The 54,800-nt window shown below is 65.3% G+C and carries 61 protein-coding genes, 1 tRNA gene and 1 pseudogene (2 of these 63 cut by a window edge); 15 read left to right on the plus strand and 48 right to left on the minus strand.

The annotated features are described in order from the left end of the window. From CSC78_RS05905 to rplM, 4 genes are all read right to left on the minus strand, one after another. A protein-coding gene (locus CSC78_RS05905; protein ID WP_202924127.1) for a 2OG-Fe dioxygenase family protein crosses the window boundary here: on the minus strand, positions 1–571 show its 5' portion. 176 nt of this gene lie to the left of the window's left edge; the window shows 571 of its 747 coding nt (coding positions 1–571); its start codon is at positions 569–571; its stop codon lies off the left edge, out of view. A gap of 68 nt (positions 572–639) precedes the next feature. Then, positions 640–714: transfer RNA gene (locus CSC78_RS05910), tRNA-Gln, on the minus strand. A 33-nt stretch (positions 715–747) separates the two neighbouring features. After that, entirely contained in the window at positions 748–1,140 is a 393-nt protein-coding gene (gene rpsI, locus CSC78_RS05915; protein WP_162110517.1) for a 30S ribosomal protein S9, read from the minus strand. A 2-nt stretch (positions 1,141–1,142) separates the two neighbouring features. Next, complete coding sequence (gene rplM / locus CSC78_RS05920) at positions 1,143–1,571, minus strand: 50S ribosomal protein L13 (RefSeq protein ID WP_055936916.1); 429 nt, start codon at positions 1,569–1,571, stop codon at positions 1,143–1,145. 191 nt (positions 1,572–1,762) lie between these two features. On the opposite strand from rplM, the gene coq7 reads away from it, so the two are divergent. After that, complete coding sequence (gene coq7 / locus CSC78_RS05925; protein WP_162336984.1) at positions 1,763–2,404, plus strand: 2-polyprenyl-3-methyl-6-methoxy-1,4-benzoquinone monooxygenase; 642 nt, start codon at positions 1,763–1,765, stop codon at positions 2,402–2,404. A gap of 147 nt (positions 2,405–2,551) precedes the next feature. Here the strand turns inward: coq7 and sugE are convergent, their stop codons facing one another. Further along, positions 2,552–2,866, minus strand: coding sequence for a quaternary ammonium compound efflux SMR transporter SugE (sugE, locus tag CSC78_RS05930; RefSeq protein WP_162336985.1), 315 nt, complete (start codon positions 2,864–2,866; stop codon positions 2,552–2,554). A gap of 179 nt (positions 2,867–3,045) precedes the next feature. Further along, complete coding sequence (gene speD, locus CSC78_RS05935) at positions 3,046–3,840, minus strand: adenosylmethionine decarboxylase (protein WP_055936923.1); 795 nt, start codon at positions 3,838–3,840, stop codon at positions 3,046–3,048. Between the two features lie 186 nt (positions 3,841–4,026). Between speD and crp the strand changes: the two genes are divergently transcribed. Next, positions 4,027–4,713 carry a cAMP-activated global transcriptional regulator CRP gene (gene crp, locus CSC78_RS05940; protein ID WP_238391179.1) on the plus strand — a complete coding sequence of 229 codons (687 nt, stop codon included), beginning with the start codon at positions 4,027–4,029 and terminating at the stop codon, positions 4,711–4,713. Between the two features lie 360 nt (positions 4,714–5,073). Next, positions 5,074–5,823 (plus strand): sulfite exporter TauE/SafE family protein, encoded by a 750-nt coding sequence (locus tag CSC78_RS05945; protein ID WP_162336986.1) that lies wholly within the window; start codon positions 5,074–5,076, stop codon positions 5,821–5,823. Positions 5,824–5,892: 69 nt separating this feature from the next. Here CSC78_RS05945 and CSC78_RS05950 read toward each other — a convergent pair whose 3' ends face one another. From CSC78_RS05950 to CSC78_RS06040, 19 genes are all read right to left on the minus strand, one after another. After that, the gene (locus tag CSC78_RS05950; RefSeq protein WP_162336987.1) at positions 5,893–7,737 is read right to left on the minus strand and encodes a peptidoglycan-binding protein; all 1,845 of its coding nucleotides are present in this window, start codon (positions 7,735–7,737) and stop codon (positions 5,893–5,895) included. Between the two features lie 98 nt (positions 7,738–7,835). Continuing rightward, positions 7,836–8,579, minus strand: a complete 744-nt coding sequence (locus tag CSC78_RS05955; RefSeq protein ID WP_162336988.1) for a hypothetical protein — start codon at positions 8,577–8,579, stop codon at positions 7,836–7,838. 186 nt (positions 8,580–8,765) lie between these two features. Continuing rightward, complete coding sequence (locus CSC78_RS05960; RefSeq protein ID WP_162336989.1) at positions 8,766–9,125, minus strand: hypothetical protein; 360 nt, start codon at positions 9,123–9,125, stop codon at positions 8,766–8,768. A 54-nt stretch (positions 9,126–9,179) separates the two neighbouring features. Further along, the gene (locus CSC78_RS05965; protein ID WP_162336990.1) at positions 9,180–10,517 is read right to left on the minus strand and encodes a lipase family protein; all 1,338 of its coding nucleotides are present in this window, start codon (positions 10,515–10,517) and stop codon (positions 9,180–9,182) included. Continuing rightward, positions 10,514–11,167 carry a hypothetical protein gene (locus tag CSC78_RS05970; RefSeq protein WP_162336991.1) on the minus strand — a complete coding sequence of 218 codons (654 nt, stop codon included), beginning with the start codon at positions 11,165–11,167 and terminating at the stop codon, positions 10,514–10,516. The genes CSC78_RS05965 and CSC78_RS05970 overlap by 4 nt, the downstream gene beginning before the upstream one ends. A gap of 56 nt (positions 11,168–11,223) precedes the next feature. Next, positions 11,224–11,406, minus strand: coding sequence for a hypothetical protein (locus tag CSC78_RS05975; RefSeq protein ID WP_162336992.1), 183 nt, complete (start codon positions 11,404–11,406; stop codon positions 11,224–11,226). After that, positions 11,403–11,960 (minus strand): hypothetical protein, encoded by a 558-nt coding sequence (locus CSC78_RS05980; RefSeq protein WP_162336993.1) that lies wholly within the window; start codon positions 11,958–11,960, stop codon positions 11,403–11,405. Before CSC78_RS05980 ends, CSC78_RS05975 begins: the two co-directional genes overlap by 4 nt. Positions 11,961–12,174: 214 nt before the next feature. After that, positions 12,175–12,687, minus strand: coding sequence for a DUF4189 domain-containing protein (locus tag CSC78_RS19260; RefSeq protein ID WP_379608853.1), 513 nt, complete (start codon positions 12,685–12,687; stop codon positions 12,175–12,177). Then, positions 12,684–13,748, minus strand: a complete 1,065-nt coding sequence (locus tag CSC78_RS05990) for a type IV secretion system protein (RefSeq protein WP_162336995.1) — start codon at positions 13,746–13,748, stop codon at positions 12,684–12,686. The genes CSC78_RS19260 and CSC78_RS05990 overlap by 4 nt, the downstream gene beginning before the upstream one ends. A gap of 60 nt (positions 13,749–13,808) precedes the next feature. Then, positions 13,809–14,591 carry a hypothetical protein gene (locus CSC78_RS05995; protein WP_162336996.1) on the minus strand — a complete coding sequence of 261 codons (783 nt, stop codon included), beginning with the start codon at positions 14,589–14,591 and terminating at the stop codon, positions 13,809–13,811. An 18-nt stretch (positions 14,592–14,609) separates the two neighbouring features. Beyond that, positions 14,610–17,120 carry a VirB4 family type IV secretion/conjugal transfer ATPase gene (locus CSC78_RS06000; RefSeq protein WP_162336997.1) on the minus strand — a complete coding sequence of 837 codons (2,511 nt, stop codon included), beginning with the start codon at positions 17,118–17,120 and terminating at the stop codon, positions 14,610–14,612. Between the two features lie 4 nt (positions 17,121–17,124). Beyond that, the gene (locus CSC78_RS06005) at positions 17,125–17,439 is read right to left on the minus strand and encodes a type IV secretion system protein VirB3 (RefSeq protein ID WP_162336998.1); all 315 of its coding nucleotides are present in this window, start codon (positions 17,437–17,439) and stop codon (positions 17,125–17,127) included. Then, positions 17,432–17,800 carry a TrbC/VirB2 family protein gene (locus tag CSC78_RS06010; RefSeq protein ID WP_238391172.1) on the minus strand — a complete coding sequence of 123 codons (369 nt, stop codon included), beginning with the start codon at positions 17,798–17,800 and terminating at the stop codon, positions 17,432–17,434. Before CSC78_RS06010 ends, CSC78_RS06005 begins: the two co-directional genes overlap by 8 nt. Positions 17,801–17,883: 83 nt before the next feature. Beyond that, entirely contained in the window at positions 17,884–18,705 is an 822-nt protein-coding gene (locus CSC78_RS19265; RefSeq protein WP_407072266.1) for a lytic transglycosylase domain-containing protein, read from the minus strand. 77 nt (positions 18,706–18,782) lie between these two features. Beyond that, on the minus strand, positions 18,783–19,823 hold the full coding sequence (gene virB11, locus CSC78_RS06020; RefSeq protein WP_162337000.1) for a P-type DNA transfer ATPase VirB11: 1,041 nt from the start codon (positions 19,821–19,823) through the stop codon (positions 18,783–18,785). Positions 19,824–19,832: 9 nt separating this feature from the next. Further along, the gene (locus tag CSC78_RS06025) at positions 19,833–21,047 is read right to left on the minus strand and encodes a TrbI/VirB10 family protein (protein WP_238391173.1); all 1,215 of its coding nucleotides are present in this window, start codon (positions 21,045–21,047) and stop codon (positions 19,833–19,835) included. Beyond that, positions 21,044–21,805 (minus strand): TrbG/VirB9 family P-type conjugative transfer protein, encoded by a 762-nt coding sequence (locus tag CSC78_RS06030; RefSeq protein WP_162337001.1) that lies wholly within the window; start codon positions 21,803–21,805, stop codon positions 21,044–21,046. The genes CSC78_RS06025 and CSC78_RS06030 overlap by 4 nt, the downstream gene beginning before the upstream one ends. Continuing rightward, positions 21,802–22,734, minus strand: coding sequence for a virB8 family protein (locus tag CSC78_RS06035; protein ID WP_162337002.1), 933 nt, complete (start codon positions 22,732–22,734; stop codon positions 21,802–21,804). Before CSC78_RS06035 ends, CSC78_RS06030 begins: the two co-directional genes overlap by 4 nt. 16 nt (positions 22,735–22,750) lie before the next feature. Then, positions 22,751–23,173 (minus strand): TcpQ domain-containing protein, encoded by a 423-nt coding sequence (locus CSC78_RS06040; protein ID WP_162337071.1) that lies wholly within the window; start codon positions 23,171–23,173, stop codon positions 22,751–22,753. A gap of 676 nt (positions 23,174–23,849) precedes the next feature. On the opposite strand from CSC78_RS06040, the gene CSC78_RS06045 reads away from it, so the two are divergent. From CSC78_RS06045 to CSC78_RS06080, 8 genes and pseudogenes are all read left to right on the plus strand, one after another. Next, positions 23,850–24,440: a hypothetical protein gene (locus CSC78_RS06045; protein WP_162337003.1), complete on the plus strand. Its 591-nt coding sequence runs from the start codon at positions 23,850–23,852 to the stop codon at positions 24,438–24,440. Positions 24,441–24,482: 42 nt separating this feature from the next. Next, positions 24,483–26,153, plus strand: a pseudogene (locus CSC78_RS06050) (type IV secretory system conjugative DNA transfer family protein); the annotation flags it as partial. 116 nt (positions 26,154–26,269) lie between these two features. Continuing rightward, entirely contained in the window at positions 26,270–27,238 is a 969-nt protein-coding gene (locus CSC78_RS06055) for a hypothetical protein (RefSeq protein WP_162337004.1), read from the plus strand. After that, positions 27,216–28,706 carry a hypothetical protein gene (locus CSC78_RS06060; RefSeq protein WP_162337005.1) on the plus strand — a complete coding sequence of 497 codons (1,491 nt, stop codon included), beginning with the start codon at positions 27,216–27,218 and terminating at the stop codon, positions 28,704–28,706. The genes CSC78_RS06055 and CSC78_RS06060 overlap by 23 nt, the downstream gene beginning before the upstream one ends. A gap of 58 nt (positions 28,707–28,764) precedes the next feature. Beyond that, positions 28,765–29,139 carry a zf-TFIIB domain-containing protein gene (locus CSC78_RS06065; protein ID WP_162337006.1) on the plus strand — a complete coding sequence of 125 codons (375 nt, stop codon included), beginning with the start codon at positions 28,765–28,767 and terminating at the stop codon, positions 29,137–29,139. Positions 29,140–29,362: 223 nt separating this feature from the next. Further along, entirely contained in the window at positions 29,363–29,863 is a 501-nt protein-coding gene (locus CSC78_RS06070) for a hypothetical protein (RefSeq protein WP_162337007.1), read from the plus strand. Further along, complete coding sequence (locus CSC78_RS06075) at positions 29,860–30,588, plus strand: prealbumin-like fold domain-containing protein (RefSeq protein WP_162337008.1); 729 nt, start codon at positions 29,860–29,862, stop codon at positions 30,586–30,588. The genes CSC78_RS06070 and CSC78_RS06075 overlap by 4 nt, the downstream gene beginning before the upstream one ends. A 17-nt stretch (positions 30,589–30,605) precedes the next feature. Beyond that, positions 30,606–31,208 (plus strand): hypothetical protein, encoded by a 603-nt coding sequence (locus CSC78_RS06080; protein ID WP_162337009.1) that lies wholly within the window; start codon positions 30,606–30,608, stop codon positions 31,206–31,208. Between the two features lie 102 nt (positions 31,209–31,310). Here the strand turns inward: CSC78_RS06080 and CSC78_RS06085 are convergent, their stop codons facing one another. The 11 genes from CSC78_RS06085 to CSC78_RS06135 all read right to left on the minus strand — a co-directional run bounded on the left by CSC78_RS06085 (position 31,311) and on the right by CSC78_RS06135 (position 40,865). Beyond that, a complete protein-coding gene (locus tag CSC78_RS06085) occupies positions 31,311–32,051 on the minus strand; it encodes an HAD-IB family phosphatase (protein WP_162337010.1) in 741 nt (246 codons plus the stop codon). Then, positions 32,048–32,842: an indole-3-glycerol phosphate synthase TrpC gene (gene trpC, locus CSC78_RS06090; protein ID WP_162337011.1), complete on the minus strand. Its 795-nt coding sequence runs from the start codon at positions 32,840–32,842 to the stop codon at positions 32,048–32,050. The genes CSC78_RS06085 and trpC overlap by 4 nt, the downstream gene beginning before the upstream one ends. Positions 32,843–32,889: 47 nt before the next feature. Further along, positions 32,890–33,249 carry an antibiotic biosynthesis monooxygenase family protein gene (locus CSC78_RS06095; protein ID WP_162337012.1) on the minus strand — a complete coding sequence of 120 codons (360 nt, stop codon included), beginning with the start codon at positions 33,247–33,249 and terminating at the stop codon, positions 32,890–32,892. 1 nt (position 33,250) lies between these two features. Beyond that, positions 33,251–34,294 carry an anthranilate phosphoribosyltransferase gene (gene trpD / locus CSC78_RS06100; RefSeq protein ID WP_162337073.1) on the minus strand — a complete coding sequence of 348 codons (1,044 nt, stop codon included), beginning with the start codon at positions 34,292–34,294 and terminating at the stop codon, positions 33,251–33,253. A gap of 103 nt (positions 34,295–34,397) precedes the next feature. Next, positions 34,398–34,976, minus strand: a complete 579-nt coding sequence (locus CSC78_RS06105; RefSeq protein WP_162337013.1) for an anthranilate synthase component II — start codon at positions 34,974–34,976, stop codon at positions 34,398–34,400. Positions 34,977–34,979: 3 nt separating this feature from the next. Beyond that, complete coding sequence (locus CSC78_RS06110) at positions 34,980–35,540, minus strand: Clp protease/crotonase-like domain-containing protein (protein WP_162337014.1); 561 nt, start codon at positions 35,538–35,540, stop codon at positions 34,980–34,982. 273 nt (positions 35,541–35,813) lie between these two features. Next, entirely contained in the window at positions 35,814–36,905 is a 1,092-nt protein-coding gene (locus CSC78_RS06115; RefSeq protein ID WP_162337015.1) for a threonine aldolase family protein, read from the minus strand. Then, a complete protein-coding gene (gene trpE / locus CSC78_RS06120) occupies positions 36,905–38,377 on the minus strand; it encodes an anthranilate synthase component I (protein WP_162337016.1) in 1,473 nt (490 codons plus the stop codon). Before trpE ends, CSC78_RS06115 begins: the two co-directional genes overlap by 1 nt. A 298-nt stretch (positions 38,378–38,675) precedes the next feature. Further along, a complete protein-coding gene (gene yegS / locus CSC78_RS06125) occupies positions 38,676–39,608 on the minus strand; it encodes a lipid kinase YegS (RefSeq protein ID WP_162337017.1) in 933 nt (310 codons plus the stop codon). Between the two features lie 244 nt (positions 39,609–39,852). Next, positions 39,853–40,527 (minus strand): ribulose-phosphate 3-epimerase, encoded by a 675-nt coding sequence (rpe, locus tag CSC78_RS06130; RefSeq protein WP_162337018.1) that lies wholly within the window; start codon positions 40,525–40,527, stop codon positions 39,853–39,855. An 8-nt stretch (positions 40,528–40,535) separates the two neighbouring features. After that, positions 40,536–40,865 carry a J domain-containing protein gene (locus CSC78_RS06135; RefSeq protein ID WP_162337019.1) on the minus strand — a complete coding sequence of 110 codons (330 nt, stop codon included), beginning with the start codon at positions 40,863–40,865 and terminating at the stop codon, positions 40,536–40,538. 198 nt (positions 40,866–41,063) lie between these two features. Here CSC78_RS06135 and CSC78_RS06140 point away from each other — a divergent pair, with 198 nt between their 5' ends. The 3 genes from CSC78_RS06140 to CSC78_RS06150 all read left to right on the plus strand — a co-directional run bounded on the left by CSC78_RS06140 (position 41,064) and on the right by CSC78_RS06150 (position 42,984). Then, on the plus strand, positions 41,064–41,990 hold the full coding sequence (locus CSC78_RS06140; RefSeq protein WP_162337020.1) for a phosphoribosylaminoimidazolesuccinocarboxamide synthase: 927 nt from the start codon (positions 41,064–41,066) through the stop codon (positions 41,988–41,990). 94 nt (positions 41,991–42,084) lie between these two features. After that, positions 42,085–42,417, plus strand: coding sequence for an SMR family transporter (locus tag CSC78_RS06145; RefSeq protein WP_162337021.1), 333 nt, complete (start codon positions 42,085–42,087; stop codon positions 42,415–42,417). 87 nt (positions 42,418–42,504) lie between these two features. Continuing rightward, positions 42,505–42,984, plus strand: a complete 480-nt coding sequence (locus tag CSC78_RS06150) for an Mpo1 family 2-hydroxy fatty acid dioxygenase (RefSeq protein ID WP_162337022.1) — start codon at positions 42,505–42,507, stop codon at positions 42,982–42,984. An 80-nt stretch (positions 42,985–43,064) separates the two neighbouring features. On the opposite strand, the gene CSC78_RS06155 is transcribed toward CSC78_RS06150, so the two are convergent. The 9 genes from CSC78_RS06155 to CSC78_RS06195 all read right to left on the minus strand — a co-directional run bounded on the left by CSC78_RS06155 (position 43,065) and on the right by CSC78_RS06195 (position 51,654). Then, positions 43,065–43,922: an SDR family oxidoreductase gene (locus tag CSC78_RS06155; protein ID WP_162337023.1), complete on the minus strand. Its 858-nt coding sequence runs from the start codon at positions 43,920–43,922 to the stop codon at positions 43,065–43,067. A gap of 6 nt (positions 43,923–43,928) precedes the next feature. After that, positions 43,929–44,300 (minus strand): Na+/H+ antiporter subunit G, encoded by a 372-nt coding sequence (locus tag CSC78_RS06160; RefSeq protein ID WP_162337024.1) that lies wholly within the window; start codon positions 44,298–44,300, stop codon positions 43,929–43,931. Continuing rightward, the gene (locus tag CSC78_RS06165; RefSeq protein WP_162337025.1) at positions 44,297–44,581 is read right to left on the minus strand and encodes a K+/H+ antiporter subunit F; all 285 of its coding nucleotides are present in this window, start codon (positions 44,579–44,581) and stop codon (positions 44,297–44,299) included. The genes CSC78_RS06160 and CSC78_RS06165 overlap by 4 nt, the downstream gene beginning before the upstream one ends. Then, positions 44,578–45,078: a Na+/H+ antiporter subunit E gene (locus CSC78_RS06170; RefSeq protein ID WP_162337026.1), complete on the minus strand. Its 501-nt coding sequence runs from the start codon at positions 45,076–45,078 to the stop codon at positions 44,578–44,580. Before CSC78_RS06170 ends, CSC78_RS06165 begins: the two co-directional genes overlap by 4 nt. Position 45,079: 1 nt before the next feature. Continuing rightward, a complete protein-coding gene (locus CSC78_RS06175) occupies positions 45,080–46,645 on the minus strand; it encodes a monovalent cation/H+ antiporter subunit D (RefSeq protein ID WP_162337074.1) in 1,566 nt (521 codons plus the stop codon). Beyond that, the gene (locus CSC78_RS06180) at positions 46,645–47,067 is read right to left on the minus strand and encodes a Na+/H+ antiporter subunit C (protein WP_162337027.1); all 423 of its coding nucleotides are present in this window, start codon (positions 47,065–47,067) and stop codon (positions 46,645–46,647) included. Before CSC78_RS06180 ends, CSC78_RS06175 begins: the two co-directional genes overlap by 1 nt. A gap of 16 nt (positions 47,068–47,083) precedes the next feature. Further along, positions 47,084–49,915, minus strand: a complete 2,832-nt coding sequence (locus CSC78_RS06185) for a monovalent cation/H+ antiporter subunit A (RefSeq protein ID WP_162337028.1) — start codon at positions 49,913–49,915, stop codon at positions 47,084–47,086. 92 nt (positions 49,916–50,007) lie between these two features. Beyond that, entirely contained in the window at positions 50,008–50,958 is a 951-nt protein-coding gene (locus CSC78_RS06190; RefSeq protein ID WP_162337029.1) for a calcium/sodium antiporter, read from the minus strand. Positions 50,959–51,030: 72 nt separating this feature from the next. Continuing rightward, the gene (locus tag CSC78_RS06195; RefSeq protein ID WP_238391174.1) at positions 51,031–51,654 is read right to left on the minus strand and encodes a lectin; all 624 of its coding nucleotides are present in this window, start codon (positions 51,652–51,654) and stop codon (positions 51,031–51,033) included. A gap of 127 nt (positions 51,655–51,781) precedes the next feature. Between CSC78_RS06195 and CSC78_RS06200 the strand changes: the two genes are divergently transcribed. Further along, positions 51,782–52,321, plus strand: coding sequence for a hypothetical protein (locus tag CSC78_RS06200; protein ID WP_202924128.1), 540 nt, complete (start codon positions 51,782–51,784; stop codon positions 52,319–52,321). Positions 52,322–52,328: 7 nt separating this feature from the next. On the opposite strand, the gene hmgA is transcribed toward CSC78_RS06200, so the two are convergent. The 3 genes from hmgA to hppD all read right to left on the minus strand — a co-directional run. Beyond that, complete coding sequence (gene hmgA, locus CSC78_RS06205; RefSeq protein WP_162337030.1) at positions 52,329–53,633, minus strand: homogentisate 1,2-dioxygenase; 1,305 nt, start codon at positions 53,631–53,633, stop codon at positions 52,329–52,331. Between the two features lie 10 nt (positions 53,634–53,643). Continuing rightward, entirely contained in the window at positions 53,644–54,042 is a 399-nt protein-coding gene (locus tag CSC78_RS06210) for an endonuclease domain-containing protein (protein WP_238391175.1), read from the minus strand. 63 nt (positions 54,043–54,105) lie between these two features. After that, positions 54,106–54,800, minus strand: partial view of a 4-hydroxyphenylpyruvate dioxygenase gene (hppD, locus tag CSC78_RS06215; protein WP_162337031.1) — the 3' portion only. 403 nt of this gene lie beyond the right edge of the window; 695 of the gene's 1,098 nt are visible here — the last part of the coding sequence; its start codon lies beyond the right edge, outside the window; its stop codon occupies positions 54,106–54,108.

Below are 54,800 nucleotides of genomic sequence, written 5' to 3' on the forward strand. Positions count from 1 at the left end.
CGGCCGCAGCGAACACCCGGGTTTCGCCGCCCTTGATGCCTTGGCGGCCCAGCAGCAGCACCGCAACGAAATCGACACCGTCGCGGTGCGCGCCTTCCGGCGTCGGCCGGCCGATGCCGTCGGTGGTGTCGATTCGGAACTGGTGCGCCTCCACGTACCAGGGACGCTCGCCCTTCAGCGCGGAGCACCACTGTCCCAGCCCTGCCAGCAACCGGGTCCAAGCCGGAGCGTCCGCGACACCCGGTTCGATCGGCTCGAACCAGCGCTGCATGCCGCCGTGCAGGGCGTTGTAGTCCAGCGACTGCCAGTGCGCCCTATGCGGGACCTGCTGCACGCGGTCAGCCTCGACGACGAAACAGGAATGCCGGCGACGCCGGTAACGACCACCGTCCTTGAGGTAACCGTCCACCTCCAGCCGATCCCAACTGGGCAGCAGTGCGTCGAGCGCGTCGAGATCGATGCTCACCGCATCGGCCATGGCGCGCGGCTCCAGCACGGCATAGCCGCGCTCCTGCACGCGGCGCACGGCCTCGTCGGCGGGACAGAACGGCGGTTGGAACATCGCGACCATCGGCAAGATCCCTCAACGCAAAAACCCGCCAGAGGCGGGCTTTTGCGGATGTCCAGTGGACGTCAAGTTGGCAGCCCCGGATGGATTCGAACCACCGAATGCCTGAGTCAGAGTCAGGTGCCTTACCGCTTGGCGACGGGGCTGTGTAACCAGTGACGCGTAGTGTAGCGCGTCTGTTAGCGCTTGGAGAACTGCGTGGCGCGACGCGCCTTGTGCAGACCGACCTTCTTGCGCTCGACTTCACGGGCGTCGCGGGTCACGAAGCCTGCCTTGCGCAGTTCCGACTTCAGCGTTTCGTCGTACTCCACCAGCGCGCGGGCGATGCCCAGGCGGATGGCGCCAGCCTGACCGGTGATGCCGCCGCCGGTGGTCGTCACGGTGATGTCGAAGGTTTCGGTGTTCTTGGTCAGCTCCAGCGGCTGGCGCACGATCATGCGGCCGGTTTCGCGGCCGAAGAACTCGTCCAGCGGACGACCATTGACCGTGATGTTGCCGGTGCCCTTGCGCAGGAACACGCGGGCGGTGGAGGACTTGCGACGGCCGGTGCCGTAGTTCTGAGTGATAGCCATGATTAGATGTCCAGGACCTGCGGCTGCTGAGCGGCGTGCGGATGATTCGGGCCGGCGTAGACCTTGAGCTTGCGATACATGTCGCGGCCCAGCGGGCCCTTCGGCAGCATGCCCTTCACGGCGGTCTCGATGACGCGCTCCGGATGGCGCTCCAGCGCCTGGGCCAGCGTCTCGGTCTTCAGGTTGCCGATGTAGCCGGTGAAGCGGTGGTACTTCTTGTCGGCCAGCTTGTTGCCGGTGACATGGATCTTCTCGGCGTTGATCACGACGAGGTAGTCGCCGGTGTCAACGTGAGGGGTATAGACGGGCTTGTGCTTGCCGCGGAGGCGGCGGGCCAGCTCGGTGGACAGGCGACCCAGGGTCTTGCCTGCTGCGTCGACGACGTACCAGTCGCGCTGGACGGTCTCGGACTTGGCGGTAAAGGTGCTCATGTAACTCTCGTGTGTCTGGTCGGGCGGATTCCGCGGTTTCCCGGGCGGAACTTTGCCACGCGTTGTGAAGGGTGAAACGGAAGAGGCGGGATTGTACGGGGCCTTGCCGCAGTGCGCAACCCTGAGGCAACCCCTGCCAGCCGGGGCGTCCAGGGCAGACGACGGGCCCGTCGACGCGGCAGAATGACCCCATGACTACGCGGACCTTTTCGCCCTTCGATCACTGGCTGGTGGAAGCCCAGCGCGGCCTGGACACCGTCTTCGGCAACCCGCCCGCCCAGCGCGCCAACCCGGCCGGGGACACCCCCGAGGTGGCCCTGGAGCCGGACGAACAGCGCCATGCTGCCGGCCTGATGCGCATCAACCATGTCGGCGAGGTCTGCGCCCAGGGCCTGTACTTCGGCCAGGCGGCCGTCGCCCGCGACGCCACCACACGCGCCCACTTGCTGGACGCTGCCCAGGAGGAGACCGACCACCTCGCCTGGTGCGCCGACCGCCTGCGTGAGCTGGACAGCCGGCCCAGCCTGTTCAACCCGCTGTGGTACGCCGGCAGCTATGCCCTCGGCGCCCTCGCCGGCCTGCGCGGGGACGGCTGGAGCCTGGGCTTCGTGGTCGAAACCGAGCATCAGGTGGAAGCCCACTTGGACGAGCACCTGGAGTCCCTGCCCCCCGCCGACCTGCGCAGCCGGGAGATCCTCAAGGTCATGAAGGCCGACGAAGCCCGCCATGCCGACCATGCGGAGCAGGCCGGCGCACGCCTGCTGCCGGCACCGATCCCCATGCTGATGGCCGGCGCGTCCAAGTTGATGAAAACGGTGGCCTACCGGCTGTAATCCGTAGCGCGGCGCCTGCCCCGCTTCTTGTCGGGCGGAGTCTCGCTCACCGCACCATGCGGAGCCGAGCAGGCTTGGCTCTACATACTGGATGCCCTGGAGACCAAGGGCGTTGATGGACTCGTGCGGTCGTGCGCGTGGCGCACGCTACGAGGCCAGTTTCAGGCCGATGATGCCCGCCACGATCAGGCCGATGCAGACCAGGCGCGCCGCGGTGGCGGGCTCGTTGAACAGCCACATGCCGACCAGGGCCGTGCCCACCGCGCCGATGCCGACCCAGATGACGTACCCCGTACCCAGCGGGACGTGCTTCAGCGCGAGCGCCAGCAGCCAGAAGCTGGCCGCCGCGGCCACCGCCGTGACCATGCTGGGTACCAGGCGGCTGAAGCCTTCCGAATACTTCAGGCCCACGGCCCACACCACTTCCAGCAATCCCGCCACCACCAGATAGACCCACGCCATACGTCACCTCCTCAGGTTGTGCCCGGGCCATAACGCGAAACGGCCCGGAACTCGCGTTCCGGACCGCCGTCGGTCCTGATGCGCGGCTCGCGCCGCGGGCGGGTCGTCCCGCCGTTGTTTGTGGGCAGACTAGCGCAAGCCATCCGAACCGGATGTAACCCGCGCCCGTCGCCAACCCGTCATTCCGGCAGGTTGCGCCCGTGGTACAGCTCTTCGATCTCCCGCTTCAGGCGCGCCTCGATCTTCATGCGCTCCTTGAACGACAGGTTCTTGGCCTTCTCCTCGAACAGGTAGTTGTCGAGGTCGAACTCCTTCAGGTGCATCTTCGTGTGGAAAATATTCTCCTGGTAGACATTCACGTCGAGCATCTCGTAGCGCGACTTGATGTTCTTGGCCAGGAAGTCCTGGATCGAGTTGATCTTGTGGTCGATGTAGTGCTTCTTGCCCTTCACGTCGCGGGTGAAGCCGCGCACCCGGTAATCCATGATGACGATGTCGGATTCCAGGCTTTCGATCAGGTAGTTCAGCGCCTTCAGCGGCGAAATCACGCCACAGGTCGCCACGTCGATGTCGGCGCGGAAGGTCGCGATGCCGTTGTCCGGATGGGTTTCCGGGTACGTGTGGACCGTGATGTGCGACTTGTCCATGTGCGCCACCACCGCGTCGGAGATGATCTCCTTGCCCGCATCCTTCTTGTCGATCACCGGCTCCTCGGAGATGAGGATCGTCACCGACGCGCCCTGCGGGTCGTAGTCCTGGCGGGCCACGTTCAGGATGTTGGCGCCGATGATCTCCGCCACATCCGTCAGGATCTGGGTCAGGCGATCGGCGTTGTATTCCTCGTCGATGTACTCGATGTAGCGACGGCGCTCGTCCTCGGACGAGGCGTAGCACACGTCGTAGATGTTGAAGCTCAGCGCCTTGGTGAGGTTGTTGAAGCCTTGCAGCCGCAGGCGAGGCAGGGGTTTTACCACGGCGGTGGTCCCTCTCAGGGGGTGTCGGATGAGGGGGCGGATTATGCGCCATACGGGGTGACAGTGAAATGTCCGTGGCCCGCCCGTCGGTACGCCGTCACATACTGGCCCAGCCCTTGCATGGCCTGCGTTTGCCGTCGGCTACGTATTCGGACTAAGCTTCCTGAATTACACGCCGTGACCACCATGAGCCCGGGCATCCCCCTTGCAGCCCCCGCTCGCCCCGCCGCCAGCCCGCTGACGCCGGACAACGCCACGCTCGAGCGCTTCCTGGCCCATAGCCATCGGCGCCGCTACCCGGCACGCGCGGATGTCTTCCGCCCGGGCGACCCGGCTGGCACGCTCTATTACGTGGTCAGCGGCTCGGTCAGCATCATCACCGAGGAAGACGACGACCGCGAACTGGTCCTCGGCTACTTCGGCTCCGGCGAGTTCGTCGGCGAAATGGGCCTGTTCATCGAGTCCGACCGCCGCGAAGTCATCCTCCGCACCCGCACCCAGTGCGAACTGGCGGAAGTCAGCTACGAGCGCCTGCACCAGTTGTTCCTCGGCACGCTGTCGGCCGATGCGCCCAAGCTGCTGTACGCCATCGGCGCGCAGCTCTCGAGGCGTTTACTGGACACCAGCCGGAAAGCCAGCCGCCTGGCGTTCCTGGACGTCACCGACCGCATCATCCGCACGCTGCACGACCTGGCGCGCGAGCCGGAAGCCATGAGCCACCCCCAGGGCACCCAGTTGCGCGTGTCCCGCCAGGAACTGGCGCGTCTGGTCGGCTGCTCGCGCGAAATGGCGGGCCGCGTGCTGAAGAAGTTGCAGGCCGATGGCGCCCTCCACGCGCGCGGCAAGACGGTCGTGCTGTACGGCACGCGCTGACGCCGACTCCGCCTCACGCGCTGCGTCGGCACCGCTCGCATTGCACATAGCCTTCCGGCGTCACCGTTCTTTCCCGATGGCGGCACGGTGCGCCCGTGGCGTCGCGCGTACGCCGCCCTGTCCGAGGCGACGCAGGTAATCGTCCGCACCGCTGATCGAGCTTCACGCATCTGCGTGTGACACCTGCCCTCAATAGCGGAACCAGAGCGCCTTCTGTCGGATGTGACAGCCTGCTGCCCCCAGCATCCCGTGCGTTCGCCCTGCCGCGCATCGATGCGGCGACGTCCGCGGAACCCACGCCCCCACACGGTATGCTCGGACCTGATCGCCCGGCACCTCCACGCCGGGAGGACGGGGCGGATGGAGTTCGGCAGCGGGTTTTTCTGGTTCGTCCTGATCGGCCTGGGCGCGCAACTGGTCGACGGCGCGCTCGGCATGGCGTTCGGACTGATCTGCTCGTCCATCCTGCTCAGCATGGGCCTGCCGCCGGCCGCAGTGAGCGCCAGCGTGCATGCTGCCGAAGTGGTCACCACCGGCGTTTCGGGCGCCTCGCACGCCTACTTCCGCAACATCGACAGACGCCTGTTCTGGCAACTGACGATCGCCGGCTCCGTCGGTGGCGCGATCGGCGCCTACGTGCTGACCCGGTTGCCCGGCGATGCGATCCGTCCGTTCGTCTATCTCTATCTGTTGGCGCTGGCGGTGCTGATCCTGGTGCGTTCGTTCGGTCGCTGGATGCCGCGCGAACAGGTCAAGCGCGTGCCGGTGCTGGGATTCTTCGCCGGTCTGCTGGACGCCACCGGCGGTGGCGGCTGGGGGCCGCTGGCCACCTCGACCCTCCTCGCCCGCGGCGGCCAGGCCCGCACGACCATCGGCACCGTCAGCGCGTCGGAATTCGTGGTGACGCTGGTGGTGTCGATCACCTTCATCCTGACCATCGGCCTGGATCATCTCGAGATCGTGCTGGGCCTGCTGGTGGGTGGCGCCATCGCCGCGCCGTTCGCGGCGTGGTTCGTGCGGCATGTCCCGGAGAAGATCGTGCTGAAGGTGGTCGGACTACTGGTGCTGTGCATCAGCCTGTACCAGATCGGACGCGCCTGGCTCACGTGAGGCGCCCGGGCGCGTAGCCCCGAAACACGCGGGCCGCCACCGACGGCCCGCGCATCTCCTCTCCATCCGTCAGCGGGACTGGCCCGTCTGGTCGCGCGGCTGCGCGACCTGCTGGTCCACCACGGCGTGCTCCTTCTGCTGCCAGCCCTGGCCCGCCGGCGTCTTCAGGTAATCGTCCAGGGCCTGCCGCATCGCCCGGTCGTCGCCGCCGTGCATGGCGGAGAACATGCGATCCACGAACGACCGCTGCGCATCCTCGCTGCGCGGATTCTGCGGCGTGGTCTCCGCAGGCGTCGTCTCGCGTGCCGCATCGCGCGTGGCCGTTGCCATCGCCGCACGGGAGCGGTTGCCGTATTCGCCATCCACCTTCAGGCCATGATCCTCCTGGAACGCACGCAGTGCGTGTTCCGTCTGTGGGCCGAACTTGCCCGACGTGGTCTCCAATGGTTGGCCATCGGCACCGCGATAGCCCAGCTGGTTCAGCTGCTGCTGAAGCTCGCGCACCGATGCACCGGAAGCCCCGTCACGCAACACCTCGGGCGTTGCTGCACGTGCGGGCGCCACGGCATCACGCTCGGCGCCACGCAGGTGCGGCAACGGATCGACCTGCCGGCCATCGCGCCACATTTCGAAGTGCAGGTGCGTATCGCCTTGGGCAGGCGTGTTGCCGGTCCGCCCCATGGTGCCGATCTGCTGCCCGGCTTCGACACGCTGTCCGTTGCGCACGCTGAACCCGTCCAGGTGGAAGTACTTGGTCAGCGTGCCGTCGTCGTGACGCACGTGGACAGTGTTGCCGGCGGCGCCGTTGTTCGGGCGCACCACGACCGTCCCGCCGGCGACGGCCACCACGGGATCGCCGACATCGCCTTGGATATCGATGCCGCCATGCCGCCGGCCACCGCTGCGCGGCGTACCGAATTCGCCCCGGCCTTCGCGCGGCTTGTCGGCTTCATTGATGTCCTGATTGCCCGGCGTCGGCCAGGCCAGCCCGCCCTCGCGCTGTTGCATCTCCACGGTTTGCGCACGATTGCGCTCCTGTTCCGGCAACGCGAGTTGCTGTGCGATCGCTTCGCGCGTGCGCGCATCGGCATTGCCGGTGGCTTCCAGCTGGTTGGCGGCCTGGAAGGCACGCACCGCTTCCTGCGTCTTCCCGCCGTAGATGCCCGAACGCGTCTCCAGCTCCGCACCCTGGCCATCACGGAAGCCGAGCTGGTTCAGCGACGTCTGCAAGGCGCGCACTTCTTCGCCACGCTCGCCGCTCTGCAGCACGCCGTCAGACAGCGGCGACGTGCGCTCGCGGACAGCCGCATCGGGCTGGCCTGCCTGGATGCCACGGTCTGGAATGCTGATAGCAGCGTACTTGCCGTTCCAGTACTGCGAGAACGCCGTGGCCAGTTCGCGATCGCCCAGCCCACGCAACGCGTCGGTCGTATGGCCAGTCAGCCGCTCGGCATCGCGCGCACTGATGTTGTTGAGGATGTTGCGACGCGTATCGTCGCGGGTAAACTCGCCCGTCGCGATCGCGCTCTGGATGGATGCGTAGCCTGCCGCACCCTGCTGATGGGCCAGATACAGGTCCAGGCCACTGGGCGCGTCCTGCCCGGACAGGAAATCATGTCCACTGCGCGACTGCCGACGCGTGATGTCGGCAAGGTTGTCGCGATAGAGCGCGGCAGCCGCGCGTGTACTCTCTGCCGGATCGAACTCGCGGCCGGCGATACCGTACTGCGCTGCGGTGCCCGGCATGAACTGGAACAGGCCCTTGGCGCCGCTGGGATTGCTCGCGTCGGGATTGAAACGCCCGCCCGTCTCGATATAGGCGAACCGGAGGAAGTCCTCGCGCGGAATGCCGCTCGCCTGTGCCTGGCGTTCGACGATGTCGAGGATCTGTTCACGGGTGTACTGACTGGCCATCGTTGGCTCCTTTGCTGATGTGCGCGACCGGGAGGGTCGCAGGACGTCAACCGGGCCCCTCCGTGGGCCTGATGCAAGTCGGTCAACTGGAAGTCGGATTATTTGGAATAGCGCTCACTCGTCTCGTCGAAGCTATAGACCACGTCGTCCGCTGCTGTCATGTCGCGGACTTTTCCGGGCGACGCGATGGTCGTTCCCTGGGACGACACCTTGAGGCGGGGAAGGCCCTCGCCCACCTGCTCGAACGTCAGCGTTCCGGTGCTGGCGACACACGGCATCACTTGCCCGCCATCGCATGCGTCGCTGTTGTCGTCGCTGACAGGGATACTTCCAAGGTAGCCCCACTGCCTGAAACCGAGCTTGTCCACACTGCCTGGGTCGAACAGCAGCAGACTGAACATGCCCACCTCCGTTCCGTTCACGAAATCCCGTGTGGGCACCGCCAACAGATAGCGTCCATCGCCGATCGTGAACGACTGCGCCTTCCGCGAATCATCGATCTGCTCCGGCCGTCCCATCCTGCCGAACTCACCGACATAGCCATCGGTATCCGGCTTCGACCACTCCACCTTGCCGTCCTTCTCGACCCGCGTGAACGTCGCCTGCGAGATGGCGACATGCTCCGGATCCTCCATCATGCCGTCGTCGCCTTCGGGGCCTTCGCCCTCGCTCTTGGCGCCGAAGCCGGTGAAGTAGTGCTTGCCGCCAAGGTCGAACGCGTGGCCGTACCAGTAGCTGACGGTCGCACCGCCGTCGACCTTGTAGCTGACCGCACCGTCGCCGTCGCGCTGGTAGATGAAGTACAGCACGCTGTCCGGTGAGGGTGGCTTCAGCTCCGACATCTGGTGTTCCTTCTCTTGGAGGGGCTTCGTCTGCGCCGCGGCATCCGCAGTGCGCTCTGCCGGGGCATCACACCCGACGACCAGAACCGCAATGGCAGCAACGAGCAGGGGGGGAAAGATGTTCATGCGCTTCGATCTCATGTCCGTGTTTCCTTGGCAACGCCTTCTGTTGAAGGATCGAACCTGTCAGTGGCGGATGGGCGTGTTTTCCGGTCGACCACCGCCCTCCCAACGTCCCGACTCGATCGCCTTGGGGCAGACGGCCTTGTACTGGGCGAACGACAACGTGTCGTCCTGGGTCCAATCCTTGCCGTACGGGTTGGGCGGACGACAATAAGGCATCAGCATGAAAGCGCCGGTGAAAGGCGGCATGGGCTTCCAGCACGGCATCGGATTCTTCCTGACATCCTGGCCCTGCGTGCAGAACACGAACGGATCGTCCATGCGGTAATAGAGTGGCTGGTAGTAGCCACTGGTGGACTGCGCGCCGAGATCGAACAAGACCAGCAGGCTCAGCGGGATGATGAACTTGATGTTTCGTTTCATGGCTACGTTCCTCGTAGTGCATGGACACTCATGGTTTGACAGGCCGTTCCGCGATCAACGTGCGATGTCCATCTGCACGGGCTTGTGTTCGACATTCGGCATGGGGGAGGGGGATACCCGCTCCTGCTCCGTCAGCAGCCCTTGATGCGACTCCATACGTGGCGCAGGTTCGGCAAGTCGCTGTCGATGGATCTCGAGTTGGCTCTGCCAGGCCTGTCCGTACGGCGAGGCCCGCAGGTCCTGCAGGGCGATGCGCAAACCATCAGGGTCGTTGGCCCTCGCGCTGGAGAGCAGGCGATCCACCTCATCTGCGGCAGAGCGCACCTCGGACTTGAGTGGCGGGTGGAACGGTCCGGCAGGCTCCATGCCGTCCACCCTCTTCGCGTTGCTGCCATCGCGCGCGCGCGCAGTGGCGGCGAAGGTACCCCATGCAGGCAGGAGCGACGCCGTGCGCGTTCGCTCGTCACGCGCACCGGGCTCGCCTGCCTGGACCGTGCCACGCAATGCATCGAATCCATCGCGCAGTGCCCCATGGGGGCCGCGTGCCGCGATCGTGATGGCGCCGCGCATTCCTTCCACATCGTCGCGATACTTGCCGATCATCGGCGCGTACTCGCTGGCCAGTGCTTGTGTCCGCACATCTTCCAGCACCGAGCGGTCCGGGCGCTGCTCACCATCCACGTTGAGGAAACGGTGCATGTCGTGCGAACCGAATCCCCGGATGCCGGCGACCAGGCTTGCACGCGGATCCAGCAGCCGCGCGCCGTTGTTGGCGTAGCCCGCGCCCACCAGCATGCCGATCTCGTCCGGCTGCGCGTAGATGCGCACTTTTCCGTAATGCGGACTGGCGGAGCTGACGGTATCCGCCGCCATCACATGGTTCACAACGCGATCGCCACCTTCCGGGATCCGTCGATCCAGGCTGACCGCTCCATAGGCATTGAACGTCTCGCCGCGCAGGTCGTAGTAGTGGGCACTGACCTGCGCCAACGTACCGCCCAGCGAATGGCCGGTGACGGTGACTTCGGGCGTACGCTTTCCCGGCAGCTGTCCTTGCTTCTCGGCGTAGTCGCGCGCCCATCTCGTGAGGGCGACTGCGTCGTCCGCCTGCAGATTGGCCCGAGTCAACACCATCGCGCCATCCGTCTTGATCAAATCGTCCCAGCGCTGCCTTTCGAACTCGGTGCCCCTGTGCGCGACGACGATGTCACCGCTGCCGAGATGCTGGTAGACCGTGCCCTGATAGCCCGTTCTCGTATTGTCGACGAAGTGAAGAATCTTGTACCTCACACCCTCAAGCTCAATCTCCTTATTCACGAGATCGCGCATCTGGCCGTCGCGATCGTAGCTGTGCTCGACCAGGTTCGCGTACTGCTGGGATGCGAGCGTCATTTGGTGAGCTCCTCGGTCTCCATGCTGACGCTGAAGAATTCAGCGCGACTCCCTTCAGGAACGGCGTCGATGCCGCTCTCACCGAAATCAGGGAAGGCATCAAAGTCTTCGACCCGGGGATAACGCGCCTTCCAGAAGTAGGTCCGCTTTCCCTCCCCCTGCTCGACCTGTTCGCGATCCAGGCTAGCGATGAATCGAGTTTCCTGCTCCGCGCCCGTCGCACGCAGTTGCACCTGCACCTGAATCAGTTCCCAACGGCAGATGCCCCTGCCGTGGTAGTCCTCGTCGATCATTCCATCCGTGTAGAAGATGCCGGCGTATTCGGCTTCAGAGACGCGCACCAGCTGGAACGGGATGTCATTCGTGGGTATCGGCGAAAGGTGTCCGCCAGGATTGGCGTTCGGCGGCGGCAGGCATTCCGGCGTCACGACATCATGCTGCGTCGCACTGACCGCCACCTTGAGCGGACCCGGCGCATCGTGGATGTGCATGCGCAACCGGTACGCCTGCACCGGGTTGGGGTTCTCTTTGTATTGGGGTCGCTGTTTCGTATCCACGGTGTCACCGCATGCAGTTATGGAGAACAGAGCGATTCCAAGAAGTATCGGCGACCATGAGAACCTGTTTCCAGAAATGATATGTGCGCTCATTTATCCGTCCTGAGTTCCTTTGATCGCTCACACGCTGGCCACTGGCTTCCATCTCACTAGCCATTTGCGCCGACTCCACATGGCTGCTGGTAACCGGATCGCGGGCTGTCGACGAAGTGGACGACCTTGTACTTCTCGCCTTCGAGTTCTACCACTTTGTTCACGAGCGTGCGCACATCGCCGGCCCGATCGTAGCTGTGCTCGGTGAGGTTGGCGTATTGCTGGGATTCCAGTCTCATTGCCGGGGACTCTCGGCAGTGATCGTGACGGAGAAGAGGTCTCCTCGCAGGCCTTCGCGGACATCCTCCACGCTCGTCACGCCGTAGTCGGGAAAATCGTCCATGAAAGAGCGCGGGTAGCCGCCTTTCCAGTAGTAGACCGTCTTGGGGCCACCGCCGGACAGTTCATTCTTGTCCAGACTGACGATGAACCGTGTCTCGCCCTCAGTCCCGCTCGCCTTCAGCTGCACCTGCACCTGGATCAGTTCCCAACGGCAGATGCCCCTGCCGTGGTAGTCCTCGTCGATTATTCCATCCGTGTAGAAGACGCCGGTGTACTCGGCTTCAGACGCCCGCTCCAGCTGGAACGGGATGTCATTCGTGGGTATCGGCGAAAGGTGTCCGCCAGGATTCGCATTCGGCGGCGGCAGGCATTCCGGCGTCACGACGTCATGCTGCGTCGCACTGACGGTCACCCTGAGCGGACCTGGCGCATCGTGGATGTGCATGCGCAACCGGTACGCATGCACCGGGTTGGGGTTCTCTTTGTACTGGGGTCGCTGTTTCGTGCCCACGGCGTCACTGCATGCGGTCATCACGACAAGCGCGATTCCGATAGATATCGATGACCATAGTGGCGTTCCTCTCATGACGTTTCACTACCGCGCTTATCGCTCTCGCAGCTGAGAGATTTCATTCGACGTTTGCCCAGCGACTGCCTTGGCATCCAGTCCGGAATGATCGTCCTCATCATCCGCCGCCGTTGCCCGATTTACGCAACTTTCAAGCTCACTGCTGAAGTAGCGGACGAGTGCAGTTCGAGTAGTTGACCTTGCACTCGCGTCCGTTGCGTTGAGAGCATGTCTCGAGTGCTATGCCGGCAGCATCCTCGATAGTGGACCCATCGCGATAGATGGCAATCGAGCTTCCCTGAAGGAATTGCACGGGCTCCACCACCACGGCACAGTTGTTCTTGTAATCAAAAACCGGCTTGCAGTTGAGCCCGCCCATGTTCTTGCATTTCCTCAGTGCCTCCGCGCGAGCTGAGCGGCGGCTTAGCTGACCCGTCGAAGTTCCAACGTTGCCGGTGCTCTCATCCTCCGCCATGGCCCCCCAAGTAAGCCGCCAACGGGGCGGCGGCGGCGCGGCCTGGCTTCCTGGCCCGGTGGGGAGACACTGGGCACTTCCTGGCGTAACTCCTTGTGGACACGCCATCTGCGCGTGAGCTGATGCGAGGCCAATGACGAGGGCTCCAACGGCACCCCCCCACTGGAGCAGGCGCCGGACCGGTATCGCATTCATCCGTAATTCCTCTGGGGAATCTGAGTGGCGGTCTCTGCCGCACCAGTGTTCGGACCGGGTGCCGGCGCCGGCGCATACGGCCCGCCCGGCCGCGTCGGCTGCATCGCCTGCCCTTGCCCAAACGCGTTGTAAGCCATGAACTGCCCGACGGTGCCCTGGAAGAATGCGGCAGCCATGGGCGGCACGGTGACCAGAAACAGCGTCATCAGCAGTCCCAGTCCGCCCTGCTGCATGGCCATGCTGCTGACGCCCTGGGGCGAGGCGTTGGCCGCGAGCATGGTCAGGTACTGGGCGGCGTACGACACCGCCACCGCACCCAGCAGCTTCGAGATCATCGACACCGTGAAGCTCAGCACCGCCAGGGAGAACATCGTGCCGATGCCGTACCAGACCCACTTCTGGAACATGCCCTTCGTCTGCTCGAAGCCCAGGCACAGGATGAAGAACGGCCCCAGGCCGATGAACAGCGCCATGGCCATCTTGTACATCAGCAGGATCGCGCCTCCCATCAGCGAGGGACCCGCCACCCCGACACCGGTGAACCACATGGTTCGCGTCTTCGCGGCCTGCAGCGTTTCGTCAAAGCTGGTGTAGAGGGCGTCGATGGCCACCATCGCACCTTCCATCGCCTGCAGATTGTCGTCGATCGAGTCCTCGGGACCTTCCTCCTCACCGGTCACCATCGCGTTGATGGTGGTCGGCATGTCGTCGGTCAGCAGGCGATGGATGTCGCTGCTGCCCAGTGAGAACGTCGTGGCCACGGTGATGATCAGCACCCACTTCAGGGACTTCACGACCAGCTCCATCATGAACTGCCGGGACTGGCCGGTAACGATGCGATAACCCTGCAGCAGGACCCATAGTGTCAGCAGGACGAACGCGATGCCGCCGATCCACTCGGCCATCGCGCCGAGCAGGTTGTCGCGGAAGATATTGATCTCTTCGTCCACCCAGTCGAAGACGAGCCGGAAGAACGCCCAACGCTCGACAGCGCCGATCGCCGCCTCCATGCCGCGCAGCAGCAAGGCGACTCCGTTATCCAGTGAGGGCAGGTTTGCCATGTTCATTCCTTCGTGCCGCTGCGACCCATCCTGTGTCGCAGCGCTAGTTCGGACCCAGGATCAGTTGCGCCGCTTGGACTGCGCGATTTCGAGGGCCGCTTTCAGCGTGGCAATACCCACCGCCCCACCGATGACACCCGTCAGTCCACCACCGCCGCCTTCGCCCTTGCCGTCCAGTGCCTGCTGGGCAAGCGTCTTGCTGGCCTCCTGCAGATAGCCTATGCGGGCCACATAGGCGTCCATGTACGTCTGCTGCTGCTGGCGGTCGATCTCCATCTGCGACATCAACAGCAGGATGCGGTTGGTGTTGTCCTGGAGTTTGCCGACCTCATGGCTCTGTATGCTGCCACGCTGCCGCTTAAGCTCGTCCAGGTAGCGCTGGCGCTGCGTGGTGACTTCATACATCTTCAGCGAGTAGTTGTACTTCGCCAGCTCGGTGTTGACGATCTCGCGGCACAACTGGTACTGCTGCTGCGCGATGCCGCTGGTAGCCTGCTTGCAGCGGTTGTCGGCGTTCATGTTGACGCCGCTCTTGGTCGGCTGCGCGTGCTGCAGCTTCTCCTCGGGTTCCGGCGCCGCCTTGCTGTCTTCGTTGCTTCCGTTGAACGATTCGAAGACCTGCTGCTGGTACAGCTCGCGCAGGTTGCCATTGACGGTGCCATTGCCATTGCCGTTCGCACTCGTGGTGCCGAGACGGGTGTTGACGTCCTGGAGCTTCGTATTGGCGGCGTTGTCGACGACCCGCCATTGCGCCTGCGCATTTCCGAATGCCCCCAGACCCAGCACGAGCAGGGCCATGGCTGCGTGACGGGACGTGATGACGGGCGTTGTCAGCGTGTACATGCGGGAGTCCTCTCTGCTTCAGCGCTGGAGACTGGGTTGGATGGCACGCGTTGCCTGCGGGCCGGTGGAGCGGTCTTTCGGACTGGACGATGATGTGCCGGCGCCGTCGCGCCTACTGCGCGAGCCCTTGCGCTCTTCCTGGAAGCGCGGCAGCCATTGCTCGGGCAGCAGATCGGCCTTGTCGATGCCCCGACCCTCGGCTTCCTCGTCGACGATACGGTGCATGATCTCGATGTTGTCGGTACTGGCGGAGATCACCGCGAGCGCGTCATCCAGGCCGCGCAGGTTGAGCTGGCATACCGTCGAGGCGTGGCCCTGCTTGACCAGGAAGCAGCGCGACCGTTCATCGAGGCTCTTGATCACCTGGAACTCGGCTTCGGTCAGCTTGAGACCGTCGATGTAGTCCTCGCGTGCGGCATTCGGGTTCGGCAGCAGGATCAGCGTGGCCGTCTGCTCGATCAGAGCCGCCGAGATGTCACTCGCCAGCGCGTCCTCCGGGCTCTGTGTGGCGAAGATGCCCAGGCCGTTCTGCTTCCGGATCGTCTTCTGCTTGTTCTTGGCGAAATCCTTCAACGCTCCGCCGCCGTCGAGTATCTTCCAGAACTCATCCATCACGTAGATCAGCGGCCGGCCGTCGATCAGTTCCTCCAGCCGGTGCAGCAGGTAGTTGATCACCGGCACGCGGATCTCGGCGTTCTCGATGACGTCGGTGTAGTCGAAGCCGATGATGCTCGCCCGGCTGAGGTCGATCGTATCCACCGGGTTGTCGAACACCCAGCCCAGCGCATTGCCCGCCGTCCACTTGCGCAGGCGCGCATACAGACCGTCATCACCCATGTTGGGCAGGCTCTTCTGGAAGTTGGTCATCGATCGCAGGTGCAGCGGCATGTCGAGCATGGCCTCGACGGCCCGGAAGATGTCCTCGTCCTCGCGCGCGGTGTAATGCGTCTTTCCTGCCAGCACCTTGACCAGTCCTGCGAGGAACTGGACGTTGCCGTCCGTACGTTCGCACTGGAAGGGATTGAATCCGGTGGGCTGTCCGTTCTCCAGCGCCAGGTAATTCCCCCCGCACGCACGCACGAAGATCTCTGCGCCACGATCCTTGTCGAAGAAGAAGATGGTGGGCACCGGATCGAACTTCTGCACCTGGCTGAGCAGGAAGTTGATCAGCGCCGTTTTGCCGGTGCCGGACTTGCCGATCACCATGGTGTTGGCGATCGCCTTCTCACCCAGCGAGTTCTCGGCCGGGTGCGTCGCATGGAAGTTGAAGTAGTACGGCTGCCCGTTGGTGGTCTGCAGCACAGTGACGCTTTCGCCCCATGGATTGTTGTCGCGCTTGCCGGTGGCGAAATTGTGGAGCGGTGACAGACCGAGGAAGTTCAGCGAACTGACGTTGGCCAGGCGCGTGCGGTAACGCCAGTTGCCGGGCAGCTGGGAATAGAAGGAAGAGCAGACGGCGAGATCCTCTTTCGCCGAGACGAAACCCGCATTGGAGAGCTCGGCCCGCGCGACCGCCAGGTTCTGCGACAGACGCTGCTGGTCTTCCGCATACAGCGTCAGGATGAAGTGGTACTCGCCCAGGACGAAGTTGCCGGACGCCACCTGATCCATGGCGTTGTCCATCTCCACGATCTGGCTGACCGCCTTGTCGCCGGATGAGATCATCATGCCCTTGGTGCGGTCCAGGACCTTGAGGGCATCCTGGCGCCCCATCGGACTGAAGGAATGGGTGATGACGTACTCGAAGTCCAGGTACTTCAGCCCATTGAGAATCCCGGGCCAGGTACCGTCGGTGTATTCCTTGATGTTGAGGATTGCGCCGAAATGGTTCTGTCCGTCCGGCGTGCTGACCACGAAGTCGCCGGTCTTCGACGAGAACATGTGCCGGCTCACGGCGAGATAGTCGTACAGCGGCGCGTTCAGCACCGGCACCGGCTCCGAGATGCGGTTGAGCAGGAAGCCGAAAAACTCCAGCGTCTCGGAAAACACCCCGCCGGCATCCGACTCGTACATGCCAAGCCGGACCGGCGCATAGTCCTTGAGCACCGCTTCGACGTTGCTTGCCAGTTCCAGCAGCTTGCCGACCGCCTGCTCCTGCTCGGCCTGCAATCGGGGGACGTTGGTCGACTTCTCGACGAACTTCTTCCCCATGACGATGGGGCGGTAGATCATCGTCAGGTACAGCTCGTTCTGCATGATCTTCTGTGCGGACAGCGTTTCAAAATAGCCGTCCGACAATGCCTGGTTGAAGGTCTGCGCGTAACGCGCACCGGAGCGGATGCGCCCACGGCGGCGCAGGTCGTGCACCCAGAACGCGACATTGACGAAGTCCGGTGCCCGCAGCGTCTGCAGCATGCGGTTGAACGTGTTGTGGCGATGCTCCAGTTCCCATTCCTCGCGCCCGACGAACGGCAAGCCATCCAACCGCCAGGTCAGCAGGAAGTCGCCACCGGTCGTCTTGACCACATGCGGCGACACGTGGGCGGACAGAGGGATGAACTCGGCGATGGACAGGTCGGGCGCGAGCATGAGATCAGTCCGGTAGCGAGTCGTCGAAGCGCTTGCGATAACTGTTGGGCGTGAACACCCACATGCCCTCGTGATGGCGCAGGTTCCGGACCTTGGTCCGGAACTGCCATCGAAGGCCCAGCAGCCGGAAGATCATTTCGTCGCGGCGCGCCATCTGCCGCATGATGAAGATGACCACCGGCAACAGGGCCAGGAAGAACATGTTGAAGTAGAACGTCAGCAACAGACAGGCACCCGCGCCGATGGTGAAGGGCACGTAAGGCACCCCCATGAACATCGGCGGACGGGTGCACCCTCTGAAGAGCACGTTCTTATGCATATCCGACCAGCATCTGGACCACCATCGACGTCGTGCCGGACGTGACGTCTTCCGGTACCAGCATGCGCGAAATCTGCGCTGCCGCGCCGATCAGGAACCCACCGATCAGGACTGGCGCCACGTCGCCGATCCGCTTGTGGTTGAACGCGATCTGGTAGCCAGCGAAGATCACGGCGATCGTGACGACGGCGATCGACGCCACGTTGAGCAGATTGTTTATATTGGTGAAGAACGTCGTCACCCGGCCTTCCGCGCCCGAACCGTCCTGAGCGAAGGCGAGCTCCGGCATCGCCAGAGCGGCGACCGCCACGAGTGCCGTGACCAGAGCGGCGGAAACCTGTTTTACTTGCGTGACGTGCATAGTGTTCATAGTCGACCCCAAATGGTGGTTACAGCGGTGGGTGGCACTTTCGCGTGCCGATGAGCCATCCCTGGCGGGTGCTGCTAGAAGACGAAAGCGTCATCCCTCCCGGATGTCTGCACGGCCGACGACGCTTGCGGCGTCGCGGCGGTGTTCTGGTAATAGGCTTGTACGGTCACGGGGGACTCGGTCGAAGCCTGTGCGATGGCCGACGGCACCGGTGCCGCGGCGGCAGGTGTCAGCGGTGCCGATGTTGCAACAGGCGGGCCAGCTGCTGGCCTGGCCACGCTGGCGACGACAGCTGCGGGACGCTGCATGGACGTCCGGTCGCTGCTCGCCTCCTGGATGCGGCGCGCCACGCGCGATGAGGTCGTGCCCGCGGCGGCGGTCGCCCGCGGCACGATGCGCTGCGGGCTCGCCGCCGTCCGGCGGTCGATGACCGGGATGGCGGCAGCGGTGTCTTTGCCCACCTGTCGTTGCCACGATGCGAACACCTTCTGCACGTAGCCGTGCCGGTAGCCGGTGGTGAAGTTCCCCGAGTAGTAGCAGCTGAAGGCCTTGCCCCAGTCGCTGCCCGACCGCGAGTAGCACTCGGCGAGGATGCGGGACCCCGCCTGCAGGTTCGGGCATACGTCGAACGCCTTCTCGTAGCTGTGCAGTCCCTGCTTCGCGAGGTTGTGGCGGTTGACCTGCGCCAGACCCAGCGAGAAGTTGTAGCCCCGATCCTCCAGCATGCGCGCCGTCGACAGCGCTTCGGCCAGGTTGCGCGGCTGGCGCGCCAACCGTCCTCCCACCACGCCGATCGCGTAGGGATTGAACGAGGACTCGACCTTGACGACGTGCTCCATCACCGTCGGCGGCACCGCCAGCCCCGTGCAGCCCATGAGCTCCATGCCCGGCAGCATCAGCAGATCCCCCTGCGGCCAGACGGTGCAAGATGTCCTTGCGAGAGATGCTTGAAGTTCATTCGCGTTTCTCCAGGTCAGGACGCCAGGGCGCGGGCAGGATCGAAATCGATGCCGGTGATGTAGCGCCGACCGGCATGGGCCTTGATATGCACCACGATGTCGATGGTCATCTTCAGCAGGCGCTTGATCACCTCGAATTCCAGACCCGCGCCTTCTGCCGACGCCTTCACCATCAGCGCGAGCTGATCCCAGGTCTGCGCGGTGCTGCCCGCATGGCAACTGGTGATGGAGCCAGGGTGACCCGACGCGCAGTTGCGGATGAAGTAGAACGATTCATCTCCGCGCAGCTCCGCCAGGATGATGCGGTCCGGCTTCATGCGCAGGCAGGCCTCCATGCAGTTCTTGGCGGTGACGTTGCTGGCGCTCTGCCCGCCTTTCGAGTACAGCAGATGGACAACATTGGGCTGCCGGATGAACAGCTCGCGGGCATCCTCGATCGTCACCAGGCGCTCCTGGTCGGGGATGTGGTTGACCAGCGATTTCATGAAGGTGGTCTTGCCGCTACCGGTCGCGCCGGCGACGACGATGTTCTTGTGGTACTGCACGGCCTTGCGGAAGAACTCGGCGTAGTTGCGGCTGCGGCGCAGCTCCAGCAGTTCCTGGTCGTGATCACCGAGCACCTGCTGCTGCTCGAGGATCTCATCGAAGAAGCCGTCCTGTTCGTACTGCTCCAGCGACTTGCTGAACTTCGCCGGCAGGCGGATGGTGATGGACACCTTGCCAGCGTCGCAGGCCGGCGGGATCACAAACTGGGCGCGCTGCCCGGTGGGGAACGTCAGCGACACCATCGGATCGATGTCGGTGATGCGCTGGCCGGTATTGCTCTCGTTGACGACGGACGTGCAGAACTGTCGGGCGCGCTCGAAGGTCAGCGTCGGCACATCGGCCTTCAGCCAGCCCTCGCGCGCCGTTTCCAGGTAGATCTCGCCCGGGCGGTTGATGCAGATCTCGGTCACGTCCGAGGAATGCATGTGATCGCCGATGCCGAGCACCTGGTACTGATAGTCCAGGAACTCGTTGGAGACGCGCGCCAAGGGTTCGTTCTGCGTGTCCATGCCAGCGTCTCAGCGCATCACCGCGGAGAAGTCGACATCGCGGGCGACGTAGACGTTGACGATGGTGCCCTGGTTGATGGTCACCGTCGGCGGCCGCGCCATGTTGCGGTCCAGCGCCATGTTGGCCAGGCGCTCCATGGTCCTGGCGGTGTTGCTCTCGTACGGGTTCTGGACGATGGCACCGTTGACGATCGAGGTCTCCTGCGGACCATGCTTGGCGCCGGCGTACTTGAAGGCGTCGCTCAGCATGCTGATCAGCAGTGCAGACGAGATGCGTTGCGCCCAGTGCGCAGAGTAATGCCCCGGGTTGCCGGCGGCCCCCAGCATGTCGGTGCCCGGGCTGCGCATGTTGACGTCCATGCCGGTCGGCGTGGTGATGCGGTCCCACACGATGGCCGCACGCTCGCCGATGATGGCGTCCGAGTTGTAGCTGCCCATGACCTTCGAGCCGCGCGGCAGCAGCAGGCGTTTGCCGTTGACCGAATAGACCGGCTCCGTCACCACGCACGACGTGTAGCCGGGCACGTCGGTAATGACGCGCGACTCCAGTACGCAACGGATATAGGTGCCGCGCAGCAGCAGGGTATTCGGGTTGTAGAGCGGCTTTGCGCTGGTCACGCCGTCGGGTGGCTCGCGTGGCGCGGCCGGTGCCTGCCCCTGCCCCATCAACGCGGCGTACTGCGCCATGCCGGCGTCCTGCATGCCGGCGCCCGCAGCAGCGTCCGGATTTCCGCCCTCACCGAACGTGGTGGCCATGTCGAGCATGCGCCGCTCGCGCAGCGAAGGCGCCTGCTGGCCCGGCATGCCGGACGGCATGGTCATCATCGATGCCGTGGATGGGCCCGAGTCCTCGGCCATCGGCAACGGCGGCAGATCGGGCTCGACCGGTACCGGCGGCGCTTCCGGCGGAAGTTCAGGCAGGTCGCGTGGCGCAGCAGGGATGACGACCTGCTCACCTGGCGCTTTCGCGGGCGTCTCGCCCTGCTTCGACGACAGTCCGCCACTGAAGATCCAGAACACCACCAGCAGCATCAGCGCGATGATGCCGGCCAGAAAGATCAGGGCCTTGCGATTCAGACGCTGCACATCGGCCGAGCGCAGGTACGGGGCATTGGCATCCAGATCCGGATCGGCCGCCGGTGCCGCACGCTGGTACGGATTCTGCGGAGCGACCCGCTCGGGACCTCCTGCCTCGGGGTGATCGTGGGGCATCTGGTTCGTCATTCCGGGCTCCTGCGCAGGCCCACCACGTTGTCGCCATGGCGGATGACCAAGTAGGGGTAGGTGCCGTGCACGACGATGGTGTCGTCCTGCACCGTCGAGTTGACGACGAACTCATCGCCACCCTCGCTGTCGCGCGCGAACACGACCGGGAAATTGCCGCTCGGGAAGCGCGTGCGGTCCCCCATGCGGATGTAGGTGAAGCGTCGGTCGTCGTACACGGTCGTCGGCACGAGCCACGCCGGTCCACGCTTCCGCTGTGCGTACTCGTAATTGAAGTGATAGTTGCGGCCAGGCTCGACGCCCGTGTTCAGTTCGGCATCGGGCTCCTGCGGTCTGGCGGCCTGGCCGGCGAAGCTGGTGTCGCCGGGATAGACGAACGAGATGCGGTACTGCACACCCGCCGCGCGCGCCTGGTCGAGTACCCGCCAGTCGGTGGCGACGACCTTCAGCTCGAAGATGTACGAATGCGCGGCCGTACGGACCAGCAGGTTGGTATCGACATCGACGTTCTTCGGCTTCAGATAGAAGACATTGCCGCGACGGCTGATGTCCCAGCCGCCGCTGAAGCCGGTGCTGAAGTCCAGGATCTCCTCATGGGGCGACAGCTCGATCTGGGTGGTGATGCCCAGCCCGGTGCGCACCGGGTACACCTTGTCGGGCGCATACGTGTACTGCTCTATCACCTGCGCGACGGCAGGCAGCGTCGCGAAGAGCAAGCCGACGGCGACCACATGCAGCAGGACGTCCTTCAACCTCATCGTTGGGGCACTCCGGTTCCGGTCTCGGTCTCCGACTGCTCCGCGGGCTGCGGCGCCGTCGATACATCGTTCTCGCCCGGCACGGTGGGCGGACCCGCCACGGCGGTCGCAGCGGGATCGACAGCGGTCGCGGGTACCGCCACGGCAGGCGCGGCACCGCCAGCCATTGGCGGTGGCGCCGGGAACTCACGCTCGGGCAGCGCAGCGGAAGCGAAATCGTCGTCCACGCGGTAATTGGTCACGCGGAACCCCAGCGGATTGAGCAGCCGGTCTTCCTCGTTCAAGCGCAGGTCGGGGTTGTAGGTGAACTCCATCGTGGCGATCTTGCTGTCCAGCGGCTGCGAGGTACCCCGCCCCTTTTCGTAGACGCTGCGCTGGAATCGCACGGTCGCGCCCGTCGGGCGACGCCCCTCTCCCCCGCCTATCAGCACGATGCTCAGGATGCGCGTGCGGACCGCGCGCGCGCCGCCATAAAGACGGAAAGGACGCGCCGGATTGCTCTCCGCATGCAGCGCGGTGTAGGCAGGCGCGACTGCAGGCCCCGCCATCGACAGCGTCGTGCGCCAGTTGCGCTGGCCGACCAGGCCCGAGTCGTAGGACTCGCGTGCCAGCACGAACTGCGCAACGTTGCTCTTGTTGATCGCTTCCTCGGTGGTGACGTCGCGGTCCTGGAAGTTGCCCGACAACCGCGCCACGCTGGCCGTGCCGGTGTAGGGATCGGCCATCACCAGATAGGGCACTTTTTCCTTCAGCGGCAGGAACAGGAAATACCCGCCCGCCAGGATCAGCGACATCACGATGGCCGACCACGCGACCAGCCAGGCGCGTCGTTCGCTCTTGCGCGCGCGCTCGGCCAGCGTCAGCTCGAAGCTGACGCCCTGCGCCACGGCGCGATCGATCTCGGGGGAGGAGGTCTTCTTCCTGAACATACGCGGGCCGTCGCCTTCAGTCGCCCAATGCCGCAGCGGGCGCGACGTCCGCCGACGGTCGCGATGCCTGACTCACGATGATCCGCGGACGCTCGACCACCACCTGCACGCCCTGGTCCGCGTACGCGGCCGACAGCGAAGCTGCGGCATCTTCGAGGCTGCTGGTACGGATCTGCGCGACCGGCGCATGCAACGTGTAGTCGTTCGGATGCAGGTATGCCAGCGTCAGCCTGGCGTCCTTGGCCCAGCGAACCAGCATGGTCCTGAGCGTGCCGTCCGCCGGCGACGCCTGATAGACATACGCCTGCTGCAGCGGAATGGCCTGCGGCGCTTCCGCGAAACGGTTCACCGGACGCCAGCGTCCATTGATGTCCGCCGCCTGTGGCGTGGCGCATCCCGCGACCGCCAGCGACACCATCACGACACACAACACGATCATCTTGTGAAGAACGATGTTCCGGATCACGAAGCCACCTTTCTGCAATCGTCGGCAACAGACCTCCGGTACGCATCCCCGAAGGAAAACGCCACGGCACTGATGAATGTCTCCGGGTGGCGATGCGCGCCCGCACGCGTCGGGAGATCTACGCCTCCCGAGGCTATCGCCGTGCGCAGGATATCCGCCTGCGCATTGCCCCCTGTGCTCGCATCCATTGCGTAACGCTCCTTTTAAACTCGCGCGACTTTCAACACACATCGCACGTTCATTCCGTTTACTGCATCACGACAGTCGCGCCGAACATAGCCACGCCTTTTTGTGTCGTCAACCAAAATAAAAACGTAAACGCATGTACGACGATCTTCCTAGTGGTGCACTCACTTCAGTAAACCGCATAAAACAAGCATCGCGTTGCAATTGGATGAAATTTCGCGCGCACGTTCGATCATGAATGTGAAGAAGCACTTGAAAGCACGAACGGCGTCACATCGAATGTGAAAACATTCTTCACTGCGATGAACAACGTGGATAATTCAAAAGATTCATATGAAACACCCTTGATCTCTGTAGGAAATTTCCTACCCCATGCATCGCGGCGGGTCCGCTTGAACGTCAAACCTCTGATGCATCATGCTGGGAATCACGTGCGGTTATTCCTCGTGCGACAAGGAGCGATATGGAACCGTCGAAGATGGAAGAGTTCGTCGCCAATGCGGCACTGCTGGCGGCACATCTGACAGAGCAGTGCAACAAAGCGGCAGCGACGCAGCAGACATCCGCACAGGAATTGCAGGCATCCGCAATCGTGGTCAGGAAGACCATCGAAGAAGGCAAGCGGGAAATGAGCGAACAGGCCCGCAGCGCCGTGCACGATGCGCTGGCGCAGGAAATTCCGGCCGCCACGCACAGCATCGGCGAGACCGCGGCGCGACTGCGCCATGTCGCGGACCACCTGCAACGCGAGCAGGCGCAGCTGTCGCAGCGCGCACGATTTCTCGGATGGAAGTCGCTCGGCGCGCTGTCGGTGGCCTGTCTGGCGCTGGTGGCGGGCAGCGGTTATGCGTCATGGCACAACGTGCAGCGCTCGGAACGCGCGAAGGTGGATGCGGAAGTGCTGGAAGCGTTGCAGCACGTCACCATCACCTCCTGCGGCGGGCAGCCTTGCATCAAGCTGCAGGATGGTCTGCCACGCTGGCAGAAGAACGATCAGTACGTGCTGATCGACACGTCGGTGAAGCAGGAAGGCGCGGCCGGCGGCGCCCGCTGAGGCCGCAACGGCATTCATCAAGGAACGACGACAGGGGGCTGTGTGGGCAATACGCGTGTGGTGATCATCCTGGTGCTGGCCGCGCTCGCGGCCGTCGGCGCCCTCTATCTCTCCGGCTACCTGGCGCTGCTGTTCCTCGGCCTCGATGGCGGACAGGTCGGCGCCGGTACCTACGTCGACTACCTCAAGCACCTCGACCATCCACGCGTGCAACCCTATGCATGGCGCATCAAGGCGGCCGGTGCGGTCGGCGGCGGGCTGATGCTGCTGTTCTGGGCCGCGCTGTCGGTGATGGTCTACAAGTTGCGCAGCTATCGGAACCTGCATGGACGCGCGCGCTTCGCCGGCATGATCGACCTGGCCAACAAGGGTTTCCTGTCGAGCAAGGACAACGGCATTGTGGTCGGCCAGATGAACGGAAAACTGCTGCGCCTGTCCGGGCAGCAGTTCGTCATCCTCGCCGCCCCTACCCGCTCGGGCAAGGGCGTGGGCGTGGTGATCCCCAACCTGCTCGACTACCGCGAGTCGGCGGTCGTGCTGGACATCAAGCAGGAGAACTTCGACCTGACCTCGGGCTGGCGCCGGTCGATCGGGCACGAGGTCTACCTGTTCAATCCGTTCGCGGAAGACCGCCGCAGCCATCGCTGGAATCCGATGACCTACGTATCGCCGGATCCGGCCTTCCGCGTGTCCGACCTGCAGAGCATCGCGGCCATGCTGTATCCGGACGGGGACGACAAGGACAAGTTCTGGGTCAGCCAGGCGCGCAACGCCTTCCTCGCCTTCACCCTGTACCTGTTCGAACAGCGCGACCACGACCGCACCGCGGAAGCGCCCACGCTGGGTGCCGTGCTGCGCCTGGCATCGGGCGATGGCGGCGAACTCAAGCCCTACCTGCAGAAACTCCTGGAGGCAACATTCCTGAGCGGCCAGGCGCGCACGGCATTCGCGGGCCTGCTGTCGCAGGCGGACGTGACCTTCGCGTCCATCATCGGCTCGTTCCGCGAACCGCTGAATCCCTGGCTGAACCCGGTACTGGACGCGGCCACCAGCGCCGACGACTTCCACCTCGACGACGTACGCCGTCGCCGCATGACGATCTATGTCGGCATCCAGCCGAACAAGCTGGCGGAGAGCCGGCTGATCGTGAACCTGTTCTTCAGCCAGCTGATCAACGTCAACACCAAGGTGCTGCCGCAGAACGATCCCACGCTCAGACACCAGTGCCTGCTGCTGATGGACGAGTTCACCGCGATCGGGCGCGTCGACATCATCGCCAAGGCGGTCGCCTACATGGCCGGCTACAACCTGCGCCTGCTGCCCATCATCCAGTCGATGGCGCAGCTGGATGCGGTCTATGGCAAGGAACTGTCGCGCACCATCATCACCAACCATGCGCTGCAGATCATCTATGCGCCACGCGAGCAGCAGGACGCCAACGACTATTCGGAGATGCTCGGCTACACCACCATCAAGCGTCGCGCGCGTACGCGCTCGCATGGCCAGGGACGCAACGTGTCGGACAACGAGGTGCTGGAGAAGCGGGCCTTGATGCTTCCGCAGGAACTCAAGGCGATGGGGCCGGAGAAGGAAATCGTGCTGTATGAGGGGCTGGCCCACCCGATCCTGTGCCGCAAGGTGCGCTATTACAAGGACAGTTACTTCACCAAGCGGCTGCTGCCGAAGGTCGAGATCCTGCCTTTGTCGCTTGAGGCATCGCACGCTCACAGGAATGACGTCCGCGTCCGTGTGGCCGATGACGAGCGCACCCGCGCGTCGCTATTGGCGGGATGACCTCTACCGCTTCAATGCATCGCAAGGGAACGTAGTTGAATATCATGGACGAGAAGGGCCCGGATCTCGGGCCTGGATACCGCGGTGATTCACTGCATGGGCAGCAACTGCTTCGCGACCTGGCCATCGTCAACGAGCGCACCTTGCGCGAACTGGGCCCCCTGCCTCCCGGTGGCGTGCCAGTGCAGGCCAAGCGCAAGCCCAATCGCCCGCATCCACCCGCATCCGTTGCCGTTCAGGACGATGAAATGACCCCACTTCAGCGGATCATGACCACATCCACCTTGGTGGCTGGCGCGTTGTCAGCCTGCGGCGAAGCCCACTCACCCGGGAAACTTGCGGAGCCCACACACGCGTCGGCAGCGACGGCCTCCGCGCCCACAGCACCCACACCGTCACCAACACCGACCCTCTCAGCCCCCGAAACCGCATCTGCCGCGCCCACGAAGCCCGTGGCTGACGAAGCCACCGTCGAGACCGAACGCGGCCCGCCTATTCCCTCGGCTACGCTCCGGAAGCAGGTACTGGCGCTGCTGGACAACCTGCAGACGCTGGAAGACATGGAACGCACGCACCTGGAGCCGATCTTCAAGGTCCGCATGGTGAAGAACCCGAGGGTGCGCGATGGCCATGAGTACTTCGGCATCACGACCGAGGGATGGACGTATCGCATTTCCGTCACCAAACTGTATGCATTGAGCGAGCCGCCGACGATCACGATCGCGCTCAACAATGGTGTGGAGCCATGGACCGACCAGAAGCCCACCTACTGCACGATGGATTTCGAAGAACTCGCCAACGACATCGTCGCCTTGGGATACGAGCGCGCAGCGACGCGCTCCACGTTCGGAAACAAGCCCTCCTGGGGATTTGGCAGGGACGTACCAGCCAACCGCACCGGGTTCAGCATGAGTGTCTATCTCTACTACCTGGACGAAGGCAGCGACTCGGAGCGCGCCTGCGTGGATTGGTTCAAGGTTGATGGAGGCCCTCGCCGTGAGTAGGTTGCCGCCACATTTGCTGCGCCTCACCGATGGCTTGCCCTCCGACAAGCGCCCCGAGATAGAGGAAGCGATCGCCACATCGCCCTACCTGCAACAACGGATGAACCAAGCCATCGAAGCCGGTCAACTCCGGCATATCCGGCTCACCCCACCCGGCGTGAACGAGGGAGGGCATTACGACAGCCCAAAAAAAGCCATTTATGTCAGCGTGGATACTTTCACGAAGCCAGGACTGGAAGAGCCACGCAAACGAATCGATGTCATCACCAGCACCCTTGGCCACGAGACAGGGCATGCATTGAACGCGGCGGAATCACGGAAGACCCTGCACTTCGTTGCCCCCCAGATAACGGAGGAGATACGTGCCGCCGGCCCCGGCGGAAGCGCCGACGTGACACCGCATTTTTCCCTGTATCAGCGTGCCGCCCGCCGTGATGAGGCTATCGCCGAAATCAAGGGATGGAATGCCTTGGCCAGCCGCATCCAATACACCAGTGGCGGAATAATCACCCGGGAAGCGATGCTGGAGCGGGCAGCTCCCACAACCAATTGCGCCAAGCTTGATGAGGAGCGTCTCCCCCAGCTCGCCCGCGGCATCGTCCTCGACCGGGACATGCACATGTCCGACACGCGCCTGCCCAAGGCCGGCGCCATCAATGTCGAGCCGGTGGCGCAGTGCCATTTCGACCAATCCGCCAGGACACTCGGAGCGCAGGGCAAGGCCGACTACCGCAACTATTACGGCGCCTATCTGATCGAACAGGTTGGCCAGGACACGGCACACTGGGTCCGACCGCCGACAGTCAAACTGGACATGGCCCGGCTGGGGCTGGACCCGGCGCAACTGGAAAGCACCGGCCTCAATCTTGGCGGACGGAATCTTGGCCTGATCGATACCAGCGATGGCCAACGGCTTATCACCCTTCGTCATGCGGACGATGGGAAGAAGCAGGTTCCCGATGGCTTCGTCGTTGCTCATGACCGCGATGTACGGGATGACGAGCGGATTCCCCGGCTCGCGCGCTTCGGGGATGACACCCTCCCTCTGCGCGGGGAACCCGCTCCCATTCCCACAACACCGGCCGCGCTCCGCGACCCAGGCCATCCACAGCACACCCTTTACGAAACCCTGAAGCGGCATCTTCCCGACTACGCCAGCGAAGCCCGCCTGTCGCAGTTCACCGAGGCCTGCCACACCGCGGGCATCACGTCGCGCAGCCTGGCCACGATCGATGCGAAGGCACACAGGCGCGCTTTTCAACCAAGGAGGGCTGGCCGCGCGTCGAACTCGACCTGGATAAGGCGCCTGTCCCACGGGATACCGGCCTGCAGCGGAGCGACACGCCTGCCTGGCCACTGCCGGAGCGCAGCATGCCGGCACCGACCGCGCCGCCTACGCAGGTGCAGGGGCCCGCGCACTGACCAAGGGCCGCAGCGCGGCGACGTACCCGAGGCATCACCCCGTTGACCGGACCGTCGCGCCGCCTTACAACAGGCGCCTCGCTTCCCATGTCGCAGGATCCCGCATGCAATGCCCCAAGTGCCAAGGCACGATGGAACTGGTCACGGTTCCGCAAGCCAATGTTCATCGCTGCAGCCAGTGCAGGGGATTGTGGTTCGAGATGGTGGACCACGAGACGTTGAAGGACCGAGCGGACGAGATCGACACCGGCGACCCGGCCGTGGGCGAGCAGTACAACAAGATCGACCGGATCACCTGCCCGTCCTGCATCGGCAATCGCCCCCTGATCCGCATGGTCGATGCTTTGCAGCCGCACATCTGGTTCGAGAGCTGCAAGGGATGCTATGGCCGCTTCTACGACGCGGGCGAGTACCAGGATTTCGCCGAGATCGAGTTCGTGGACCTCATCAAGGACTGGAACGCGCCGGAACGGATTTGACGAACCTGTGGCGGCTCCGGGCACTCTCGATGCCTTGCAGAAGCGTCGTTGCGCAGCGTGCCGGTCGTGGCCGAACGTGACCGCAGCCCAGGTCGCCGCCACTGCTGATCGCGCTTCATTCCCATCGAGCATTGTCACACTTCCGCTTCGAGGCTCGTTGCGTACTTGAAAACACGCAGGCCGCGTGTTGAACTCGCCAACAGCTAATGGATGAGGTAGCAGCATGGAAAGCAGACATGGACAGTCGATTGCCTTTTTCTTTCTTCTTGCCGTCGTGTGGTCATCACACGCACAGGAAGACAGGTTTGCGGAAAACCCTATCGAGTACAGCAATCCATCCGGCATGAAGGACGACGAGCCGCTCTTTTATGCCACCATCGAGGGCGGAAGCGGCGCACCGATAGCTCCCAAGATCGTCATCTTTTATCGGCAGCCCGTCAGCCCTTACCACAAGCCTGTCGAAAGATTCCTTTACTGCAACAACATCGACTGGCTGATCGACGGGAAACCAGTACGATTCGGCCCTACCTCGCATAGCAGCCTGGATCTCAGCGACCGCATGGTCGAACTCGTCAGACAACCCGTCACGATGAAGCAGCTCCGCATGCTGGGCGAAGCAAAGACGGTGGAATACCGCGTCTGTCGAGATGAGGCCGAGCTGTTGCCGGAGGATATTGCGGGCGTCCGTGAGCTCGTCAGGCAGGGGGAGAAATTGTCCCCATGAACGGCCGCGGCGCGCTGAGCTTATGCAAGACAACGTTCGCTGGCATCAGCAAGGCGACGGACGCGCGAATGGGTTGCGCGCTTATTGCAGCTGGTGCCTTTTTTGTGGCGCTGATCGCGCTTCCCGCACCCTTACTGGCCTTCCAGACCCGGGCCCTTGAGGATCTCCGGGCGGAACAGATGCGTCTCCACCAACAGTGGATTCGGCTCGAGGCGATGTTCGACCCGGAAGCGACCGCCGCTGCCTTGGCGCCAGGTGAAGGAAGCCTCAGGGGCGTTATCGGATTCCGGCAACGCTCCGGACTGCGCAAGCAGACCGTGACTGCAGACAGGGAGTGGGTGCAGCTTTTTCCAATGACACCCTACATGCAGGAAATGGTGAAAACGTTCAGGATGGAAGGCGACGAAAGTCCCCGAGTACACCAACGTGCAGCTCGCTACTCGGCGCGGGTAATCACCGACACGAAGGGCAACTTCGAGTTTCACGGGCTGAAGCCTGGACGATACTTTCTGATCAGTAAGGTGCCCTACGGCCGCAGGATCAGTTATCAAGTCGATTCGGGGGAACGCCAGATCTCTTACAGTCCCATGTTCGGTACTGGCTCCATCATTCCAATCTATAGCGAGGTACGCACAGAAATACCGGATACCGCATGGATCACCAGGATCGTGGAAGTGAAACCAGGGTCTCCCACGCTGTTCCAGCCATCAGACAAGCCAGACTAGGCCATGGGACCCAACAGATGATTCCCACCATCTCGATTCTTGACCGTGCAAAGGCGCTTTCGGTGCTACTCGCCGTCGTTGCCTGTGCGTCACCGACACGTTCTGCCGCTCAATCGCAGGACCCCTGTCTTCGCGACCAAGTCCTGAAATGCTGGCACATGGTCGGCGCGGAAGGCACGGCCCCCGATCGCGTGCTTCGCATGGTGCGCTCTCTGGATCCACCAGGCTCCACGGGCAATCCCAGAAAGCTCGAACTGGTAGAGGCCATCGAGAACCCCGCCTCTGACAGGCGCTACATCGTCCGCCAAGTGCAGGTGGATTGCGATCGACTCGCTTTCCGTGAAGAAGCCATGCTGTTCGGTTTTTCTGACGGGACAGCGAAGGCGCAGCCCGTCATCGACAGCAAATGGAGGCCGGTCATGGAGGGTGAACAAGGACAACCCGTGGCCGCCATGATCGCCTGCCCGGCACCTCCCGGCGTTTCCACCAAGGAACATCGTAGCCTGCTCAGCTCCTCCATCGTCACGGATGCATTTCGTGCGGCAGATGCAGTCGATTGGGTTCGCAAACTGCTATGGGACGGCCTTGTCCACCGAGAAATGACCGCAAGGCAGCGTTGACTCCTTCCCGGAGCGACACGACTGATGCTGGCAACGGGTCACCGCTTGATGCCCGTTTGCCGACCGCCATCGCTCGAAACGATGGAGCCGGCGGCTACCCAATCAGCCCACTCTGACATCCTGTCCGGCGGAAAGTCCGCCCCGTTCCTTGCAGCCCCAGTTGAGGATGGGCGTGCCCGGCGGCAGGACGCGGCGGAACATCGCCACCCGCGCGGCCTTGGGATTCACCACAACGGGCGCGCGTGCCGCCTTCAGCAGCGGGAGGTCGGCACTGCTGTCCGAATACGCCACGGCGATTTCGCCATAACCGCGCTCGCGTAGCATGCGCATCTTCTCTTCGTTATGGCAGTGGCGCGTGGCCACGACCGCGCCCAGGCGCGGCCCGACGGCGGTCCCGATCACCGGCACGTCTTCGTGGGCGACGAAACTGAGGATCGCGCGCGCCAGTTCCGGCGGCGCACCGGTGGCCACCACCACGTGGTCGCCGCTGGCACGATGCTCGCGGAACACTTCGAGCGCATGCGGCAGCAGGCGCTGCTGCACCTCGTCGCGGTGCGTCGCCACGTACTGGTCGATCAGCGCATCGAAGCTGCGACGCCCGTGCAGGCCGAACGTGCCGATCCAGATGTAGCCGGAAATGCCGCGACGGCGGGTCGGCAGGAACGCCACCATCGGCCCCAGCACGACCGACGCGGCCAACGCGACCGCCGTGCGCAGCGGGTTGCGCTGGATCAGCCACTTGACCAGGTGACCACCGGAGTCACCGTCGTACAGCGTGTGGTCGAAATCGAAGACGACGACCGGGGCATCGGTACGCGGCGTCGGATAGGAAACGTCCGTCATGCCGCGAAGAATAGCTGACGCAGCGCCTCGCCGGGCTCTTCGGCGCGCATGAAGGTCTCGCCGACCAGGAAGGCGTCGACGCCGGCCGTGCGCATCGTGGCGACATCCTCGGGCACCAGGATGCCGCTCTCGGTCACCAGCAGCCGGTCCTTGGGCACCGCGTCCTTCATGTCCAGTGTGGCCTGCAGCGATACCTCGAACGTGCGCAGGTTGCGGTTGTTGATGCCGACCAGCGGCACCGGCACCTGCAGTGCACGCTCGAGCTCATCGATGTCGTGCACCTCGACCAGCACGTCCATTCCCAGCTCCATCGCCAGGCCGGACAGGTCGACGAGTTGTCCGTCATCCAGCGCCGCCACGATCAGCAGGATGCAGTCGGCGCCGAGCACGCGCGCTTCGTAGACCTGGTAGGGGTCGACGGTGAAATCCTTGCGCAGCACCGGCAGCGTGCACGCCTCCCGCGCCTGCTTCAGATAGTCGTCCGCGCCCTGGAAGAAATCGACATCGGTCAGAACGGACAGGCAGGCCGCGCCGCCGAACTCGTAGCTCACCGCGATGTCGGCCGGCCGGAAGTCAGGACGGATCACGCCCTTCGACGGGCTGGCCTTCTTCACTTCGGCAATCACCGCCGGATCGCCCTGCGCGATCATCGCGTTCAGCGCATCGGCGAAGCCGCGCGTCGGCGAGGCGTCTCCGATGCGCGTACGCAGGTCGGCCAGCGACACGCGTGCGCTGCGATCGGCGATTTCCTCTGCCTTGCGGGCGAGGATGGTGGTCAGGATGTCGCTCATGCAGTCCTCAGGCGGGCACCCGCCTGGGCGGGACCCCTATTTTCGCACTATCCGCGGCGCCCGGCGGCGTCGCGGTCCCAGCCGTAGGCACGCTCGACCCTGGCGACCCGTAGCTCGAAATGGTCGTACCAGTCCCGCCGACCCTGCTCGCGCGCCGCCGTGTGCTCGGCATGCTGGCGCCAGGCAAGGATCGCGGCCTCGCTTTCCCAGTACGCCACCGTGATGCCGAAGCCATCCGCGCCGCGCGTGGACTCCATGCCGAGGAAGCCGGGCTGCTGCTGCGCCAGTTCGACCATGCGCTCGGCCATGGCGCCGTAGCCGGCATCATCCTGGCCGTTGCGCTGCGAAGAGAAGACCACCGCGTAGTAAGGAGGCTTCGGCAGGCTGGCGAATCCGCTGGCGGCCATGTCAGTGCGCGTCCTGTTTTGCAAGCGCCTGGGTGGTGGCGACGAACTGCTGCAGCCGCTCCAGCGCGCGACCGCTGGCGATGGCGTCGCGCGAACGTGCGATGCCATCCTCGATGCTCTCCGCCACGCCGGCCACGTACAGGGCCGCGCCCGCGTTCAGCACGACGATCTCCCGCGCCGGGCCGGGCCGGTTGTCCAGCACCCCCAGCAGCATCGCCTTCGACTCGGCCGCATCGGCGACGCGCAGGTTTCGGCTGGCCGCCATCGCGATGCCGAAATCTTCCGGGTGCAGTTCGTACTCGCGCACTTCGCCGTCGCGCAGCTCGCCGACCAGCGTGCCGGCGCCGAGCGACAGTTCGTCCATGCCATCGCGCCCCCACACTACCAGCGCGCGCTCCGCGCCCAGTTCCTGCAGCACGCGCGCCTGGATGCCGACCAGATCGGGATGGAACACGCCCATCAGGATGCTCGGCGCGCCGGCCGGATTGGTCAGCGGCCCGAGGATGTTGAAGATGGTGCGCACCCCCATCTCGCGCCGCACCGGCGCCACCACCTTCATCGCCGGGTGGTGCACCGGCGCGAACATGAAGCCGATGCCGGCCTGCGCGATCGACTGCGCCACCTGGTCCGGCTGCAGTTCGATGTTGACGCCCAGCGCCTCCAGCACGTCCGCACTGCCCGACTTCGACGACACGCTGCGGTTGCCGTGCTTGGCGATGCGTGCGCCAGCCGCCGCCGCGACGAACATCGAACACGTGGAGATGTTGAACGTGTGCGAGCCGTCGCCGCCGGTGCCGACGATATCGACCAGGTGCGTGCGGTCGGCGACGTCCACCGTCCGCGAGAACTCGCGCATGACGGTGGCTGCGCCGGCGATCTCGCCGACGGTTTCCTTCTTCACGCGCAGGCCGGTCAGGATGGCGGCCGTCATCGTCGGCGATACATCGCCGCGCATGATCTGGCGCATCAGGTCGACCATCTCGTCGTGGAAGATCTCGCGATGCTCGATGGTACGCTGCAGGGCTTCTTGGGGGGTCAGTGGCATCTTCGGTTGCCTGTAGGAGCGGGCCATGCCCGCGATACGCTGTGCACCCGGCAGGAAAAGCGTCGCGGGCATGGCCCGTTCCTACACAGGCAGGGGTGGGAGATCATCGCTCCAGGAAGTTCTTCAGCAACGCGTGGCCATGCTCGGTCAGGATCGACTCGGGATGGAACTGCACGCCTTCGACCGGGAACTCGCGATGGCGAAGACCCATGATCTCCTCGAAGCTGCCGTCGTCGTTCTCGGTCCAGGCGGTGACCTCCAGCGCGTCCGGCAGGCTGCTGCGCTCGACCACCAGCGAGTGGTAGCGCGTGGCTTCGTAGGCATCCGGCAGGCCGGCGAACACGCCCTTGCCTTCGTGGCGGATACGCGAAGTCTTGCCGTGCATGATGCGGCCCGCCCGGATGACGTTGCCGCCGTACGCCTGGCCGAGGCTCTGGTGGCCGAGGCATACACCGAGGATCGGCGTGTTCGCGCCCAGCCGCTCGATGATGTCCAGCGACACGCCGGCTTCATTCGGCGTACATGGGCCCGGCGAGATGACGATGCGCTCGGGCGCGAGCTTGGCGATCTCGTCCACGGTCATCGCATCGTTGCGCACCACCTTCACCTCGGCCCCCAGCGACTGCAGGTACTGCACGAGGTTGTAGGTGAAGCTGTCGTAGTTGTCGATCATCAACAGCATGGGTCAGTTCCTACCGATCTTTGAACGACGGAAATTCGCTTCCAGCTTCAGCGTTACCAGAGGTGGTCCGTCAGAAGATGGCGATGGATAGCCATCCTCGGCCACCACATTCTTGATGCCAAGCAGATACATGTCGGCAACATTGAATGTCCAATTACAACCACAGCCGATCTCCTGCCCGTATGTAGTTACCCGCCCATCTACCCCTCGCTTCTCAAAGAATGTCCGATTGAGGTCTCGATCACGCTCGATCATCGAGGCAATCTCAGGCTGTTGTAGATAAGCCATCAACCGCTCCCCGCTGAGCAGCTCGTGGTCGACACTGCCGTCTGCATGGATGACCTCATTGATCACGGGAATACCTTCCGGGCGAAGTGGCGAGCCATGCCAGATGACTTTGGCCCCAGGCGCGATCGACTTCCTGTCTCCCGAAGTGAATACGTAGTTCGCGCAGGACGACGCACACAGGGAGCCGATCACATCCACATCGAGACCACGAGCCAGCACTTGGTCTCCCAAGCGCATGCCGGCATTTGTATCGCCTCCCTGCGATTCGATCTCCAAGGTTCTTACCTCGGGATAGCGATCCAACCACGCTTCCACGTGCTGCACACCATCAGCAGTGATTATTCCGCGATACGTCACCGTGCGACCATCGATGGCGACACTCCAGGTCCGGTCGGCAGCAACATGCTTGCCCCGATGGACAGCCTGGACTGGAACGCACGCTACGATTCCAGCGCAAGACGACAATAGAAGCGTCACGATGAGGTGCCGCCAAGCGAGACTTCTGTACATGACGACCTTGTTACCGGACCAGCCAGGAAAATGCATGGCTTATGCTCCCTTCGCCGGCGCTTCTTGGCGCGCAGACAACCCATCTCCATACAGCGCCGCAAATATCGCAGCAAACGCCTCGATGGCCGATTCCGGCGTCGCCCACGACGTCATCAGCCGGATCACCGTGGTGCCATCACCGCGCCGTTCCCAGGTCTCGAACTCCACCTCCTGCTGCAGGCGCTCGACGACCCCATCCGGCAGCACCGGGAACAGCTGGTTGCTCGGCGAATCGACCGCCAGCGGCACGCCGGCCTGCTGCAGGACCTCGCGCAAGCGTTCCGCCATGACGTTCGCGTGCGTCGCCAGCACGAAGTACAGGCCGTCCTCGAACAGCGCCTCGAACTGCGCGCCGACCACCATGCCCTTGGCCAGCATCGCGCCGCGCTGCTTGATGACGTGGCGGAACTCCGTGCGCAGCGCCGGGTTGACGATGACCAGCGCCTCGCCCAGCAACGCACCGTTCTTGGTGCCGCCGATGTAGAACGCATCCGCTTCCGTCGACAGCAGCGCCAGGTCGACATCGTTGCCGGGCGTGGTCAGCGCCGAGGCGAGGCGCGCGCCGTCGACATACAGCAGCAGGCCGCGGCTGCGGCAGAACTCACCCAACGCCTGCAGCTCCATCGCGCTGTAGAGCGTGCCCCATTCGGTGGTGTTGGAGATGTAGACCAGCCGCGGCTTCACCATGTGCTCGCCGCTGTGGCCGTCGATACAGGGCTGGATCAGCGCGGGACTCAACTTGCCGTCGGGCGTGGCGACCGTCAGCACCTTGTGGCCGCTGGCCTCGATGGCGCCGGTTTCGTGCGTGGCGATGTGGCCGCTGGCGGGCGCAATCACCGCTTCGTGCGGACGCAGGAAGGCCGCCAGCGCGACCAGGTTGGTCTGCGTGCCGCCGGCGAGGAAATGCACGTCGGCGTCGCGGGCGAGACGGTCGCGGATCAGGGCGGCGGCACGGGCGCTGTGTGCGTCCAGCCCGTAGCCGCGGTTGATTTCCGCGCTCGCCACGGCAAGCGCCTGCAGCAGGCGGGGATGCGCGCCCTCGCTGTAGTCGTTGCGCAGGCTGATCCGGGCGTTGTCGGTGGCGACGTCCATCACAGCCCCTTCGCCGCTTCGGCCACCGCGCGGAAGAGGGCACGGCCCTTGTTCATCGTCTCGTCCCATTCCTTCTCGGGATCGGAGTCGTAGACGATGCCGGCGCCGGCCTGCACGTGCAGGCGGCCGTCCTTGATGACCGCGGTGCGGATGGCGATGGCGGTATCGGCGTCGCCATGCCAGCCGATGTAGCCGATGCTGCCTGCATAGACGTTGCGCTTGATCGGTTCCAGCTCACGGATGACTTCCAGCGCGCGGATCTTCGGCGCACCGCTGACGGTGCCGGCCGGGAACGTCGCACGCAGTACGTCGGCGTAGCTGAGGCCCGGCAGCAGCTTGCCGGTGACTTCGCTGACGATGTGCATAACGTGGCTGTAGCGCTCGATGACGAACTGTTCGCCCACCTGCACCGTGCCGGCCTCCGACACGCGGCCGGTGTCGTTGCGGCCCAGGTCGATCAGCATCAGGTGCTCGGCACGCTCCTTGGGATCGGCCAGCAGTTCGGCTTCCAGCGCGATGTCCTCATCGTGCGTCTTCCCGCGCGGACGCGTGCCGGCGATGGGGCGCACGGTGACTTCATTGTTCTCCAGGCGCACCAGGATCTCGGGCGACGAACCCACCACCTGCACGTCGCCGACGTCGAGGAAGTACATGTACGGCGACGGGTTCAACGCGCGCAGCGCGCGATACACGTCCACCGGCCGCGCATTGAACGGCACGCTCAGGCGCTGGCTCAGCACCACCTGGAAGATGTCGCCGGCGCGGATGTATTCCTTCGACTGCTCCACCGCGGCGATGAAGCCGTCATGGGTGAAGCCGGAGACGAAGTGGCTTTCGTCCAGCACGTCGCGGGTGATCGGCGTCGGGTACGAGCCCGGCTGACGCAATTTGGCCGTCAGCGCGTCCAGCCGCGCCTGCGCCTGTTCCCATGCGTCCGGTTCGCGCGGATCGGCATGGACGATCAGGTACAGCCGCCCCTTGAGGTTGTCGAACACGGCCACTTCTTCCGACAGCATCAGCAGGATGTCGGGCGTGCCGAGTTCGTCCGGCTTGTCGCCGGTTGCCAGCCGCGGCTCGATGTAACCGATGCATTCGAAGCCGAACCAGCCGACCAGGCCGCCGGTGAAGCCGGGCAGGCCGTCCAGCTTGGGCACCGCGTAGGCGGCGCGCAGGGCTTCGACTTCGGCGAACGGATCGGCGACGTCGCGCGTCTCGACCAACTGGCCGTGGTCGTGGATCTGCAGCGTGTGGCCGCGGAACGTGGCCACGCGGCGCACCGGCAGGCCGATGATGGAATAGCGGCCGAAACGCTCGCCGCCCTCCACCGACTCGAACAGGTAGGTGTGCGGGGCGTCGGCGAGTTTCAGGTAGACCGAGAGCGGCGTGTCCAGGTCGGACAGCACTTCACGGACGACGGGGATGCGATTGAAGCCTTCAGCAGCGTACTGCTGGAACTGGGCGTGCGAGATCAAGCGGGCTTTCCTTCCGGAACACGGTGGCGGTACGGGCGACGGCTACGGGCCACCATCGCCAGCCACGGCGTGCGGAATCTTTGGAAAGCGGGAGCGCGGGATGGGACACGGGGCTACTTTACCCGACGCATCGGCCCGGCGGCCACTGGGAGAGCATGAATCACTGCCGTCATCCCCGCGGCTTTCAACAGACGCACGTCTGGTCGGGCGGGGGCCCGGTGACTTCAGGTCACTGAGAAGCCAAGTCGCTGGGTTCCCGCCTTCGCGGGAATGACGAGCGCGCGCTTTCGGCGCTTTCCTAAGGTTGCAGACGCAACGGACAGGCCACCGGCAGATGCATGCGGATGCGGCCGGGGACGCACTCGATGCGGAAACGGCGGGACTGCACGGGCTCGCCGTCCAGGTTCAGGATCAGCGACTGGTCGGCTTCCAGTTCGACCCACGGCAGGCGCGCGCGGGTGGCCACGCGGTCCAGCGCGGCGTGCTTGCCGTCCTTCACCAGCGTGCCCACGGTGGCGGCGACCTCGCCGGACAGCTCCGGGACGATGGTCAGGTCCAGCAGGCCGTCGTCGATCAGCGCATCCGGGCACAGTGCCTGCCCACCGCCCGCCTGCCGCCCGTTGCCGATGCCCAGCGCGATGAAGTCGCCCTGCCACTCGAACTCCGGACCGCGCACGCGCGCCGCGACCGGCTCGATGCGTCCCAGCTTGGCGACGCCGGTGATGAGATACGCCAAGCCACCGAGCATCTTCTTCAGGCCCTCATCGGTCTCGACGGTGACCTCGGTGCCGAAGCCGCCGCTGGCGAGGTTGGCGCACCAGTGCGGACCGTCTTCGGCATCGATCCGCAGGAGATCCACAGGAGCGGGTGCGGCATCGCGGACCAGCTGCAAGGCGGGCAGCGGCTCGTCCGGAATACCGGCCGCGGTGGCGAAGTCGTTCGCCGTGCCCAGCGGCACGAGGCCCAGCGATGGCAGCGCATCGGCCGGCCCGTCGCGATGGGCGAGCGTCGTCGCCACTTCGCTGAGCGTGCCGTCGCCACCGGCGGCGATGACGGTATCCACGCCGTCTCGGATCGCTTCGGCGACATAGCGCTCGGCATCGCCGTCTTCCCAGGTCACGCGCACGTCGAGCGTGATGCCGGCCTCGCGCAGAGCGCCGACGGCCTCGCGCAGGTCGTCATCACCAGCGGATTTGCCGTTGAGGATCAGGCGCCAGCGGGGTGCGGTCATGGGGAGTCCTTGAGAGTGGCGCGAGCATAGCCGGTCCGTCGTGGGAGCGACGTGAGTCGCGAACGCAGGAACGCCGGAGCTCGCGACTCACGTCGCTCCCACAACATTCCCCCCCAAGCCGCTGTCACGGGCCCGTCACAGACCATGCGTAGTGTGGAAGGCCATAGCAGGGACGACGGGCGGAGGCAGGATCAGCCTCCAATTCTTCCGGGGCGGTGGCGCAGGCCATCGCCCTTCTGCTTTTTCAGGCGCGCGCGTCGGCCACCGCGGCCCGCATGCGATCGATCACGTCCTTGTAGTCCGGCGCATTGAAGATCGCCGAGCCGGCGACGAAGGCATCCGCGCCTGCCGCCGCAATCTGGCCGATGTTGTCCGCCTTCACGCCGCCATCGATCTCAAGGCGGATGTCCTTGCCGGTCTTGTCGATCATCGCGCGCACGGCACGCAGCTTGTCGAGCGCCGACGGAATGAACGCCTGCCCGCCGAAGCCCGGGTTCACCGACATCAGCAGCACCAGGTCCAGCTCCGGCAGCACCCAGTCCAGCACCTCGACCGGCGTGCCGGGATTGAGCACCAGGCCGGCCTTGCAGCCCAGCGATTTGATCAGCTGGATCGTGCGGTGCACGTGCTTCGAGGCTTCCGGATGGAAGCTGATGATGCTGGCGCCGGCCTCGGCGAAGTCCGGGATGATGCGGTCCACCGGCTCCACCATCAGATGCACGTCGATCGGCGCGGTGACGCCGTGCTTGCGCAGCGCGCTGCACACCAGCGGACCGATGGTCAGGTTGGGCACGTAGTGGTTGTCCATCACGTCGAAGTGCACCCAGTCGGCGCCGGCCTTCAGCACGTTGTCGACCTCCTCGCCGAGGCGGGCGAAGTCGGCGGACAGGATGGACGGGGCGATGATGCAGTTCGACATGGACGGGCTCACTTGCGCTTGCGCAGGGTCTTGATGCGGTCGTAGGCGGCGTTGATCTCGCCGGCCTTGTGTTCGGCCTGGCGGCGCAGGTCTTCCGCGGCGCCGGCCATCTTGTCGGGGTGGTACTGGGAAATCAGCCGGCGATAGGCCTGGTCGAGCTCGGCATCGCTGGCGTCGCTGGTCAGGTCGAACACGCGGTACGGATTGTCGCGGCTGAGCTTGAACCAGTCCTCGTCGAAGGCATGGCCGATGATCAGGCCCACCAGGCCGCCCAACGGATGGCGCATCAGCAGCCAACCGGCCACGAATCCCAGCAGTTTTCCGTACCAGCGCTTCATTCGGCCCGCCTTCTCCGGCAATCGCGCCATTTTACGGCACACGGCGGCCCCAAGCGCCGTACACTACGCGGCCCGGTCCGGTACCCGGCCCCGCAGCAGCGGGTAGACGGCCGCCCCGGGGCACGGGCGCACGGCCTGCCGCACGCCCCCACGACGCTGTACCGCCTCGATGGTTTCCGGACTCCCCAAGGAGTGTTTGTGCCCACGACGTTGCTTCAATCCGATCTGCCCGGCCTCACCCTGCGCCACCGCGGCAAGGTCCGCGACGTGTTCGACCTGCCCCGCGACCGCCTGCCTGCCGACGCCCCCGCCGGCGATTACCTGCTGATGGTCGCGACCGATCGCCTGAGCGCGTTCGACGTGGTGCTGCCCGACCCCATTCCCGGCAAGGGCGAGATGCTCTGCCAGATCTCCAATTTCTGGTTCGCCAAGACCGCGCACCTGATGCCGAACCACCTGACCGGCATCGACGTCGCCAGCGTGCTGCCGGCCGGCGTGGACGCGTCGCTGTACGCCAGGCGCGCGGTGGTGACGAAGAAGCTCAAGCCGGTGCCGGTGGAAGCGATCGCCCGCGGCTACCTGATCGGCAGCGGCTGGAAGGATTACCAGCGCACCGGCAAGGTCAGTGGCATCGAACTACCCGACGGCCTGCGCCAGGCCGAGAAACTGGCCGAACCGATCTTCACCCCCTCGACCAAGGCCGCCGTCGGCGACCACGACGAGAACATCGATTTCGACGCGATGGTGAAGACCGTCGGTGCGGAGCTGGCCGAGCGCGTGCGCGACGCCACGCTGCGCATCTACCGCTTCGCCGCCGACTTCGCCGCCGAGCGCGGCATCCTGCTGGCCGACACCAAGTTCGAGTTCGGCACCGACGAGGACGGCCGCCTCTACATCATGGACGAGATGCTGACGCCGGATTCCTCGCGCTACTGGCCGGCCGACGAGTACGACGTCGGCACCAGCCCGCCGAGCTACGACAAGCAGTTCGTGCGCGACTATCTGGAAACGCTGGACTGGAACAAGACCGCGCCCGGCCCGTCGCTGCCGGCTGAGGTCATCGAGCGCACCCGCGCCAAGTACGCCGAAGCGCTGCAGAAGCTGGCCGGCATCGTCGTCGACTGACCTGCTCCCTGCCCCGCATCCGGGTGATGCCGGGCAAGCCGGGGTTCAGCGTTCCGTGCAGTAGGCTTGCCACCCTTTTCCCGGGTGCGCACGCATGAACGCCTACCTCTACCTCGCCCTGGCCATCGTGGCCGAAGTCATCGCCACCAGCGCCCTGAAGGCCTCCGAAGGCTTCACGCGACTCGGCCCGTCGCTGCTGGTCGCCGCCGGTTACGGCGTCGCGTTCTACTTCCTCTCGCTGACGCTGAAGAGCGTCCCCGTGGGCGTGGCCTACGCCATCTGGTCCGGGGCGGGCATCGTGCTGATCGCGCTGATCGGCTGGCTGGTGCTGAAGCAGCCGCTGGACCTGGCGGCGATGCTGGGCATGGCGCTGATCGTGGCCGGTGTGGCCGTGATCCAACTGTTCTCCAAGGCCGCCGCCCACTGATCCGAACGCCGATCCCGGTCCCGGCACACCCCGTCGGGCTGGGGTATGCTCCATACCCTGCCGCATTGCCATCCTCGGGAGGGATGAATGAACGCGACCGCGCAACGTCCGGTGGACCGCTGGTTCGCCAGTTATTCCGGCGACCACGTCAACGAGACCAACCAGCTGATCCACGTGTTCGCCGTGCCGGCGATCCTGTGGACGGTGGTGGCGCTGCTGTGGTGCATCCCGGTGTTCGGTACCTGGGTGAAGTCGGGCATGTGGGCGGCGCTGGCGATGTTCGCCGCGTGGATGTACTACTACAAGCTGTCGCGCCCGCTGGGCTTCGGCATGCTGGCGATCTTCATCGCGATGGCGTGGCTGACGCGCTGGCTGGAGGCGCTGCTGGGATTGCAGAACCTGTTCTACCTCGCCGTCGGCGTCTTCGTATTGGCGTGGATCGCGCAGTTCATCGGCCACAAGATCGAAGGCAAGAAGCCCAGCTTCCTCACCGACCTTACCTACCTGCTGATCGGCCCGGTGTGGGTACTCAGCAAGTTCTACCGGAAGATGGGTTGGCGGTATTGAGCGTAGCGCCGGGCTTGCCCCGCTGATGCCGTTCGCGGGTTCGTTCCGGGGTTTCGAAAAGCAGCGGAGCGAGCTCCGCTCTACGCACCGAGTGCACGCGTGTCGACGTTGAACTGCCGCGGCGCGTAACCGAAGTCGTTGCGCGCCGGCGTCGCATCGAACACCAGATCCTCGCGCATGCGCGCAACTGCATCGTCGGAGAGCCCGCGCATCGCGCCCGCCATGCGGGCGAACGACAGCACCGCGCGGAAGACGGGCATCGGCAGCTGCCATAGCGTCGCAGGCGGATCGAGCGCCGCCAGCGTGCGCGCCACCATCTCGCGATAGGCCAGTATTTCGCCGCCGGGAAGCGCATACGCCTGCCCGTGCGTTGCCGGCGCATCCACGACGGCCAGTGCGGCGGCCGCCAGATCATCGACGTGGACCGGCTGGCGCCTGCCCTCCGCACCTCGCGGCAGCACGAAGAACCCCATGCGCCGCGCCATTGCCGCGATCCGCGACAGCGTCTGGTCGCGGCCTGCGCCGTAGACCAGCGTCGGGCGCAACAGCGTGGCCGATGCCCCCGTCGCCGACGCCGTGTCGAACACCAGCCGCTCGGCGGCCTGCAGTCGCGCGACGATGTCGCGCTCGTAGGCATCGCCCGAGGCCTGCTTCGTGTCGAGACTGGTTGAACCGAACGCGACCACGCGCGGTGCCGCAACGAGCCCTCGTCCGTACCACTGCGCGAATCCGTCCAGCGGGCCGGTGCTGAAGATCACATCGACGCGGGCTGGCAAACCGTCGATGCCGGCGAACTCGCCGGTCAGCCACTGCACGTTCGACCATGGCGGACGCGGCGTCCGCGATACCGCGAACACCTGCCAGTCGCGCGCATCAAGCCTGGCGAGCAGCGCCTCGCCGATCTGTCCGCTCGCACCGAAAACGAGGGCCGTACGCATGAGGGATCAGGCGTCCGGCGCGGCGTCTTCGTCGACGGCGTCGATGGGCTTGGCCGGCTCGCCGCCCGGCATCGGCGGCCGCTCCGCCATGTGCAGCGACAGCGCCGCCTTGGCCATCAGGTGCGCGCTGATCGGCGCCGTGATGAACAGGAACGCGGTGATCAGCAGTTCCCTCGGTTGCGGATCGGTACCGCTCAGCGCGTGGTAGCCGACCGACGCGATCAGCATGCAGCCCACGCCCAGCGTGCTGGCCTTGGTCGGTCCATGCAGGCGCTTGAAGAACTCCGACAGCTTCAACAGGCTGAAGGAGCCGACCAGAATGAAGAAACTGCCCACGGCCAGCAGCAGCACCAGCAGGATGGCGAAGACCCAGCTCATTCGACGATGTCCCGTCGCAGCACGTACTTGCTCAGCACCACCGTGCCGACGAAGCCCAGCATGGCGATGATCAACGCCGCCTCGAAGTAGACCGCCGTGCCCAGGTACATGCCGAACAGCACCAGCTGCGCGATCGCGGCCACGAAGAGCGTATCGAGCGCGAGGATGCGGTCGGGCACGCTGGGGCCGCGCACCAGCCGCACCAGCGCCAGCAGCATCGCCAGGCCGACCACGTGCATCGATGCCACGATGGCGTACATCACCAGGGCCTGAGGGGTCATGGGAAGATCTCCATCAGCGGCGCCTCGTAGCGCGTCTTGATCTGCCGGACTACCGCATCGGCATCGTCCAGGTTCAGCACATGTACCAGCAGGTGGCTGCGATCGTCCGACAGCACCGAAGACACCGTGCCCGGCGTCAGCGTGATGATGCTGGTCAGTGCGGCGATGCCGTGGATGTTGCCGATGTCGAGCGGCACCCAGATGAAGCCCGGCCGGATCTTCCGTTCCGGCCCCAGCACCTGCAGCGCCACGGTGACATTGGCGGTCACGATATCCATCGCCAGTACGCCCAGCATGCGCGGCACGCTGCGCAAACGGCCGATACGGGCGAACTCGCGGTCAAGCCGCGCGGCGAAAGGGGGAATCAGCAGCGCCAGCAGCAGCGCCATCACCACGTGCCCGGCACTGATCTCGTCGTTCAACAGCAGCCAGAAGCAGAACACCGCCACGCTCAGCGGCAACGACGGCAACCAGCGCTTGCGCCAGGATCCGGCCATCTCAGGGCTCCCTCAGCACGGGCGCCGCGGCACGCACGTGCTCCACATAGTGGGCAGGCGACTGCAGCTGCGTCGCCGTCGCCCGCGTGTAGTCGAGCACCGGCGCGGCGGCCAGCACCATTGCCACGCCATACGCCAGCAGCAGCACGATGGCCGCGGTTTCCAGCGGACGTGACGGGGCCGGTGCCACATCCTTCTCCGGCGTATAGGCCTCCAGCTTGTCCACGCCGGCATCGGGCCAGGGCTCGACGCGCCAGAACAACCGGGTTCCCGCTCGCGCCAGCCCCACCAGCATCAGGAAGCTGGTGCCCAGCACCAGCGTCCAGATCCATGCCGTGCGTGGGCCGGCCGGCACGGCTTCCAGCAACAGCAGCTTGCCGATGAAACCCGACAACGGCGGCAGGCCCGCCAGCGACACCGCCGCGACGAGGAACAGCAGCCCGGGCACCGTCTTGTCCGGCAGCGCCGCCACCAGGTCCTTGCGATCGCTCGCGCGGCCGCGACGCCGACGGATCAGGTCCGCCAGCAGGAACAACGCAGCACCGGCGAAACTGCTGTGCACCAGGTAGTACAACCCCGCACCGACCGTGCCGGCGGTATGCAGCGAGAACGCGACGAACAGCGTCGCCGCCGAGCCCAGCACCAGGTAGGCCGCCAGCGCGCGCAGCCGGTTCGCCGCCAGCACGCCCAGCGACGCCAGCACCAGCGTCACCGCACCCAGCGCCAGCAGCGCCGGCCAGGCGAATCCGTCCAGCGGTCCCAGCGCCCCGAAGGTCAGCGTGCCCAGGCGAAGCACCGCGTACAGGCCGACCTTGGTCATGATGGCGAACAGCCCGGCCACCGCCGCCGGCGCATGCGTGTACGTCTCGGGCAGCCAGAAATACATCGGCAGCAGCGCGGCCTTGGCGCAGAACACCACGAACAGCAGGCCCGCCGCGGCCTTCACCATCGCCACGTCTCCGGGCGGCAGCTGGGCCACGCGCGCGGACAACTCGGCCATGTTGAGTGAGCCGAGCAACCCGTACAGCAGGCCCAGCGCGATCAGGAACAGCGTCGAGGCGGCGATGTTGAAGGTGACGTAATGCAGGCCGGCACGCATGCGTTCGCCGCGCCCGCCGCTGAGCATCAGCCCGTACGAGGAGATCAGCAGCACCTCGAAGAACACGAACAGGTTGAAGACGTCGCCGGTGAGGAAGGCGCCATTCAACCCCATCAGCTGGAACTGGAAGAACGCATGGAAGTGCGGCGCGCGCCGGTCCCAGCCCGCGCATGCATGCAGCAGGCAGGCCGCACCCAGCAGCAGGCCGACCAGCAGCATCAGCGCCGACAACCGGTCGACCATCAGCACGATGCCCAGCCGCGCCGGCCAGTCGCCCAGCAGATAGACCGACACGGCACCCGAGCCCGCCGATGCGACCAGGACAACGGCAACCGCCAGCATCGCGGCGATCGAGACCCACGCGACGATCCGCTGCGGCACCATGCCGAAACGGCGATGTTCGAAGAACAGCGCGATGGACGCTGCGAACAGCGGAATCAGGATCGGCAGCGCCGGCAGGTGCTGCATCATGCGCGCGCCTCCGGCTCGTCGCCCTTCGCCGCCTCGCGCGCTTCGTCATGGCGGCGCTGTTCGCTGGCCAGGAACTCGCGCTCGGCCTTGCGGCCATCGACGTGGTCGCTGTCGTTGTCGCCGCGGCTGCGGATCGACAGCACCACCGTCACCGCCGTCATCGCGAAGGCGATCACGATGGCCGTCAGCACCAGCGCCTGCGGCAGCGGATCGGTGTAGTGTGCCAGTGTCGGCGCGACGCCTTCGCGCAGCACGGCCGGCTTGCCGGGCGCCAGCCGCCCGCCCGCGAAGATCAGCAGGTTGGTGGCGTACGACAGCAGCGTCAGCCCCAGGATGACGTCGAACGTGCGCGCCCGCAGCAGCAGGTACACGCCCGCCGCGGTCAGGATCGCGATCGCGCTCGCCATGGCCAGTTCCATTACGGCGTCTCCTCCATCAGCGCAGTTCCCCCGTGCGGGTCGAGCGTTCTCCCGGCTCCATCACGCCCAGGTGCGATACGCGCGTACGCGAAGGCCCGATGGTGCCCATCATCGACAGGATCAGCATCGCGCCGCCGAACACCACCAGGTACACGCCGGTATCGAAGCCGATCGCACTGGCCAGCGGCACCGTACCGATCACCGGCAGCTCGAGATCGAGATGCCCGCTGGTCAGGAAAGGCACGCCGAAGCCCATCGACGCCACGCCGCTCACGCCAGCGATGATCAGGCCCACGCCGATGCAACGCACATAGTCGAAGCCGAAGCGCGACTCCACCGACGCCGCGCCCTGGATGACGTACTGCACCAGCAGCGGCACGGCCAGCACCAGGCCGGCGATGAAACCGCCGCCCGGCGCGTTGTGCCCGCGCAGGAACAGGAACACCGACACGGTCAGCGTCAGCGGGAACATGATCTGCGCCAGGTCCGCCGGCACCGGCAGCTTGATCGGCGGTCCCGACATGACCTTCTCCGGCGCCATCCGCGCACGGCGCAACAGCGCATGCACGATCAGCGCCGCGATGCCGAACACGGTGATCTCCCCGAAGGTATCGAAGCCACGGAAATCCACCAGGATCACGTTCACCACGTTGCTGCCGTAGGCCTCCGGCAACGAACGCGCCAGCAGCTCCCCGCTGATGGTGTCCGCCGGGCGCGTCATCATCTGGTAGGCCAGCAGGCCGGCACCGCCGCCCGCGACCGCGGCCACGACGATGTCGCGCAACCGGCGGCGCGGCGTGCGCTCCGGCGGCGAACGCGGCGGCAGGTAGTGCAGGCCGAGCAGCAGCAGGACCAGGCTGACCATCTCGACCATCAGCTGGGTCAGCGCCAGGTCGGGGGCGGACAGGAACACGAAGGCCAGGCTGACCATCAGGCCTGCACCGCCCAGCACGATCACGGCGAGCAGCCGCTGCCGGTACAGGCGGATCGTCCAGACCGCGCACACCACCAGCACCAGCCACAGCAGCCAACCCAGCAGCGGCATCGACTGCGGCGCGCGCCACTGCAACGGGGCTGCATCGCCGGCCACGAACGGCGCGGCACCCGCGGCGACCGCCGCCAGCACCAGGAACAGCAGGCTCCGCTGCAGGCTGCCATTGGCGATCCGCGCGGTGAAACGCCCGGCCAGCGCGTAGAGCGCCTCCATGTTCCAGCGGAACACGAGGCGGCCGAACGAATGCCGCACGATGGCGTGCAGATCGAACAGCCGGCGCAGGCCGAAGTACAGCGCGATGCCACCGGCGATGCCGGCCAGGCTCATCAGCAGCGGCTTGTTGATCCCGTGCCACACCGCCAGGCTGTACTCCGGCATGGCGTCGCCCAGGATCGCGCCCGCGCCTGCATGCAAGACCGGCGCGATGGTCCACGCCGGGAACATGCCCACCGCCACGCACAGCACCACCAGCACTTCCACCGGGATCTTCATCCAGCGCGGAGGCTCGTGCGGCACCACATCGAGGTCGCGCGGACCCTGGCCGAAGAAGGTCTCGTAGACGAAGCGCAGGCTGTAGGCCACGCCGAAGATGCCGTACAGCAGCGCCGCGACGGCGATGGCGTCGCGCATCGCTCGATGGCCCGGAATATCGAGCGCCTCGGCGAAGAACATCTCCTTCGACAGGAACCCATTGAGCAGCGGAATGCCCGCCATCGCCAGCGACGCGATGATCGCCAGTGCGCTCGTCCACGGCATCAGCCGTCGCAGGTTGCCCAGCCGCCGCATGTCGCGCGTGCCGGTCTCGTGGTCGATGATGCCCGCCGCCATGAACAGCGACGCCTTGAACGTGGCGTGGTTGAGGATGTGGAACACGCCGGCCACCACCGCCATCGGCGTGGAGATGCCGAACAGCAGCGTGATCAGGCCGAGATGCGAAATCGTGGAATACGCCAGCAGGCCCTTGAGGTCGTGCTGGAAGATCGCGAACCAGGCACCCACCAGCAGCGTCAGCGCGCCGACCGTGGTGACCACGTAGAAGAACAGGTCCGTGCCCGCCAGCGCCGGATGCATCCGTGCCAGCAGGAACACGCCGGCCTTCACCATCGTCGCCGAGTGCAGGTAGGCGGAGACCGGCGTCGGCGCCGCCATCGCATGCGGCAGCCAGAAGTGCAGCGGGAACTGCGCGCTCTTGGTGAACACGCCGGCCAGTACCAGCATCAGCGCCCACGGATACAGCGCGCTGCCGCGGATCAGGTCGCCCGAGGCGAGCACGATGTCCAGGTCGTAACTGCCGACGATGCGCCCGATCAGCAGCACGCCGCCCAGCAGCGCCAGGCCGCCGGCGCCGGTGATCGCCAGCGCCATGCGCGCGCCTTCGCGCGCGTCCTGCCGGTGCGACCAGAAGCCGATCAGCAGGAACGAGCTGATGCTGGTCAGTTCCCAGAACACCACCAGCAGCAGCAGGTTGCCCGCCAGCACCACGCCGAGCATCGAGCCCATGAACAGCAGCAGGCAGGCGAAGAAGCGCGGTGCGCTGTCCTTCTCGCTGAGGTAGTAGCGCGCGTACATCACCACCAGCGCGCCGATGGCCAGCACCAGGCCGGCGAACATCCACGCCAACCCGTCCAGGCGCAGGGTGAAGGCCAGGCCGATCTGTGGAATCCAGGCGTGGTCCGCGCGCAGGTTCCAGCCCTGCAGCACGCTGGGCGTCATCCAGGCCAGCAGCACCAGGCCCAGCAATGGCGCCAGGCCGGCCAGCCATGCGGTGGCGCCGCGCGGAAGGCCGCGCGCCAGCGCCACCACCAGCGCGAGCACGAACGGCAGCGCCAGCAGGATTTCAAGGAAAGGGATCATCTACCGCCTTGCGTTGCAGGGAATGCGTCATTCGCGAGCAATCGCCCCGAGTTTAACAAACCCGTTCACACATGCCTGACCCACTGTTCAGGTCAGGCGAGCAGCGCGATCTCCAGGACCACCCAGCCGACGAAGGCGGCGAGCAGGATGCCGCCCTCGACGCGGCTGATGCGCAGGTCGCCGCGCAGCATCGGGTACAGCACCAGCACGAAAGCGATCGCTGCAGGCAGTTCGAGCCGCACGAACGATTCCGGCAGCGCCAGCGGTCGGAAGGCTGCCATCCCGCCGACCACCACCAGCAGGTTGAACAGGCTGGAGCCGATGACATGGCCGGCGACCATGTCCCCCTGCCCGCGCCGCGCCGCCATCGCGGCGGCGGCGATCTCCGGCAGCGCGGTACCGATCGCCACCGGCAGCAGGCCGGTCAGCAGCGGCGACAGGCCCCAGTGCGCGCCGATCACCGATGCGCCCTGCACCACGAAGCGGGCACCGTAATAGAGCAGCGCGGCGGCCACGGCGAAGCGCAGCAGGTTCATCCACAGCACGGTGCTGGTGCGGGCATACGTCTCGATCTCTGTCCGCACCGCGACCTGCTCGCGCGATGCGCGCGCCAGCAGGAACACCAGCGACGCCACGAAACCCAGCAGCAGCACGCCGCCCTCGGTACGGCTGACCACGCCGTCCAGGCCGAACACGATCAGCGCCAGCGTGGCGAGCGCCAGCAGCACCAGCAGCGGCGACAGCACGCGCAAGCGGACCAGCACCGGCGCGACCAGCGCAGCGACGCCGAGCGTCAAACCGAGGTTGACGACGTTGCTGCCCACCGCGTTGCCGAGCGCGAGTTCCTGCGAGCCCACCCATGCGGCGCGCGCATTGACCGCCAGTTCCGGCAGCGAGGTACCGAAGGCGATCAGCAGCAGGCCAGCCACGAACGGCGACGCGCCGAGACGCTGGGCCAGGCCGGATGCGCCCTTGACGATGGAATCCCCACCCAGCGCCAGCAGCACCAGGCCCAATGCGAAATAACCCCAGGCTTCCGCCATCGCCGTACTCCCCGTCGAGTCTGCGGCGATTCTATGCCCGGCCCGCCGGAGCGGCCAGCCGGGCGCCGCCGGTCAGGAGCAGCCTTCTACGTACTCGACCTGCGGCGACAGGCCCACGCGCCACGAGGTCACTTTGCCCGCGGCATCGGCCTCGAAGACCAGCTTGGTGGTCGGTGCCACGTCGCCAGCGTCGATGGTCAGGTACTGGCCGCCTTCGGTGTACTTGTGCGGCGAGGCCTTCAGCGCACCGCCGTAGAGCTTCTGCACCTCGTCGACGCTCATGCCAACCTTGCCGCCGCCGGGCGCGGTCTCCTTGTCGGTGCCCACGTCGTAACGGACGAACTTGCCCTCTTCCATCATGAAGGCGAACTCGGCGGGCTTGCTGATCCACTTCGGCCACAGGTAGTGGCACGTGGTGCCTTCCATAGGCGCACCGTTGAGCTCGCCACCCCACGCCGCGCGCGCTTCGTCGACCGTGCTGCCCAGCTTCATGTCGCCGTAGCCGAGGAAGCTTGCCTGGCTGACCGGTCCGGCGGGCGCCGCCGTATCGTCGACCGCAGGTGCGGGGGCAGGCGCTTCCGCCATCGGCGTGCTGGTCGCGGTGGTCTGCGGCTCCGCCGTCGGCGCAGCGGCCTCTTCGCGCTGACAGGCGGACAAGAGGGTGACGACCATCACGATCGGCAGCATGGACTTCATGGGGGGCTCTCTCCAGTGCACAAACATGAATCCTAGCGGTGGCGCGTTAAGTCGCCGCGATGAAGCGCTGTCATCGGCACTTCATCGCACCCGGCTAGCCTGCGCACGGCCCGATCGACCCGTCGCCATGCGCCCAACCAAGACAGACCTCGCCCGCCAGACCCTGCTGGTCCATACCGGCACGCTCGGCATGCGCGAACGGCGTACGCTGATCCTCTGCGACGGGCAGCGCGATCTGGCGGAACTCGTCCGGCTGCTGGGCCAGGATGCACCGCTGCTGGTGCAACGCCTGATGCACGATGGCTACCTGACCGCGACGTTGTCGCGGCCGGAAGCAAGGTCCGCCGTCGAGCGCATCGTGGCGCCCGCTACGCCGGCGCCAACCGGACCACGACGTTCGCTGGTGGCTGCCAGGGTCTATCTGACGGGCATGCTGGAACTGCAGCGCGACGATGGCGCACGCCGCCATCGCGAACGCCTGCAGTCGCGGCTGGACGACGATGCGATGCTCGCGGCGCTGGCCGATGCGCTGCGTTTCCTCGAAGCACGCGTGGCGACGACGCTCGCCGGCCGCATCCGCGAACGCCTGCTGGAAGCGCTGCCGGAAGATGCGGCCCACCGGTTGCAGGACGTGTCCGACGCGACGCTGGACATCGCGGCGCGCTGACCGCGGCTCAGTCGGGACGCGTGAAGTGCTTGCGCAAGCCCGCCCAGCAGGCCTGGTAGTCGCGCTGACGGTGCGCCGCCTCGACGGCCTGGCGCGTGGGCCGGATCACCGCACGCGTCTCGAACATGAAGGCCATCGTGCCGGTGATGACGTCGGGCTTCGACAGGTCGGCGTTCGATGCCTTCTCGAACGTCGCCGCATCCGGCCCATGCCCGGTCATGCAGTTGTGCAGCGAGGCGCCGCCCGGCGCGAAGCCTTCGGCCTTGGCGTCGTACACGCCATGGATCAGGCCCATGAACTCGCTGGCGATGTTGCGATGGAACCACGGCGGCCGGAACGTGTCCTGCGCCACCAGCCAGCGCGGCGGAAAGATCACGAAATCCATGTTGCCGACACCGGGCGTGTCGCTGGGCGAGGTCAGCACCAGGAAGATCGACGGATCCGGATGATCGAAGCTGATCGACCCGATCGTGTTGAAGCGGCGCAGGTCGTAGCGGTACGGCGCGTAGTTGCCGTGCCAGCCCACGACGTCCAGCGGCGAATGGCCGATGTCGGCCCGCCACAGGTGGCCCTGGAACTTGGCGATCAGCTCGAACGCACCTTCCACGTCTTCGTACGCCGCGACCGGCGTTTCGAAGTCGCGCGGATTGGCCAGGCCGTTGGAGCCGATCGGCCCCAGGTCCGGCAGGCGCAGCGCCGCGCCGAAGTTCTCGCACACGTAGCCGCGCGCTTCGCCATCCAGCAGTTCGACCAGGAAGCGGACGCCGCGCGGAATCACCGCGATCTGCTGCGGCTCGATATCGATCACGCCGAACTCGGTGGCGATGCGCAGGCTACCCTGCTGCGGCACGATCAGCAGTTCGCCGTCGGCATCGTAGAAGTAGCGGCCCTGCATCGACCGGTTGGCGGCGTACAGGTGGATGCCGACGCCATGCATCGCATCCGGTGAACCGTTACCCGCCATCGTGTACAGACCGTCGACGAAGTCCGTCGGGGTTTCCGGCATCGGCAGCGGCGACCAGCGCATCTGGTCCGGCGACACCGGCCCCGCGCTGAAGTCGCTGTGCAGCCGGTGCTGTGCATACGGCGCGAACGGTCCGTGCATCGCCGCCGGACGGATGCGGTACAGCCAGCTGCGCCGGTTCTCCGCGCGCGGCGCGGTGAAGGCCGTCCCGCTCAGCTGTTCCGCATACAGCCCGTGCGCCACGCGCTGCGGCGAGTTGCGGCCCTCCGGCAGCGTGCCGGGGATCGCCTCGCTGGCGAAGTGGTTGCCGAAGCCGGTCATGTATCCGCGGACAGTGGAGGTCTTCATGTTGATGCCTTTAAAGCCCCTCTCCCGGCGGGAGAGGGGTTGGGGTGAGGGGCGATGGTGAGACGGTCCTGCAAATCGCCTCGGCCACCGCTTCAATCTGCATCAGTACATCGTTGTCCCAGAACCTCAGGACGGTGAAACCCTTTGATTCCAGGAACCGCGTTCGTGCGTGATCAGACGTTTCCGTGTGCTGCGATCCATCCACTTCGATCACCAGCTTGACCGATACGCTGCAGAAATCGACCGTGTAGGGCGGAATCGGATGTTGTCGACGGAACTTCAATCCGTCGATGCCACCGTCCCTGAGGACCGACCACAGCTTGCGTTCTGCATCTGTCGAACCTGCCCGCAATTCCCTCGCCCGCTCCAACGAGCGCGTCGCCATGGGAGGCCTGCGGTGGTTCGTCATCGTCGTCCTCCTGCCCCTCACCCCAACCCCTCTCCCGCAGGGAGAGGGGCTTCAAGCGGGAGACTACAACACCCCGCGCTTCATCTGGTCGCGCTCGATACTCTCGAACAGCGCCTGGAAATTGCCTTCGCCGAAGCCTTCGTTGCCCTTGCGCTGGATGATCTCGAAGAAGATCGGGCCGAGCGCGTTCTGGGTGAAGATCTGCAGCAGCTTGCGCTCCTTGGTCTCCACGTCGGCGTCGATCAGGATCTTGTTGCGGGCCAGGCGCGCGACGTCTTCGCCATGGTTGGGAATGCGCTGGTCGATCACGTCGAAGTAGGTATCCGGCGTATCGAGGAACTCGACGCCGGCCTCGCGCATGCGCTCGACCGTCGTATAGATGTCGTCGGTGAAGCAGGCGATGTGCTGGATGCCCTCGCCCTTGTAGGCGTCGAGGTATTCGTTGATCTGGCTCTTCGGATCGCTCGACTCGTTGAGCGGAATGCGCACCATGCCGTCCGGCGCGGTCATCGCCTTCGACAGCAGGCCGGTCTTGGCGCCCTTGATGTCGAAGTAGCGGATCTCGCGGAAGTTGAACAACCGCTCGTAGTAGTCCGCCCACTTGGCCATGTTGCCGTGGTAGAGGTTGTGGGTCAGGTGGTCGATGAAGGTCAGGCCGAAGCCTTTCGGCATCAGGTCGACGCCCGGCAGGTATTCGTAGTCCGGATCGTGGATGGTGCCCTGGTCGTCGTAGCGGTCGACGATGTAGAGCATGCAGC

The sequence above is a fragment of the Pseudoxanthomonas japonensis genome, assembly GCF_010093445.1.
In the GTDB taxonomy this organism is placed as follows: domain Bacteria; phylum Pseudomonadota; class Gammaproteobacteria; order Xanthomonadales; family Xanthomonadaceae; genus Pseudoxanthomonas_A; species Pseudoxanthomonas_A japonensis.

Coding starts and splice junctions, on each gene's coding strand:
- rpsI (WP_162110517.1), bottom strand. CDS start 1,140: ATGGCTATCACTCAGAACTACGGCACCGGCCGTCGCAAGTCCTCCACC.
- rplM (WP_055936916.1), bottom strand. CDS start 1,571: ATGAGCACCTTTACCGCCAAGTCCGAGACCGTCCAGCGCGACTGGTAC.
- coq7 (WP_162336984.1), top strand. CDS start 1,763: ATGACTACGCGGACCTTTTCGCCCTTCGATCACTGGCTGGTGGAAGCC.
- sugE (WP_162336985.1), bottom strand. CDS start 2,866: ATGGCGTGGGTCTATCTGGTGGTGGCGGGATTGCTGGAAGTGGTGTGG.
- crp (WP_238391179.1), top strand. CDS start 4,027: ATGAGCCCGGGCATCCCCCTTGCAGCCCCCGCTCGCCCCGCCGCCAGC.
- CSC78_RS05945 (WP_162336986.1), top strand. CDS start 5,074: ATGGAGTTCGGCAGCGGGTTTTTCTGGTTCGTCCTGATCGGCCTGGGC.
- CSC78_RS05950 (WP_162336987.1), bottom strand. CDS start 7,737: ATGGCCAGTCAGTACACCCGTGAACAGATCCTCGACATCGTCGAACGC.
- CSC78_RS05955 (WP_162336988.1), bottom strand. CDS start 8,579: ATGTCGGAGCTGAAGCCACCCTCACCGGACAGCGTGCTGTACTTCATC.
- CSC78_RS05960 (WP_162336989.1), bottom strand. CDS start 9,125: ATGAAACGAAACATCAAGTTCATCATCCCGCTGAGCCTGCTGGTCTTG.
- CSC78_RS05965 (WP_162336990.1), bottom strand. CDS start 10,517: ATGACGCTCGCATCCCAGCAGTACGCGAACCTGGTCGAGCACAGCTAC.
- CSC78_RS05970 (WP_162336991.1), bottom strand. CDS start 11,167: ATGAGCGCACATATCATTTCTGGAAACAGGTTCTCATGGTCGCCGATA.
- CSC78_RS05975 (WP_162336992.1), bottom strand. CDS start 11,406: ATGAGACTGGAATCCCAGCAATACGCCAACCTCACCGAGCACAGCTAC.
- CSC78_RS19260 (WP_379608853.1), bottom strand. CDS start 12,687: ATGAATGCGATACCGGTCCGGCGCCTGCTCCAGTGGGGGGGTGCCGTT.
- CSC78_RS05990 (WP_162336995.1), bottom strand. CDS start 13,748: ATGGCAAACCTGCCCTCACTGGATAACGGAGTCGCCTTGCTGCTGCGC.
- CSC78_RS05995 (WP_162336996.1), bottom strand. CDS start 14,591: ATGTACACGCTGACAACGCCCGTCATCACGTCCCGTCACGCAGCCATG.
- CSC78_RS06000 (WP_162336997.1), bottom strand. CDS start 17,120: ATGCTCGCGCCCGACCTGTCCATCGCCGAGTTCATCCCTCTGTCCGCC.
- CSC78_RS06005 (WP_162336998.1), bottom strand. CDS start 17,439: ATGCATAAGAACGTGCTCTTCAGAGGGTGCACCCGTCCGCCGATGTTC.
- CSC78_RS06010 (WP_238391172.1), bottom strand. CDS start 17,800: ATGCACGTCACGCAAGTAAAACAGGTTTCCGCCGCTCTGGTCACGGCA.
- CSC78_RS19265 (WP_407072266.1), bottom strand. CDS start 18,705: ATGCTGCCGGGCATGGAGCTCATGGGCTGCACGGGGCTGGCGGTGCCG.
- virB11 (WP_162337000.1), bottom strand. CDS start 19,823: ATGGACACGCAGAACGAACCCTTGGCGCGCGTCTCCAACGAGTTCCTG.
- CSC78_RS06025 (WP_238391173.1), bottom strand. CDS start 21,047: ATGACGAACCAGATGCCCCACGATCACCCCGAGGCAGGAGGTCCCGAG.
- CSC78_RS06030 (WP_162337001.1), bottom strand. CDS start 21,805: ATGAGGTTGAAGGACGTCCTGCTGCATGTGGTCGCCGTCGGCTTGCTC.
- CSC78_RS06035 (WP_162337002.1), bottom strand. CDS start 22,734: ATGTTCAGGAAGAAGACCTCCTCCCCCGAGATCGATCGCGCCGTGGCG.
- CSC78_RS06040 (WP_162337071.1), bottom strand. CDS start 23,173: ATGATCGTGTTGTGTGTCGTGATGGTGTCGCTGGCGGTCGCGGGATGC.
- CSC78_RS06045 (WP_162337003.1), top strand. CDS start 23,850: ATGGAACCGTCGAAGATGGAAGAGTTCGTCGCCAATGCGGCACTGCTG.
- CSC78_RS06060 (WP_162337005.1), top strand. CDS start 27,216: ATGGAGGCCCTCGCCGTGAGTAGGTTGCCGCCACATTTGCTGCGCCTC.
- CSC78_RS06065 (WP_162337006.1), top strand. CDS start 28,765: ATGCAATGCCCCAAGTGCCAAGGCACGATGGAACTGGTCACGGTTCCG.
- CSC78_RS06070 (WP_162337007.1), top strand. CDS start 29,363: ATGGAAAGCAGACATGGACAGTCGATTGCCTTTTTCTTTCTTCTTGCC.
- CSC78_RS06075 (WP_162337008.1), top strand. CDS start 29,860: ATGAACGGCCGCGGCGCGCTGAGCTTATGCAAGACAACGTTCGCTGGC.
- CSC78_RS06080 (WP_162337009.1), top strand. CDS start 30,606: ATGATTCCCACCATCTCGATTCTTGACCGTGCAAAGGCGCTTTCGGTG.
- CSC78_RS06085 (WP_162337010.1), bottom strand. CDS start 32,051: ATGACGGACGTTTCCTATCCGACGCCGCGTACCGATGCCCCGGTCGTC.
- trpC (WP_162337011.1), bottom strand. CDS start 32,842: ATGAGCGACATCCTGACCACCATCCTCGCCCGCAAGGCAGAGGAAATC.
- CSC78_RS06095 (WP_162337012.1), bottom strand. CDS start 33,249: ATGGCCGCCAGCGGATTCGCCAGCCTGCCGAAGCCTCCTTACTACGCG.
- trpD (WP_162337073.1), bottom strand. CDS start 34,294: ATGCCACTGACCCCCCAAGAAGCCCTGCAGCGTACCATCGAGCATCGC.
- CSC78_RS06105 (WP_162337013.1), bottom strand. CDS start 34,976: ATGCTGTTGATGATCGACAACTACGACAGCTTCACCTACAACCTCGTG.
- CSC78_RS06115 (WP_162337015.1), bottom strand. CDS start 36,905: ATGGACGTCGCCACCGACAACGCCCGGATCAGCCTGCGCAACGACTAC.
- yegS (WP_162337017.1), bottom strand. CDS start 39,608: ATGACCGCACCCCGCTGGCGCCTGATCCTCAACGGCAAATCCGCTGGT.
- rpe (WP_162337018.1), bottom strand. CDS start 40,527: ATGTCGAACTGCATCATCGCCCCGTCCATCCTGTCCGCCGACTTCGCC.
- CSC78_RS06135 (WP_162337019.1), bottom strand. CDS start 40,865: ATGAAGCGCTGGTACGGAAAACTGCTGGGATTCGTGGCCGGTTGGCTG.
- CSC78_RS06145 (WP_162337021.1), top strand. CDS start 42,085: ATGAACGCCTACCTCTACCTCGCCCTGGCCATCGTGGCCGAAGTCATC.
- CSC78_RS06150 (WP_162337022.1), top strand. CDS start 42,505: ATGAACGCGACCGCGCAACGTCCGGTGGACCGCTGGTTCGCCAGTTAT.
- CSC78_RS06155 (WP_162337023.1), bottom strand. CDS start 43,922: ATGCGTACGGCCCTCGTTTTCGGTGCGAGCGGACAGATCGGCGAGGCG.
- CSC78_RS06160 (WP_162337024.1), bottom strand. CDS start 44,300: ATGAGCTGGGTCTTCGCCATCCTGCTGGTGCTGCTGCTGGCCGTGGGC.
- CSC78_RS06165 (WP_162337025.1), bottom strand. CDS start 44,581: ATGACCCCTCAGGCCCTGGTGATGTACGCCATCGTGGCATCGATGCAC.
- CSC78_RS06170 (WP_162337026.1), bottom strand. CDS start 45,078: ATGGCCGGATCCTGGCGCAAGCGCTGGTTGCCGTCGTTGCCGCTGAGC.
- CSC78_RS06175 (WP_162337074.1), bottom strand. CDS start 46,645: ATGCAGCACCTGCCGGCGCTGCCGATCCTGATTCCGCTGTTCGCAGCG.
- CSC78_RS06180 (WP_162337027.1), bottom strand. CDS start 47,067: ATGGAACTGGCCATGGCGAGCGCGATCGCGATCCTGACCGCGGCGGGC.
- CSC78_RS06185 (WP_162337028.1), bottom strand. CDS start 49,915: ATGATCCCTTTCCTTGAAATCCTGCTGGCGCTGCCGTTCGTGCTCGCG.
- CSC78_RS06190 (WP_162337029.1), bottom strand. CDS start 50,958: ATGGCGGAAGCCTGGGGTTATTTCGCATTGGGCCTGGTGCTGCTGGCG.
- CSC78_RS06195 (WP_238391174.1), bottom strand. CDS start 51,654: ATGAAGTCCATGCTGCCGATCGTGATGGTCGTCACCCTCTTGTCCGCC.
- CSC78_RS06200 (WP_202924128.1), top strand. CDS start 51,782: ATGCGCCCAACCAAGACAGACCTCGCCCGCCAGACCCTGCTGGTCCAT.
- hmgA (WP_162337030.1), bottom strand. CDS start 53,633: ATGAAGACCTCCACTGTCCGCGGATACATGACCGGCTTCGGCAACCAC.
- CSC78_RS06210 (WP_238391175.1), bottom strand. CDS start 54,042: ATGACGAACCACCGCAGGCCTCCCATGGCGACGCGCTCGTTGGAGCGG.